The 56020-nt window shown below is 44.2% G+C and carries 41 protein-coding genes and 7 pseudogenes; 27 read left to right on the top strand and 21 right to left on the bottom strand.

Translation table 11 applies throughout. The annotated features are described in order from the left end of the window. Positions 1-13: 13 nt before the first annotated feature. From C1709_RS00635 to C1709_RS01105, 5 genes and pseudogenes are all read right to left on the bottom strand, one after another. The gene (locus C1709_RS00635) at positions 14-361 is read right to left on the bottom strand and encodes a hypothetical protein (RefSeq protein WP_102285016.1); all 348 of its coding nucleotides are present in this window, start codon (positions 359-361) and stop codon (positions 14-16) included. 140 nt (positions 362-501) lie between these two features. Further along, the gene (locus C1709_RS00630) at positions 502-966 is read right to left on the bottom strand and encodes a DUF1896 domain-containing protein (RefSeq protein ID WP_102285015.1); all 465 of its coding nucleotides are present in this window, start codon (positions 964-966) and stop codon (positions 502-504) included. Between the two features lie 38 nt (positions 967-1004). Next, positions 1005-2129, bottom strand: a pseudogene (locus C1709_RS00625) (site-specific integrase). Between the two features lie 145 nt (positions 2130-2274). Beyond that, positions 2275-3429: a site-specific integrase gene (locus C1709_RS00620; protein WP_449405527.1), complete on the bottom strand. Its 1155-nt coding sequence runs from the start codon at positions 3427-3429 to the stop codon at positions 2275-2277. Beyond that, a pseudogene (locus C1709_RS01105) lies at positions 3409-3636 on the bottom strand (Arm DNA-binding domain-containing protein); the annotation flags it as partial. The pseudogene C1709_RS01105 and the gene C1709_RS00620, both read right to left, overlap by 21 nt. 874 nt (positions 3637-4510) lie before the next feature. On the opposite strand from C1709_RS01105, the gene C1709_RS00610 reads away from it, so the two are divergent. From C1709_RS00610 to C1709_RS00570, 9 genes and pseudogenes are all read left to right on the top strand, one after another. Then, positions 4511-4846, top strand: a complete 336-nt coding sequence (locus C1709_RS00610) for a helix-turn-helix domain-containing protein (RefSeq protein ID WP_024992793.1) — start codon at positions 4511-4513, stop codon at positions 4844-4846. A 6-nt stretch (positions 4847-4852) separates the two neighbouring features. Further along, complete coding sequence (locus C1709_RS00605; RefSeq protein WP_025064767.1) at positions 4853-5233, top strand: MerR family transcriptional regulator; 381 nt, start codon at positions 4853-4855, stop codon at positions 5231-5233. Beyond that, positions 5230-7290, top strand: a complete 2061-nt coding sequence (locus tag C1709_RS00600) for a bifunctional DNA primase/helicase (RefSeq protein ID WP_102285013.1) — start codon at positions 5230-5232, stop codon at positions 7288-7290. Before C1709_RS00605 ends, C1709_RS00600 begins: the two co-directional genes overlap by 4 nt. Next, complete coding sequence (locus C1709_RS00595; protein ID WP_060941302.1) at positions 7278-7583, top strand: helix-turn-helix domain-containing protein; 306 nt, start codon at positions 7278-7280, stop codon at positions 7581-7583. Before C1709_RS00600 ends, C1709_RS00595 begins: the two co-directional genes overlap by 13 nt. 75 nt (positions 7584-7658) lie before the next feature. Beyond that, on the top strand, positions 7659-9326 hold the full coding sequence (locus tag C1709_RS00590) for a fimbrillin family protein (protein WP_102285012.1): 1668 nt from the start codon (positions 7659-7661) through the stop codon (positions 9324-9326). 18 nt (positions 9327-9344) lie between these two features. Further along, positions 9345-9572, top strand: a complete 228-nt coding sequence (locus C1709_RS00585) for a hypothetical protein (protein ID WP_102189046.1) — start codon at positions 9345-9347, stop codon at positions 9570-9572. Between the two features lie 5 nt (positions 9573-9577). Beyond that, positions 9578-9694 (top strand): annotated as a pseudogene (locus tag C1709_RS00580) (helix-turn-helix domain-containing protein); the annotation flags it as partial. Positions 9695-9883: 189 nt separating this feature from the next. Continuing rightward, on the top strand, positions 9884-10648 hold the full coding sequence (locus C1709_RS00575) for a type IV toxin-antitoxin system AbiEi family antitoxin domain-containing protein (RefSeq protein ID WP_021668094.1): 765 nt from the start codon (positions 9884-9886) through the stop codon (positions 10646-10648). Next, the gene (locus C1709_RS00570) at positions 10641-11546 is read left to right on the top strand and encodes a nucleotidyl transferase AbiEii/AbiGii toxin family protein (protein WP_025064804.1); all 906 of its coding nucleotides are present in this window, start codon (positions 10641-10643) and stop codon (positions 11544-11546) included. The genes C1709_RS00575 and C1709_RS00570 overlap by 8 nt, the downstream gene beginning before the upstream one ends. Before the next feature lie 56 nt (positions 11547-11602). Here C1709_RS00570 and C1709_RS00565 read toward each other — a convergent pair. After that, a pseudogene (locus C1709_RS00565) lies at positions 11603-13123 on the bottom strand (helicase-related protein); the annotation flags it as partial. Between the two features lie 287 nt (positions 13124-13410). Between C1709_RS00565 and C1709_RS00560 the strand changes: the two are divergent. Genes C1709_RS00560 through C1709_RS00550 form a run of 3 tightly spaced genes read left to right on the top strand, consistent with a single transcriptional unit; the run spans position 13411 to position 16424 of the window. Beyond that, positions 13411-14631: a site-specific integrase gene (locus tag C1709_RS00560; RefSeq protein WP_007173250.1), complete on the top strand. Its 1221-nt coding sequence runs from the start codon at positions 13411-13413 to the stop codon at positions 14629-14631. Positions 14632-14635: 4 nt separating this feature from the next. Further along, entirely contained in the window at positions 14636-15904 is a 1269-nt protein-coding gene (locus C1709_RS00555) for a site-specific integrase (protein ID WP_007173251.1), read from the top strand. Positions 15905-15956: 52 nt separating this feature from the next. After that, positions 15957-16424: a DUF1896 domain-containing protein gene (locus C1709_RS00550; protein WP_036865070.1), complete on the top strand. Its 468-nt coding sequence runs from the start codon at positions 15957-15959 to the stop codon at positions 16422-16424. A 640-nt stretch (positions 16425-17064) separates the two neighbouring features. Here C1709_RS00550 and C1709_RS01035 read toward each other — a convergent pair. Then, positions 17065-17412, bottom strand: a complete 348-nt coding sequence (locus tag C1709_RS01035; protein ID WP_230583467.1) for a hypothetical protein — start codon at positions 17410-17412, stop codon at positions 17065-17067. Here C1709_RS01035 and C1709_RS00540 point away from each other — a divergent pair. The 3 genes from C1709_RS00540 (at position 17299) to C1709_RS00530 (ending at position 18658) form a co-directional block, all read left to right on the top strand. Further along, complete coding sequence (locus C1709_RS00540; protein ID WP_245836896.1) at positions 17299-17559, top strand: helix-turn-helix domain-containing protein; 261 nt, start codon at positions 17299-17301, stop codon at positions 17557-17559. The two genes, C1709_RS01035 and C1709_RS00540, sit on opposite strands and share 114 nt — an antisense overlap. Positions 17560-17566: 7 nt before the next feature. Beyond that, entirely contained in the window at positions 17567-17878 is a 312-nt protein-coding gene (locus C1709_RS00535; RefSeq protein WP_007173254.1) for a helix-turn-helix domain-containing protein, read from the top strand. 360 nt (positions 17879-18238) lie between these two features. Beyond that, positions 18239-18658, top strand: a complete 420-nt coding sequence (locus C1709_RS00530) for a plasmid mobilization protein (protein WP_102285009.1) — start codon at positions 18239-18241, stop codon at positions 18656-18658. A gap of 16 nt (positions 18659-18674) precedes the next feature. On the opposite strand, the gene C1709_RS00525 is transcribed toward C1709_RS00530, so the two are convergent. The 10 genes and pseudogenes from C1709_RS00525 to C1709_RS00480 form a co-directional block, all read right to left on the bottom strand. Then, positions 18675-19157, bottom strand: a complete 483-nt coding sequence (locus C1709_RS00525) for a hypothetical protein (protein WP_004338582.1) — start codon at positions 19155-19157, stop codon at positions 18675-18677. Between the two features lies 1 nt (position 19158). Then, positions 19159-21387: a peptidase domain-containing ABC transporter gene (locus tag C1709_RS00520; RefSeq protein WP_102285008.1), complete on the bottom strand. Its 2229-nt coding sequence runs from the start codon at positions 21385-21387 to the stop codon at positions 19159-19161. Positions 21388-21389: 2 nt separating this feature from the next. Continuing rightward, positions 21390-23693, bottom strand: coding sequence for an outer membrane beta-barrel family protein (locus tag C1709_RS00515; protein ID WP_245836885.1), 2304 nt, complete (start codon positions 23691-23693; stop codon positions 21390-21392). Positions 23694-23807: 114 nt separating this feature from the next. Continuing rightward, positions 23808-25010 (bottom strand): ISL3 family transposase, encoded by a 1203-nt coding sequence (locus C1709_RS00510; protein ID WP_245836883.1) that lies wholly within the window; start codon positions 25008-25010, stop codon positions 23808-23810. 62 nt (positions 25011-25072) lie between these two features. After that, positions 25073-26401: a radical SAM/SPASM domain-containing protein gene (locus C1709_RS00505; protein ID WP_102285006.1), complete on the bottom strand. Its 1329-nt coding sequence runs from the start codon at positions 26399-26401 to the stop codon at positions 25073-25075. A gap of 186 nt (positions 26402-26587) precedes the next feature. Then, complete coding sequence (locus C1709_RS00500; RefSeq protein ID WP_036864110.1) at positions 26588-26791, bottom strand: hypothetical protein; 204 nt, start codon at positions 26789-26791, stop codon at positions 26588-26590. A 402-nt stretch (positions 26792-27193) separates the two neighbouring features. After that, positions 27194-28132 (bottom strand): IS30 family transposase, encoded by a 939-nt coding sequence (locus C1709_RS00495; RefSeq protein ID WP_025878271.1) that lies wholly within the window; start codon positions 28130-28132, stop codon positions 27194-27196. Between the two features lie 490 nt (positions 28133-28622). After that, a pseudogene (locus C1709_RS00490) lies at positions 28623-33275 on the bottom strand (N-6 DNA methylase); the annotation flags it as partial. Between the two features lie 94 nt (positions 33276-33369). Then, positions 33370-35523 carry a type IA DNA topoisomerase gene (locus C1709_RS00485; protein WP_102285004.1) on the bottom strand — a complete coding sequence of 718 codons (2154 nt, stop codon included), beginning with the start codon at positions 35521-35523 and terminating at the stop codon, positions 33370-33372. Between the two features lie 20 nt (positions 35524-35543). Next, on the bottom strand, positions 35544-36941 hold the full coding sequence (locus C1709_RS00480) for a DUF4099 domain-containing protein (protein WP_004336030.1): 1398 nt from the start codon (positions 36939-36941) through the stop codon (positions 35544-35546). A gap of 369 nt (positions 36942-37310) precedes the next feature. On the opposite strand from C1709_RS00480, the pseudogene C1709_RS01060 reads away from it, so the two are divergent. From C1709_RS01060 to C1709_RS01085, 6 genes and pseudogenes are all read left to right on the top strand, one after another. Then, a pseudogene (locus C1709_RS01060) lies at positions 37311-37475 on the top strand (SPASM domain-containing protein); the annotation flags it as partial. A 192-nt stretch (positions 37476-37667) separates the two neighbouring features. Then, on the top strand, positions 37668-39221 hold the full coding sequence (locus tag C1709_RS00475; protein ID WP_102285003.1) for an IS1182 family transposase: 1554 nt from the start codon (positions 37668-37670) through the stop codon (positions 39219-39221). A 363-nt stretch (positions 39222-39584) separates the two neighbouring features. Next, positions 39585-41735: an outer membrane beta-barrel protein gene (locus C1709_RS00470; protein WP_237581491.1), complete on the top strand. Its 2151-nt coding sequence runs from the start codon at positions 39585-39587 to the stop codon at positions 41733-41735. A gap of 9 nt (positions 41736-41744) precedes the next feature. Further along, positions 41745-43934, top strand: a complete 2190-nt coding sequence (locus tag C1709_RS00465) for a peptidase domain-containing ABC transporter (protein WP_004336027.1) — start codon at positions 41745-41747, stop codon at positions 43932-43934. A 17-nt stretch (positions 43935-43951) separates the two neighbouring features. Further along, positions 43952-44431 (top strand): hypothetical protein, encoded by a 480-nt coding sequence (locus C1709_RS00460; protein ID WP_004336026.1) that lies wholly within the window; start codon positions 43952-43954, stop codon positions 44429-44431. A 444-nt stretch (positions 44432-44875) separates the two neighbouring features. Further along, the gene (locus tag C1709_RS01085) at positions 44876-45052 is read left to right on the top strand and encodes an IS1 family transposase (RefSeq protein ID WP_080547849.1); all 177 of its coding nucleotides are present in this window, start codon (positions 44876-44878) and stop codon (positions 45050-45052) included. Positions 45053-45104: 52 nt separating this feature from the next. On the opposite strand, the gene mobC is transcribed toward C1709_RS01085, so the two are convergent. From mobC to C1709_RS00440, 3 genes are read right to left on the bottom strand one after another with little or no spacing between them, the layout of a single operon-like run. Next, positions 45105-47111, bottom strand: a complete 2007-nt coding sequence (mobC, locus tag C1709_RS00450; protein ID WP_102285002.1) for a conjugal transfer protein MobC — start codon at positions 47109-47111, stop codon at positions 45105-45107. Between the two features lie 54 nt (positions 47112-47165). Further along, a complete protein-coding gene (mobB, locus tag C1709_RS00445) occupies positions 47166-48446 on the bottom strand; it encodes a conjugal transfer protein MobB (RefSeq protein ID WP_102285001.1) in 1281 nt (426 codons plus the stop codon). Continuing rightward, a complete protein-coding gene (locus tag C1709_RS00440) occupies positions 48443-48856 on the bottom strand; it encodes a plasmid mobilization protein (protein ID WP_102285000.1) in 414 nt (137 codons plus the stop codon). The genes mobB and C1709_RS00440 overlap by 4 nt, the downstream gene beginning before the upstream one ends. A gap of 541 nt (positions 48857-49397) precedes the next feature. Between C1709_RS00440 and C1709_RS00435 the strand changes: the two genes are divergently transcribed. From C1709_RS00435 to C1709_RS00410, 6 genes and pseudogenes are all read left to right on the top strand, one after another. Then, a complete protein-coding gene (locus C1709_RS00435) occupies positions 49398-50177 on the top strand; it encodes a ParA family protein (protein ID WP_007173349.1) in 780 nt (259 codons plus the stop codon). Between the two features lie 9 nt (positions 50178-50186). Beyond that, complete coding sequence (locus C1709_RS00430) at positions 50187-50693, top strand: DUF3408 domain-containing protein (RefSeq protein WP_102284999.1); 507 nt, start codon at positions 50187-50189, stop codon at positions 50691-50693. Positions 50694-50726: 33 nt separating this feature from the next. Beyond that, complete coding sequence (locus C1709_RS00425; protein ID WP_102284998.1) at positions 50727-51524, top strand: hypothetical protein; 798 nt, start codon at positions 50727-50729, stop codon at positions 51522-51524. A gap of 164 nt (positions 51525-51688) precedes the next feature. After that, a complete protein-coding gene (locus C1709_RS00420; RefSeq protein WP_004378854.1) occupies positions 51689-51991 on the top strand; it encodes a DUF4134 domain-containing protein in 303 nt (100 codons plus the stop codon). A gap of 5 nt (positions 51992-51996) precedes the next feature. Then, positions 51997-52332 (top strand): DUF4133 domain-containing protein, encoded by a 336-nt coding sequence (locus C1709_RS00415; protein ID WP_060940970.1) that lies wholly within the window; start codon positions 51997-51999, stop codon positions 52330-52332. Continuing rightward, positions 52329-54230 (top strand): annotated as a pseudogene (locus C1709_RS00410) (TraG family conjugative transposon ATPase); the annotation flags it as partial. The gene C1709_RS00415 and the pseudogene C1709_RS00410, both read left to right, overlap by 4 nt. Positions 54231-54442: 212 nt before the next feature. Here C1709_RS00410 and C1709_RS00405 read toward each other — a convergent pair. After that, on the bottom strand, positions 54443-55996 hold the full coding sequence (locus C1709_RS00405) for an IS1182 family transposase (protein ID WP_102284997.1): 1554 nt from the start codon (positions 55994-55996) through the stop codon (positions 54443-54445). Between the last annotated feature and the right edge of the window lie 24 nt (positions 55997-56020).

The raw sequence follows: 56020 nt of genomic DNA, 5'->3' as shown, positions 1-56020 counted from the left end.
AGAGCTGTGCTTCTCAAAGCACGCAGAGCAGGATGGCACAGACAATCGCCAGCCAGAAGAGAATGCTCAGCAGCGTAAATGCCACTTTCAGAATTACCCTGACTATAAAGCGTAGTATCAGAAAACCTGCAATAACTGACACGACAGTTACGACCTGTGGCGTTACTATCTTCGAGATAAGCCAAATGGCACCGATAACGATGGAAAGCAGGAAGCCTAGTTCGATGAAGCGTGTCCAACCGAAGCGGCGGACTTGCTTGGGAGAAGTCGGCTGCTGCTTGTTCTTATCAGTTTTGTTCGATGCGTCTGCCTTGATGAAGGCAGGTGTGTGAACGTCTTGATTCATGATGATTGTATTCATATAGGAGCTTTTTATAGTTTCAAGAGCAGTTACAAGATGCGCAGACTACACAAAGACAAGTGTTTGAAAAAACTCTTGGCGTGTGGAGTGGAGCGTTTATCTTGGCTCTTGACACTACAAAAGCTCCCGATGGTGCTACATCAAGTCATGTTCTCACCGCCTACGGTTGGCAGACCATTGACCTCTATGAGCAGAACGATAGTCCCTGTCAGTTCGGTGTAGAGTTTCTCATACTCTGGAGTTGCGCCAAAGTCGTCTGTCAGTTCATACTTGTCGAAAACGCTTTGCACAGCCTTATTCTTCAGAAGCATTGGTGTTAGTCTTTCGGGGAGTGGAGAAGGAAGTTCTTTCTCGAACTCATTCTCCAAGACAGACACAAGTGTATCATACTTTGAAAAATGCAATCCTCGATGCAACACTTCGCTTGCCATACTCTCCGCTTCGGGATGCGAGAAGCCTTGTACCACTGCATCGCAGTAGGTGGAAAGTGCTTCATCGGCTCTTGCCGTTATGAATGGTTTGTCACCCAGCAGTTCTGGAAAATGCTCACTCAAATAGTTCTCCAACTTCAGACGGAAGTAAGATAGTTCTTTCTTGGTTTCCATAAATCTTTTATTTTAGGGTTATACGTTTTATTATATTATCAGATGCCCATCGCCTTATTGAACTTGCCGAGTTTGTTTTCCATTGGAACGCCCTTGCTGAGCGACATGGTTGCAAATGTATGCCGGGCGAGATGGAAGGTCAGATTCTTCTTGATGCCACAAATGTCGGCAATTTCTTTCAAATATGCGTTGGTTTTCTGATTTGTTAAGATGGGAAACAGTTTGCCGTTCCGATAGGTCTTATGACTGTATTTGGCAATGATACTCTTGGGAATGTCAAGCAATAAAACATTTGTCTCCACACTTGTTTTCTGCCTCTTGGTCATAATCCACTGCTTGTCATCAAGCGTAACAATGTTGTCTGGTGTAAGATTGGACACATCGATGTATGCCAGACCTGTGAAGCATGAAAAGATGAAAATGTCTCTTACCAGTTCCAAGCGGTGGATGTCCAATTCCTTGTTCGCTATTTTCATGATTTCCTCATCTGTGAGAAAACCGCGATTAACAGGCTCCAGGTGAAAACGGTGATTGAGGAAGGGGTCGTGAAGAAGGTAACCACGTTTTTGTGCATAGATGGTTACGGTCTTGAGTGCCTTCATTTTTTTGACCGATGTATTGTAAGCGCAGCCTGCCACAGTACTCAGATATAACTCAAAGTCTTGTACCACGGATGGTGTGAACTCTGTCAGTCCTACATCTTTTCTTCCATATTTATGGGTAAGGAACTCTGAGAAATGTCTTCTCAAAACGCTGTACTTTTGCAGGCTGTCCTTGATGATAGTGTGTCCGACTCGCTATCTGACATCTTCGTTGAACTTGTCGAAAACAGGGAGAAAAGTCGTGTATTCCCTGTCTTTCCCTATAAAAAACGAGCGGATTTTATCCAATGACAATGACTCATCATCCTCGAATTTGTGGTAAATGTTAGTCAGCATTGTGGAAATGGAGTCCAATGCGGCATTGGCGGATAAGGCCTCTGCTGTCCGGCCTTTGAGCCTGCTGGTAGTGTTATTCCACAGCGATTTGTCCACGAATATTTTCGTAGAGCCGAAATTTGCCATCTCTCCGTTAAGGAATACTCGGAGCATTACAGACGACTTGCCTTCTTTGTTCTCATAGTTTGAGCGTAGGTAGAAGGACACCTTGAAAGTTGTTCTCATAATGCGACCTATAGCTCATTTTGCAGGCTGAAAAGTGTCATGCCATTCGATATATACACATGTTTCGCCCATTCAAGATACCTTCAGCACAAAATTGACGATTCACATTGCTCAATAGCTCATTTTGCAGGCTTTTATTATATTATCAGATGCCCATCGCCTTATTGAACTTGCCGAGTTTGTCAGCGAGCTGTTCCATGTCATGCTCCACTTTTTTGTTGGTTATGCGGGCATAAATTTGTGTAGTTTTAATGTTGGTATGCCCCAACATCTTCGATACACTTTCCATAGGAACACCCTTGCTGAGCGACATGGTTGCAAACGTATGTCGGGCAAGATGGAAGGTCAGATTCTTCTTGATGCCACAAATGTCGGCAATTTCTTTCAAATATGCGTTGGTTTTCTGATTAGTTAAGATGGGAAACAGTTTGCCGTTCCGATAGGTCTTATGACTGTACTTGGCGATGATATTCTTGGGAATGTCAAGAAGCAACACATTTGTTTCCACGCTTGTTTTCTGCCTTTTGGTCATAATCCACTGCTTGTCATCAAGCGTAACAATGTTGTCTGGTGTAAGGTTGGATACGTCAATATATGCCAGACCTGTGAAGCATGAAAAGATGAAAACATCCCTTACTAACTCCAAGCGTTGAATAGCAAATTCCTTGTTGGCTATCTTCATAATCTCCTCATCCGTGAGAAAACCTCGATTGACCGGCTCCAAGTGAAAACGGTGGTTGAGGAAGGGGTCGTGATACAAAACTCCCATCTTTTGTCCTAATATTGTTATGGTCTTGAAAGTTTTCATTGTCTTGGTTGCGGTATTGGGATTTTGCCCAACGACAGTACGAAGGTAGATATCAAATTCTCTAATAACTGTATATGTAAGCTCTGATAGTTTGATATCCGACCTTTTGTAATTCCTTTGGAGAAATTCCCTGAAGTGGCGTTCGCAGACATTATATTTTTGTAATGTTGCACTACTCGCAGAAATACCGACTTGTCGTGCTATATCGGCATTGTGCTTATCAAAGAGTTGCAACAGTGTATCAATGTCTTCTTTCTTACCCAGATATTCTGATTTGATGCGCTCCAGACATATATCGGGGTTGTCTTCTAATTTTCGATAGATACTCTGCAAGCCATTACGAATATTGTCCAGTTCAAGATTTGTACTAAGAACGTCGGTTGTACGTCCTTTCAGTTTCTCATTCTCCTTGTCCCATAGTGATTGCTCTACCGCAATTCCTGTGGAGCCAAGTGAAAGCCTTTCATTANAGCCATTACGAATATTGTCCAGTTCAAGATTTGTACTAAGAACGTCGGTTGTACGTCCTTTCAGTTTCTCATTCTCCTTGTCCCATAGTGATTGCTCTACCGCAATTCCTGTGGAGCCAAGTGAAAGACGTTCATTATTGAGATAGATTCTCAACATTACTGGTGTCTTTCCATCCTTGTTGACATAGTTGCTTCTAAGATAGAAGGCGGTTCTAAAAATTGTCTTCATACTTGTTTTTTTAATTGTAGCCAGAAATAGAGAAATTGTAGCCAGACGGAAAGGAAATTGTAGCCAAACGTCCATTCTTTCAACTTCTGTAGCCCAGCTACAAAGTTCTACATAATTGTTTGAATAGCAGTAAAATACAAGTACTCTAAACGAACTCTCTACGAACTCTTGGCTACAATTTTTGTTTGCCTCAAAAAAATGTAGCCAGATTGTAGCCACAGGAGAGTATTTTGGGAGTATATACGACCTCTAAACGACCTCTGAAAAGTAAGATTTGTATAAAACAAAAGTATCGCAACTTACTGAAGTTACGATACTTACGGATTTTTGAAGTTTTTCTCAACTCTTTTTACAGAGTACTTCACGCGGAGAGAGAGGTTTATGAACCAAACTCTCGTATTTCGTTGTATATAAACGTCCTATATATTTCGATAAATCATCAGTGTAGCATTTTTGTAGCAGTATTTTGACCGCTTGATGACTACCATTCTGACTACCTGTTGAAAGCACAACTGCTCTCTTTTCTTGGGTACAAAAGTATATAAAATTGTACTAACCTCCAAATCTTTGTACCATAAAGATTTAGATATTTTACTGCTACACTTTCCAGTGCAAGGTGCAAGCCCCTATATATAAGGGGACTTGCACCTTGCACTGGAGGGATTTTCTCAAAATTATTTGATTTTGTTCTGGAATGATTGTTATTACAATGTATTTTCGTTTATGAATTTTAGAAAACAAACCAATTAAATCATCCCATGTTGACATCGCTCATCATATTCATCTGCACCTAATGCAAGCCACCTTGCATGGGATGCAAACATTTGAATGTGGCGGGTTGCTCAAATTTAGGTGTCTTTGTAACTTTATACATATGAAACAGTTGCACAAAACCCTAAAGGAAAAGCGAGAGCATGAAGGATACTCACAGGAGTATATCGCTGAAAAACTGAAAGTTAGCTCAAGTACCATCTCAAGATGGGAAACAGGATCCGTATCCATGAGTATAGTACAAATTTGCAGTTATGCCAAAGTTTTGGAAATGGATGAGAGTGATCTGCTTGCATCTATTGCAAGGAGAAGAAGAGAAATACCACCCCCATTTATCCGACTGGGCATAGACGTGTTTGACGAAGAGACTTATGGAAAGATAATGGATCTCGCCAAGGAATTGGGACCGCAGCACATTATCTTACAAACCAAATTATAAAGGCTGATGGAAATAATAGCAGTAGAAAGCCAAGCCTATCAAGAACTGATAGACAGGCTCAACCGAATTGAGCAGTATGTTGAGCGCACCTCCCGTCTTATCCAAGACATTGACGACGAGCTGGAGATGACCACGAAAGACCTTATCGGGACTCTGAATGTTTCAGAGTCCACCCTTTACCGTTGGCGCAAGAAGCAGTTGGTGCGGTATCGCTACACCGAAGGTGGTGATGTGCGTTATTTTTTCAAGTCTATCGTGATTGCCACGAAATGCAACCGCCTCCGTGTTTCAGGTATGAGGAATGACGAGGTTCTTGGTAGGCTCAATCGTTTTAAGGACAATCTTATCATGAGTTCATGTCTTAACCCTAAAAACAGACAACTATGATAGAAAAAGAACAGATTCTTTTGCTTACCCAAGGAGGTTTGGATGTATTTTCCCATTTCCTTGGTTTTGAGGTGAATCTTCACCGAAACTTCCGTAGCCCCTTTTATGACGACAGACGGGCTTCCTGTCATATCTACTATGATAGGAAAACTTCTTCTTATAAATTCTATGATCATGGCGATACCACCTATTCAGGGGATTGCTTCTGGTTTGTGGCAACGTTGCGTAGTTTGAATCTGAAAACGAGTTTTCCCGAGGTCTTGGAAATCATCGTACAAGAACTTGGATTGTATTCTTTATGTGATGCTGAAAAGCATAACAAGCATATCACACCGTCATATAAAAATCCTAAGGCCTCCAGTCCTACGATCGAAATCATCAAGCGGACGGAAGAACGACCATATAGTCTCGAGATACAGCCATTTGACGATGGACTGCTGAACTATTGGGCGCATTATGGTATCCATGAAGATACACTCCGGCTTTTTCGGGTACGGAGTCTTAAACGGTATGAGAGCGTATCTGCCGAGGGCAAGAAGTTTGAACTTCACAGTTCACCGACAGAACCGATATTTGCCTATATCGGAAACGGCTATGTAAAGATATACCGACCACACAGTCCGAAAATCCGCTTCCTCTATGGTGGAAGGATGCCAGTCACCTATTGCTTCGGTATGGAGCAGATTCCCACCAAAGGTGATATTCTTTTCATCACAGGTGGAGAAAAGGATGTGCTCTCGTTATATGCACACGGCTTCAATGCGATATGTTTCAACAGTGAAACGGCACAAATACCGACAAGCATCATTGAGAGCCTTCAACTTCGCTTTCGGCATATCATACTCTTGTATGATGCGGATGAAACAGGTGTAAGGGAGGCGCATAAACAGGCTGAACATTTTGTAGAATTCAAAGTGTTGAATCTTACACTTCCACTTAGTGGAACCAAGACGGAAAAGGATATTTCTGATTTCTTTGCTTTGGGCAATGGGGCAAAGGAACTGAAAGAGCTGCTTGCCAAGATGTTTGCAGACCTATACAGCCAAACCATGATGATGTTACGTTCCTGTGAAATAGACTACGAAAACCCTCCTGACATTTCCAAATCGGTGGTGGCTGTGAATGGTGTCCCATTGGGAACACAAGACAATCTATTCTGCATCACCGGAGGAGAGGGTACGGGCAAGAGTAACTATGTCGGAGCCATTCTTGCCGGAACATTGGGAGTAGAACAACTGCCAATAGAGAAAACCTTGGGCTTGGAGATTACCGCCAATCCCAAAGGTTTGGCAGTTCTGCACTATGATACGGAACAGTCAGAGGCTCAACTTCATAAGAATTTAGGCAAGACACTCCGTCGAGCTTCACAGGCAACAGTACCTGAGTATTATCATTCTCTGTATCTTGCTTCGCTCTCCCGTAAAGACCGGTTGAAACTTATCCGTGAAAGTATGGACCTGTTTCATCACAAGCATGGGGGCATCCACCTTGTGGTGATTGACGGCATAGCTGACTTGATACGTTCCGCCAACGATGAAACGGAAAGCATTGCCATCGTGGATGAGCTTTACCGCTTGGCAGGGATTTACAACACCTGCATCATCTGCGTACTGCACTTCGTGCCGAATGGCATCAAACTCCGTGGGCATATCGGCTCAGAGTTGCAGCGCAAAGCGGCGGGAATTCTCTCCATAGAGAAAGATGACAATCCTGAATACTCGGTGGTGAAAGCTCTGAAAGTCCGTGACGGAAGCCCGTTGGACGTACCGATGATGCTTTTTGGATGGGACAAGGCAGAGGATATGCACGTCTATCGTGGTGAGAAGTCCAAGGAGGACAAGGAAAAGCGCAAAACCGATGAACTCGTTGGCGTTATAAGAGAAGCCTTCCGAAATTCTTTCAAACTCACCTATCAGGAACTTTGTGATGTTCTGATGCGAGAAATGGAAATTAAGGATAGAACAGCAAAGAAGTACATCGCCTACATGAAAGAACAGCATATTTTGGCACAGGATATCAATGGCAACTATCAAAAAGGAGAATTATGCCGTACATAAACTATAATGCAGAAGATACTTGGCAAAAACGCCTGTTCGATAAGCTCATGAATGTTGAGGACAAACTCGACCGTCTGCTTGTCCTGCAAGAACAATCCGTCGATACGACGGTCCATCCACCATTGAAACCCGAATATTTGGATATCATAGATGTGTCCAAGATCCTCAAAGTGGAACAAAAGACCATCTACAACTGGGTGTGGGCAGGGAAAATTCCTTATCTCAAAGCCAATGGACGTTTGTTGTTTTTACGTAAGGAGATAGATGAAATGGTACGAAAACGGGAGGAGTGAGGAAGAACTATCTCACCTTTTCACTCAATCAAACTTTAATCGTTATGACAATTCAATAACAATAAAAAGAAACTTATGAAATTACGAAAATTATCAAATTCACCAGCTGTGGTGTTATTAGTCTTTATCCTGTTGGGGATGGTATCTTGTTCTGATGAAGAACAGGTTGTATCCAATGTAGCATCTCCTTCTGACTTTATCAACTTTTCTGTTGCAGAGAACAATCAAACTCATACGCGTACAGCGTTTGACTCTCAAAACTATGTCAAGAAGTTGAAAAACTTTTATGTGTATGCGTTCCTTGACGACCCAGGAGAAGAAGAACCATATATGGATAATGTAGAAATAGTCAATAAAGGTAATGGCATTTTCTCATATAAAGACGAGAATAAGAGAAAGAGATGGTTAGAAAATGAATCCCTGCATTTTGTTGCGGTCAACTCTCCCAATAATTTTGGAAGCAGACCGGAAATAGATGTATGGAGCAACCACGAGGTAAGCCTTGGTGTATATTCGGGGGGAAACGAGGATTATATGGCAGCTTTCGAATCTGATGAATATAAACAAGCTAATCATGGTACCGTAAAATTACAATTCCATCACCTCCTTTCACAAATCAAGTTTGGAATTTCCAATATGTCAAACAATCTTGAAATCATGGACATCAAGCAAATCGGCTTAAAGGGGGTGTATCATGAAGCAGAGTTTACAATGCTGGGAAATGGGGCGGTTCAAACACGCATGGCAAGGGATTATTTAGGACTTGGCGAATATTCATTTGATATAGACAACTTTGAAAAAGCAGATAAATCATATCTTAATGCCAGCAAAGACATTTTTCTCGTTCCGTTGAATCATCAACCGTGGAATCCCAAGTCAGGCGTTAGAATTGCAGACATTAATAAGGCTATTGGTGAGAATGACGCACAAAACGTTTATTCCTATGTATGGGTTAAATGTAAAATTTATAACCACAGCACAGGTCAATATGTTGTTGGCGACTACAATAGTTATGGCATTACTTATTTTCCTTTCAAAGCTGATTTGAAAGCAGGAAAAAGATACAAATACACGATTACCATTATGGATGACTTCATTGGCTACCCTGACCAAAATACAACACTCCAAGAGCCTAAACTTGGTTGGGTAATATCCGATGCTGGCAATATTTTCTCCACTTGTGAAGAAGCAGACAATGCAGGTGAGAAACCCGTTGCCATGATTGCATATATAAGTGATAATGGTAACGGCCCTGCACCTTATAGCAAACATGGACTTGCCATATCTTTGCGAAATCTAAAAAGCCCGGACAGAACCAACTTGTTTTTAATAGAGGAATTGGAGAAAGTAGACACATACCTTTCTGAATATCAGGAATTAGCGCCATCTTGGACCCAATGGTATGTGCCAAGATTCAAAGACTTTGATTTAATATTTGATGCTTTTGGCGGTACTAAATATAGTAATAAACCACATTATACAACCCAACCGTGGGACTATGGAAGACTTAATGATTTTATGGAATCAACAGAACGGTATGGTGAAGACGAGGTTTATCATGATTGTTTTATAGGATACCTACCACCGTATTACGATTGGCAACCATCCCGTTATTGGATTAATGTTTCCGAGAATTCGAACTCATCATTTTTGTGGTTATATGATATTAAGGGTAAGCAATACTTACAATGGCACCGAACTGCACTGGGAGGCTGTTTTATACGTCCTGTATTTAAATTTTAATTCTTAAAATGTAAAAAGATGGAAACAAAAAAAATAGAAATAAACAATCAGATAAAGAAGAAATATATAGCACCAAAAATTACGATTTTTGAAATGGGTGAACCTGTACTGGCAGCAACTTCTCCAAGTGAGGATCCGAGGATGGAAGTCGGAGTAGACGACTGGATCGATGATGAAGAAATAAACTCAACAAATGCAAAACATTTTTTCCATGTCTGGGAAGATGAAAATAGAGAAGAACTTTAATGATTAAGATACTTTACAACTTGGTTTGGGCAGGAAAAATTCCCTATCTTAAAGCCAATGGCAGGTTACTTTTCCTTCGGGAAGAGATAGATGAAATGGTACGGAAGCGAGAAGGGTGGTAGAAGTCAGTTCTATACAAGTATGTTGGAAATGCTCATTTTTTATTTCATTCTTTTTTTCTCACTATGGTTGAAATATTATCCCGCAAGTCAACTATTAGTTTACTTTCGGGAAAATAATTCAACCAATCGACTGTAATTACTAAAGTCTTTTGTACCTTTGCGGTTGGTTTTAATTACAGCAAGTAAACTATGAATATACTAAAAGGAAAAAAAATAAACCAAATGCTTCAATCTGGGCAAAAGAACGGATTGCTGTTTGCGACATGGCTCGTAGAGCATGGCTATTCCAGGCAGTTGTTGAGCAGATATCGTTCTTCCGGTTGGTTATCCTCTCTATGTAAGGGAGTCATGTACCGCACAGGTGACACGCTGTCCGCTTTTGGTGCTTTGCAGTCCTTTAACGAACAAGTAGGAAAGAGTTTTCGTGTTGCAGCGCATTCTGCTTTGGAGCTTTGGGGCTTCAACCATTATGTTCCTATGGGCAAACCCCTGTTAATGGTATCAACGGCAAGTGATAAAATGCCACAATGGATGAAGCATGACATTTTCGACCGTGAATTTAAGTTTTTCAAAACAGAGGTGTTTATCAGTGCACAGATAACAACTTTAACATACTTGGACTGGAGGCTGCTTATATCCTCCCCTGAGCAGGCCTTTATGGAATGTCTGCTGCTTGCACCACGCCAATATGATTATATGGATTTATTCTATATCATGGAACAACTGACTACTCTGCGCTCTAATATTGTTCAATCGTTATTAGAGACGACAAAACACTACAAGATGAAGAGATTGTTTCTATATATGGCTGAAAAGGCAGGGCATTATTGGTATGAAGAGTTAGACCTTACAAAAATTGAGTTGGGGACACACAAGCTTCAATTGGTTAAGTCGGGTGTATATATCAGTAAATATAAGATGGTTGTCCCAAAAGATTTAAATGATTATGAATAACCAGCAATATAAAAAACAGGTGGCATTGTTACTACGCATTCTGCCTTTGGTTTACAAGATAACGGACTTTGCTGTTCATGGAGGTACGGCTATTAACCTGTTCCACCAGAATATGCCGCGTTACTCGGTTGATATTGACCTTACCTATATTCCGATAGAGCCACGCACAGCGAGTTTGGAAAAGATAAATCAACATCTAGGAGAACTGAAAACAAGTATAGAACGTGCCATTCCCGGAATACATGTGGTACATAAATCCGAAGTGTGGAAATTGCAGTGCACGCATGATGGTGCTACGGTGAAAATAGAGGTAAATGGTACAAAACGGGGTATACTTGGAGAGGTTGAAATTATGGAACTCTGTCCGAAAGCGAAGGAAGAGTTCCAAGCCAGCTGTAAGGCACGTATAGTTCCTTATTCTCAACTTTATGGGGGGAAGATTGCAGCCGCCCTCAGCCGCCAGCATCCACGTGACATGTTTGACTGCAAATACATGAAAGACCAAACGCTTGAAAGTGTAAAAGACGGACTCATCTTATGCTTATTGGGAAGCGACAAGCCTATCGTGGAATCCTTGTCTCCTAATAACATAAACCAAGAGGAGGCACTTGAAAACCAATTCAAGGGAATGTCAGATATTCCATTTACCTATACAGACTATGAGCAGGCTCGTGAATCCATTATTAAAAAGGTAAATGACTGCCTTGCAAATACAGACAAGGAATTCCTCGTTTCCTTTGAGGATGGAACACCACTGTGGAATAAATGTTGTGCAGGTGATTTAAGCCTATATCCATCTGTACAATGGAAATTACTGAATATAGGTAAACTCAAGAAGCAGACTCCCGATAAGCACAAAGAGGGAATAGATAAACTAAAAGGTTATTTGCTGATATAGTGATAAAAGTCAGACATTCAATACGGATGTCTGACTTTTAGCCCCTCGGCATATGTTTAGTGTCTCCAATTGGGTCTGAAACTCTGCAAACGGCTATCCTCTTCTTTATCTTGGACAGGATTATTCTCATTTTTCATCTCGACAGAATAATTATTGTTGGGTAAATTCTCTTCTTGCTCCTTTTTTTCCGTTTCATCTTTTTCCTCATCAGGTGGAGCAAGTGTAAGTGCAATCTTTCTGTCCAGCTCCGCAGCTTCACTTTTAAGTGAGCGAAGCTCGTCCTCTTTCTTCCAAGAACTGTTGGCAATGTTGGTGTAAACGTCTTTGTTGGTCACGACCTTTGCCATTTCCTTCTCATGCGACTCTATCACCTTAGGGATACGCTCCAAGGCATTTACGAAGTTCTCGCAGGCAAGTTTCGGGTCTGCCGCTAACTTACCGTTATTATAAGTATAGTAGATGCTCTCCTGTCCCTTGACAAAGAAGCGGTTTATCGAGCAATCAAACAGATCCTTTGAACTGCTCTCCGTCTTGACCATGATGGAAAAGCCGTAAACCTCGCCAATCTTGTTGTACTCGCTCTTGGTACGAGCCTTTTCCTCTATCTCATGCAGACGGGCGGCGATGACCTTTATGTCGGTACTGTCCTCCACACCTTTAATGACAAGTTTATTGATAGGATTACCTTCTTTGTCACGCTCCACACGCTTCTCAAAGCACGCCAAGTCTGCCTTGGCTTCCTTGATCTTGTCTGAATGGAAAGACACGGAGCTGTCAATCTCCGCCAACTTGCCCGTTGCGGCATCACGCTCACGGAGGAAATTCTTACGCTCTGATTCCAGCGTGGCAATCTTCTTGTCGAGTTTGGCTTTCTCTAACAAGTCCGTATTACCAGATAGCACGGCAACATACTCTGAAAAGTTCATACCGCTATCCTCGTCCATCGATCCCTCGTCAATGGTACGACTACCGAGCGTGTTGGTCTTCAACTGATTGATAAACAATTGCTTGTTATGTAGTAGGTTGAACTTATAACTGTCCAACGACCGCTCCACGGCATAGATAATCACATCGACCTTGTTGTCAGCAAATTCTTTGGCAACCATATTACCTTTACGAATTGCCCGACCATTTCGCTGCTCCAAATCTGAGGGTCGCCAGGGTGTATCAAGTTGATGCACCGCCACCGCACGCTGCTGGGCGTTGACACCCGTTCCAAGCATAGAAGTAGAACCGAAAATGATGCGGATGTCTCCACGATTCATCGCTTCTACCATCGCTTTTTTGGCTTTCTCGTTCTTGCACTCCTGAATAAAGCGTATCTCGTAAGACGGGATATGATAATCTTCTACCAATTTACGCTTCACCTCAGAATAGATATTGAAGTCCCCACCGGGCTTGTAAGTACCCAAGTCAGAAAACACAAATTGCGTACCTTTCTGTGCATCATACTTCTGATAGTAGTCATTGAGTAATTTCGCACAATGGCTTGCCTTGTTGTCGATATGGTCTGAGTACCCGTTTTCGTCTATCATGCGTAGATCCAAGCTCATCTTCCTCGCATAATCAGTCATTAAGAATTAAGGGAAATAGGGGGAAACGCAAGGAATGTAACTATTTGAAATATCATCATTTAGCATTTTTATGCCATTATCGAGTTAGGCGAAAGGAAGCATCAAACGGCAGGAGTTCCGTTACCAAATCGTAACCCATCAAGGAAAAAGCAAAAAGGGGTTACGAATTGAAGGTAAACAACTGTGTCATAGGTTTTTATTCTTCATCTTTCATTTTTCTGCATCGCTCAGGAATACTTGTTCATCTGTACCTTTGCAAGCAAAGGAAATTTAGAAAAAACGACAGAAAAATGAAAGAAAACAAACTCAAAGTATCGTTCTTCGTTCAGGCGAAACGAACCGACAAGAAAGGACTTGTGCCTGTTATCGGGCGCATCTCCGTAGGCAGAACCCATTCAGGCTTCTCCACCAAATGCAAAACTCCGCTTGCTCTTTGGGACAGTCGTAAGCAAAGGCTTATCGGCAAGAGCAGCATGGCTGTGTCCGTCAATCAGAAACTTGGTGAATGCACCGCACTTATCCACGCACGCTTTCACGAGCTCAGTGAAAGAGAAGAAGCCTTTACCGCCACCGATGTGAGGGATGCCTATCAGGGGCAAATCCACCGTCAAGCCTTGCTCTTGGAGAGTTTTGGGGAGTATCTTACACAGACTAAGGAGCGTATAGGCATCGACCGAGCCTTAAAGACGTTCAAACTCCGTACCTATCAGCTATCCTTGCTCCGTGAGTATGTGCAGAAGAAGCACAAGGTATGCGACATTCCCCTTTCACAACTGGACAAAGCCTTTATCGAGGGCTTTGAGTACTATCTCACCATCGACCGCAGACTGAAACGCAGCAGCATATCGAGTGCCTTATCCACCTTGCAGACCATCGTCCGTATGACGGTAAAGAAAGGTGTGCTGGACTTCTATCCTTTTTTGGGCTACAGTTACGAGCGACCAAAAGGCGAACCGAGAAGCATTACGCAAGACGAACTACAAAAGATAATTGACTTGGAGATTGAGTGGGAAAACTACCGCATTGTCCGTGATTTGTTCGTCTTTTCCTGCTTCACAGGTCTGGCAATCTCAGATGTCCGTAATCTTCGGGAGGAGAATATCGTCACTGAAGAGGGCGAACTCTGCATCAAGGGCAGGCGCATGAAGACCAAGACCCCGTATCGTGTACAAGTACTTCCCCCTGCTTGGGCGATAATGGAGCGGTACAGGGGAAAGCGTGCAGGCTTTGTCTTTGACGTGCCGACCACCGACATTATCCTCAATGGTATGCACTACATACAGAGAAACATCGGCATGGAAACTCCGCTAACCTTCCACATGGCTCGCCATACCTTTGCTTCGCTTATCACGCTCTCGGCAGGCGTTCCTATCGAAACGGTGAGCCGTATGCTCGGACACACCAACCTGAGAACGACACAGGTATATGCAGCGGTTTCCTCCGAAAGAATCCATCGGGATATGCAAGCGATACAGCAGCGAATACAAGATACATTCACCTTAAAACTTTGACATTATGGCACGAAGTACATTCAAGACACTCTTTTATATCAATCGCTCCAAAGAGAAAAAGAACGGCAGCTGCCCAATTATGGGGCGTATCACCATAGACGGAGAACAAGTACAATACAGCACGGGCAAGGAGATTGCTCCTGAACTTTGGGACAGTCGTAAGGGACGATGCAAGGGTATAGGCGAAGAGACAAAGGAAATCAACCGCTACTTGCAAACCAAAGAGGAACAAGCCAAAGCGAAGTATCAAGAATTAGTTTGGCAACGTGGCTATATCACTGCCGAGCTACTGAAATGTGAACTCATGGAAGAAGACAAGCCCAAAGGTTTTCTTATGGAGGAAGCACGACTTTTCATAGAGGAAAAGCGTCCTTGCGTAGGAATAACGGTAGCCAAGCCGACCTTTGCCAACTACATCTATGCCACACAACTCATTGAGGCTTATTTGCGTGAACGCTTAGGGCTGGAGGATATCCGCTACTCATCGCTTGACTATGGTTTTATCGAGGGGCTGGACTTCTACCTTAAATCAGAGCGCAATCTTTCTCTTGCCACTATTCAGGTAGCGGTCATCTTCCTTAGGAAACTCATCGGCATCGGCCAGCAAAAGAAATATATCCGCATCGATCCGTTTGCGGACTATAAGGCAGAACAGCCACACCGCACAAGGCGTTATCTCACAACGGAAGAACTACAGCGGATACTGCAAACACCCATCATTGACAAGCAGTTTGAACGGGCAAGGCAACTCTTTCTTTTCTGCGCCTTTACTGGTCTGGCTCGTGTGGATATGCAACGGCTCAAACCGAAGCATATCATCCGTAATGCTGACGGCACGGAGGAAATACGCATCAAAAGGCAGAAAACGGATGTAGAGGCGATTATTCCACTTCTGCCCATTGCCAAACAAATCCTTTCGCTCTATATCAAGAACAAGAAAGCGGACGACTTGATATTCCCTAATCTCACAATAAGAAAAGCATCCTTTGCGTGTGTGAACATTGGGCAGATATGCCGGATAGAGAAAGGCTTGACCTTTCACATGGCTCGCCACACATTCTCGACCACGATTTGTCTTTCCAATGGTATTTCGATGGAAACGCTCAGCAAGATGCTCGGGCACAGCAATATCGGTACGACACAAATCTACGGAAAGATAACCGACCACAAGATACAAGAGGATATGACTGCACTCACAGACAGGGAGCATTCTATGTTTGAGGGTTATTGTGAGTCTATAGCACGGCAGAACGTTCCATTGCAACAAGCATAAAAAGGAAGTAATTACCAAACATTTATTATTCACGATTGAAAACCAAATGATTATGAAAAAGAACAACAAACAGGAACTTTCTTACTTTCGATTGAAATTAAGAAGTTATATGAGTGAACATCACCCCGAGAGATTGAAAGATACGGAGTTTATCACCGCACGGGCAGATATGGCTCTCACAGTTTACTGCGATGCCGTGGCGCAAGGTTTCACGCACCCCGAAGCGGAAAGCATGGCAAGCGAGGTCTTGTATCAAGGCTTGCACTTTTCCAAGTATGATACGCTTGTATCCGTGTTGGAAAACGAGTTTGAAAGGGAACTGCCTGCATCGCTTCCTGAAAGACTCGCAACCATATTGTTGTCGAATAAGGCTATTCAAGCCACATTCGACAAATTCGGTTTGACGGACACATTTGCTTCTGACGAGCAATACGGCCGTCTTTACACCGAACTCACAGGTACGATAGTGCTGCTCATCGAGAGCAATCATTTGCCAATAATCGGTCAGACAGGTGGATAACCCCAACATTTTTCTTCGTACACTTCGTAAGCCATACTTATGCAAAGCCCCTGATGCCGTTTCTTATCGTGCAAATGTACAACGGCAGCCAATCTGCCCTGACAAGGTCGAGTCCTGCGGATGGAGAGAAGAATCTCCACCGCAGGACTTTTCTTTTTCAAGGAGGTATTGCCATTTTCAATATTCGTGCGGTCGTATTCATCTCTCCCAACCTTGCAGAGCAGGGCTGCCGTAAGAGAGTATAGGCACGACAAGAATACGGCATACTCAGGCTCTTTGGACGCAAGGCGTAACAGCCAACAATAGATAGGACTGACGATAATACGGACTATCTGTTGTTTGTACAATTTATTGTCATGACTATCTGTTGTCATGACTATCTGTTGTCAAAACTATATATCGTCAAAATAATCTATCGATAAAACTATCTATCGATAGTTCTACATATCGATTTGTCGAACTATCGAACTGTCGAAAGAATAATTGCTATGTGATAAAAGGAAAGAGCCGGCACCTCATCTCATTACCGCAATCATACCATCTTATACAGAACATAAGAGTTTTTCAGCGACAGCTCCAAATCTGATAAGGAAAGCTACCAGCCTTTGCGCTTAAAGTTTATGAGCTTTCTACAAAAAGCTTAAGAGCTTTTTAATGAAAGCTTAGGAGCTTTTGGGTGAAAGATTAAGAGCTTTTCAAATTGACAGACTAACTTCTTTTCTCTTCCTTCTATTTCCCTGCTTTTCCTCATTTCTTGCAGCGGTGCTTTCGAGGGTTTACTTTTGCACTCGATAAGTACGGCAATGGACTGCATAACAGTTTGTTTGCCGAGTAACAATAAAGTAATCAAAACAAAATCAAGGCAATGAAACTCATTATCATCGACCGCAAAGCGTGGGAGCGGCACTGCTCCGAATTTGCAGACTTTATCCACAGTATTGAACAGCTTATCGGCAATCCGCCCGAAACGGACGAATGGCTCGACAATGAAGCCGTATGCCGCAGGCTCGACATCAGCAAACGTACCCTGCAATCCTATCGCGATACGGGTAAAATACCCTTCTCCATCATTGGGCATAAATGCTATTACAAGGAGAGCGACATCACGGAGTTATTGAACGCAAACAATGAATGAATGAACTATGGCAGAGAACGAAATCGTTACACAGAAAAACCCTCAGATGCAGTTGTTTTCACAACTGATGGAGGGAATATTGAAGAAATTGGAGCGGTATTGCGCTACCGCCCGTCCGATGCTGGGCGGAGAGGTTTACCTCACTGGCGAGGAGGTTTGTAGCCAATTACGGCTCAGTACACGCACGCTCCAAGAGTACAGAAACTTAGGAACGCTTCCTTTCTACAAAATCGGAGGGAAGATACTATACAAGCAGAGCGACATACAGACAATGCTTGAAAGGCATTATAATCCAATACCGCAGACAGGTAAGTTATGAGTTAAGTTAAGACATCAGTCGCGACTTAAGTCAAATGGTCAGTTATAACTTTGGTCAAGAAATTAGTTTCGACCTAAGTCAAAATTAACTTTAGTCAAAAACATGTCAGCTCATAAAGTCAGTAAGTCAAGAAATTAGTCTAAACTTATCTCTTGATTTACTTCTTGAACTTTGAACTCTCGTCTATTAAAAGCACCCCAGAAAGGTTACTTTATGGAACATAACAAACTGTCTCTTTCTTTATACTGGCAAGGTGTGTCTTTGTGACACAAACTGCCGTTTGTCCCACAAAGACCCTTGCCCCAAATGGGGAATAAAATCACTCCGAAGTCGTGATTAGAGAAATAAAAACAAGAGAATATGGCAAGCGATAAATCAAGGAAAAGAGTAGCGAAAAAGTATGGTGATATGCCCGACAAGTGGGACGATTGGCACGTCCGTTTATCAGACCCGAAAGACCAAATACGAGTGATAGACCTCTATCACAAATCAGGCTCAATGTCCAAGTCCGATTTCGTGCGTGCAAGGTTATTGGGGGAGCATTTCAAGGTGATAACGGTGGATAAGTCCGCCGTGGAGTATTATCGCAAGCTCTCTGAACTCACAGCCCAAGTACATAAAATTGGAGTGAACTACAATCAGGTGGTACGACTGATGCGCCTTTATACGGCAGAGAAAAGCATACAGGCATTGTTGTGGGAGCTTATCGGTTTGACAAAAGAACTCACTGCCTTGCAAGAAAAAGCAGTGAGTTTAACCATTGACTATCGAGAGAGATAAGGAATGTTCGATGGAATTAGATGTCCCCAAGCATTTTTTGCAGCAGATTGCCCGATGTTCGAGTTATCTCGAAATCCACCGTTTGGTTTTCTACAGTTTTTATGTCGGCTGACTTGAAACGGCATAGTGCTTCCTGGCGCTCCAATGTGTCACGGACGGGAGACAGGTCTCGTATCTGTCCTGCAAACGTTCCATAGGGAGATTGCAGACAAATTATTTGTCCCTTCATCTTGTCAGGACGCTTGTTTTCAAACTTAAGCAAGATGGTTATATTTGTGCTGTCTACTGGTGTGGTAGCCGTTTTGTGTATGGTAGCCGTACCCGAATATACTTGTTTATAGGGCAGGAAATAGGCTACAGCAAAAAGGCAGAGCAACACCATTCCGATGGCGGTAATGCCATAACGGATAAGCGAGGAGGGTATCTGTCCCACGATACTGCGTACTTTCTCGCTGCGAAGCTCAAGACTCCGTTCCTGTTTCTTTTTCTGCTCTTCCATATCAGTTACCCAATTCTAATTGATTCTTTACTAAGGCAAAGTATTTGCCACGCTTGGTGGTCAGTTCCTCGTGTGTGCCCACTTCTGCGATTTTACCATCGTCAAGCACCACTATCTGATCAGCATCGCGAACAGTGGAAAGGCGGTGCGCCACCACTATAACTGTTTTTCCTTTGTAGAAGTCCGAGAGGTTTTCAGTGATGGCTCGCTCGTTGTTGGCGTCAAGGGCGTTGGTGGCTTCATCCAAGAAGACGAACATCGGATTTTTATAGACTACCCTCGCTATCAAAATACGTTGCCGTTGTCCCTGACTGATGCCCTGTCCGTCCTGTCCAATCATCGTGTTGTAAGCCAAAGGCAGGGCTTCGATGTAGTCAGCGATGTTTGCAACACGGGCAGCATGGCGGATGCGTTCGATGTCGGGCTCGTCGTCTGATATGGCAATGTTCCTCGCAATTGTATCGGAGAAGAGATACCCCTCCTGCATCACGGCTCCGCATTGGCTCCGCCACCAACCGAGATTGTATTCGTTCAGATTGGCATTACCTATCTCAATGCATCCATTTAGAGGCTCGTAAAATCCCAAAAGAAGTTTTACGAGCGTGGTCTTTCCACTTCCGCTTGACCCCACGATTGCCGTTACTTTGCCATTGGGAATGGAGAGATTGATATCGGAGAGAATATCTTTCGGACTGTAGATGTCGTATTTAAAGGAAAGATCTTTTATCGTGAGTGAATGTCCCTCGGCAGTTTCGTCCGTATAGGCATTTTGTGTTCTTTCAGCATTTTCTTCATTGCTCTCGGTATGTATTTCGTTCATGCGGTCAAGGCTGATGCTTACGTCCTGCCAAGAATAGATAAATTGAATGAGTTGCTCTACAGGACTATTAAGTTGCCCGATGATGTATTGCACCGCAAGCATCATACCGAGTGTCATGTTGCCGTGTATCACGGATGTGGCAGCAAGAACGGTAATTAAAATGTTCTTCACCTCATTGATGATAATGCTTCCTGCCTGTTGTACTTGTTGCAGATTGAGGGATTGCAGGTTCACCTTAAAGAGGTCGGCTTGTACATCCTCCCATTCCCAACGTTTTCGCTGTTCGCATCCCTGCAGTTTGATTTCCTGCATACCCCCTATGAGCTGGTAGGTAAGGTTGCGGTTGCGCCCTGCCTGCTCAAAGTATTTGTAATCAAGCTGTCTGCGCTTTTTGAGAAAAAGGATAATCCAACCTGCATATAGGACTGTGCCAAAGAGGAAGACGGCAAAGATACCGAGATTATAGACTGCCAGCACAACACCGAAGACAAGGAAGGTAAAGAATGAGAAAAGCAAACTAAGACTGCTCGATGTGAGGAACTGCTCCACCCGCCGATGGTCTTCAATGCGTTGCAGGAGGTCGCCCATCAATTTGGTATCGAAGAACTTCATCGGTAGTTTCATTAGTTTGATGAAGAAATCCGATATGAGCGAGATATTGATACGGGTGGAGATGTGCAAGAGTATCTTGGAGCGAATAAACTCGATGGCTGTTCGACTGAAAAGGAGCATCATTTCAGCCAGTAGCACCAACCATACAAACCCGATGTCCTTTCCCCCGATACCCATATCTACAATGGCTTGCGTGAGAAACGGGAAAATGAGTTGCAGCAGCGAGCCGATCATTAAGCCGAGTATGAGTTGCGTGAAAAAACGCTTATATTTCTTGAGATAGCTCCGAAGGAACTTCACTCGGTTATGCGTTGGGATAGTCTCCTCAGCCTTTTGAGCGTAGAATTGTTCCATCGGCTCGAGAAGCAGGGCAATACCTTTCTCCTCTCCTTCAGTTTTAGTGCTTACCCAATGCTCACAAAATTCCTCTTTCGTGTAGTTTACAAGTCCTTTGCTTGGGTCTGCCACGTAGATGGAGTATTTCCCTTTTTTGTGCTTTTTTATCTTATAGACAACGACAAAATGGTTTTGATTCCAATGGACAATACATGGCAGTAGAACTTCTTGGGATAGCATTTCAAAACTCAAACGTCCTCCAATGGTCTTGAAACCGAGGTTTTCTGCAGCCTTGCTGATACCAAGAAGAGAAACACCTTCTTTGCCTAAGGAACAGATTTTCCGCAATTGCTCCTTATCAGCTTGCTGTCCATAATGTTTAGCTATAATCGCCAAACAAGAAGGACCGCAATCCATTGCATCACGTTGGTAACATATTTTCAGACTCTTCGTAATAAACATAGTTACTTACCTCTAAATATTCCTGTTTCGTTGTCACGATTCCATACTCCCTTTTGTTCTGATTGATATTTACGTCCGCGCGAAAGATTCCACGTTAGATTCAAGGAGATCATATTTCCCCATTCTGGAATATATACAGTTAAATCTTTCTTGACGAATTGAGAGTGCGTAGCCTCTCCGAAAGTAGAGCCATTTTTTAGGAATAGATGAGAGCCATAAAGACCGATGGAAAGGTCTTGTGTCAGTTTATAATTCACTTGTGCTTCTATGTTTTGACCAGTGGTGTTCTCACTTTCTCCATTAAAGTTTCTTTCCTTTGCAGACCAAGAAGCTCTGAAGTTCCATTTGCCTAAAAACAGTTTCGAGCCAACATATCCCCATAGGCGATGGAAATTGTGGGTATAATTGTTTCCTACGTAACGAGACAGCAGGTACGAGAATCCACCATCCAACGTCAGAACATTGGGTATGACATAGAACTGAACATTTGTATAATTCCAAAAGTCGGCTGCTGATTTCTGCTGCTCATAGCCAAAATCAAACCATGTTTTCCCATTTGTCTTGCCGTTTCTTGTTATTTCTTCTAAGATAGGCTTTTGGCTATACATGTACCCCGTTGTATTTTCAATATAGAAGTATTTATGCTCGTAAGAAAGAGTTAGCGTCTGTGTGTATCTGCTGTAGGATTTTAAGTTAGGATTGCCTACATGATATTCGTATTCATTAGACTGTTGTCTGTTATTGCTCAGATTAGCCAAAGACGGTGCATTGGGAGATATGTTGAAGACGTATCGTATATTTCCTTTGCCCAATATAGGGTAGCTGAGACTTAGGGATGGGCGCAAAAGAAAGTAATAATAACTCTCTGTCCCTTGCGAATAATATTGATAGCTGCCTCCTATACCAAGCATATAACGTAACTGGCTGAATCTTCCTGAAATCTGGGAATAAAGATAGGTACTGCTGTTGTGCATTTCATTGATGATGTCGGAAGTTCCCGTATATTTATTTTTGGTATAGCCCTGCAGATGACTGATTCCAGAAGTCCAGTTGGACTTGCCCAAAGGCTGACTATACTTGATATCGCCAATAAGAGAATAGCGTTTGCCGTCTGTATCGTAGCCGTATTGTGATGTCGGCAAGTCAAAATCTTCATTATCGAAAGTCTTAAAGCTATATCCATATTTCGTGTCATACATGGTACCTACTAAATTGAAAGTCAATGTACGATTTTTCTTAAAATAGCGTCTAAAGAACAAATCTATTATAGGCGAGAAATAATGTTCTGTAGGTTCAGTCAAAGCGTAATATGTAGGCTTACCCGTTTCAAAAATTCGCTGACGGTGACCTCTGTTTGGACTATTATAGAAGTGAGAGCTTAGCTGTGTTATAAAGCTATACTGTCCCTTCTTTGTCAAATCATAGGTAATGCCGAAGTCATGGTTTGCGTATGCCAGCTTTGTATTGATCCCCTCACGGCGTATTTCGTGTAGGTTTCCATCAGCTAAGGTATAGGTATCCGTTTGGTCGATGTGTCTTCGACTTAACTTTGAAAAATCATTCTGATAGTAAATACCCCATTTGGACAGACGGTGATTGTATTGAGCATAGATATAATTTTTCCCATTCATAGTAGTTACAGCATCATTCAGGTTAAAACCGATAGACATACCATTCATGCGTGGCTTAACGACAATATTGATAACGGCAGCATGTGTCTCCAGTCCAAATTCAACACCGGGATTATCAATGTACTCTATACGTACAACCTCATCTGGCCGAAGGGCAACGACATCGGCTTGCGAAGCACGCTTTTCGTTGATAAAAATGGGGACACTTCCCGATCCACGCTTCTCGACCTTTTTGTTAGCCATATCTACATAAATACCGGGTAAATTAACTTTATCTATGAGATCATAGCCAGAGTTTGAACGCTTAATGTCATCTTGGGATGGAAACAATAGCTTTCTATCCACTTTATTGATAAATCTATCAGCCTTGACCGTCACTTCTTCGAGAACGTTCTCCTCCAATCGTATTGTATCAAGCTCTATCGCTTTCGGTATTTTCTGTAAAGAAAGCAAGTAGGGAGCATAGGCTGCATGTTTAATTTCAAGAATACAGTCTTGTCCTTCGAGCATTTTTGTTTCCACACTAAATATTCCTTTCTTGTTTGAAGTAGAAATACTCTTAGCTGGTTTCCCCTTGCAGGTCAGTGTAACAGAGGCATCACCGACTGGCTGTTTCTCTTTATTAACTATTGTGCCTGTAACTTGCGCAGAGCAAACGTTACCCGTCAATAGCATTATAGCAGATATACTTAAAAATAGAAATCTATTATTCATGAAATTGTTGTTTTTTCTGATTTACAAAATTGAGAAATTCTTCCCATAAATTCTTATCCTTTCTTATTTTGGGGTCTATAACGTTTCATGTGGGTAATCGAGTTTTAATCCACCTGTTACGAAGTAGACCATATACTTAAAGTTTTCTGTATTGACAAATCCTCTTGCCCTCTTTTTAGCGAGTTGTATTTGTGAGTTAAGTCCCTCAAGGATTCCATTATTGACCTCCCTCATTGCAAAGAGATTCTTTATTCCGAACATGTGCGACCTGACCATCGCCACAAAGTCTGTCATGGGCTTGATGGCAGCTTCCTCTACCATCTTGCACCACCGTTCAAGCCTTTCCACGGAATCCTTTGTACATTCGTTGAATATATCTGCGAAAGATTCCTTGAAACCATAAGCTTTGCCAATGGTTGGATATGTCAGCAGTATGGTCTCCAGTTCCATCGCTTTTTTCTCCGAGAGATTCTTTTTGTTGTACAGCAGCGTGAACCGATGTCCCTTGAGCAGTCTGGCATCCGCATGCTCCAGCTTGCGTACCGTGTCGACAGCCTCGTTGAGAGCCTTGAAGATATGGAACTTGTCGAATATAATCCCTGCCTTGGGAAAGTGTGTCAAAGCTCCTGATATGAACGACTTGGACATGTCCATACTGATTGCCTCGATATTCTCTATCTTACCCTTCTTCTCGACAAGAGCCTTGCTGAAAGCCTCGAATGTACCCGCGTCCTTGCCGTCCGTAACAAAGATGGTCTTGCGAGTGTCCAAGTCTACGAACTGTGTGATATAATTATGTCCCTTTCTTTTAGAGGTCTCATCCACTCCGATGCGATGTACCTCGAACATATCTATCTTGTCAACAGCTTTGCGCACCCAATGGTTGAATATGCGCCAAATGCGGGGAGCCGTCTCGCGGACAGTGCGGGAAACGCTGTTCACCGGCATCTCACGCTCGATGAGAAGCATGGAGTAAGCCTCGAAAAGCAATGTGAAGCCACTATTCTTGCGAGCCCATGGCACGTCCACCATCGAAATCTCATGGTCGCCAACCTTGATGCGGGGAACACTGGCATGAAGGTAGCAAAGATGCTCGAAGAAATTTAAGTGACGCCAAGTCTTGTCTATGGTGTCATAGGCTGTAGCCTCTGCCTCACCGACTTTGAAACGATGACCACGAGGGAAACTTAGCCATATATGAAGCTCCTTGGCGGAATGCTCGCCATTGATAAACTCAATCTTGGATACTGTCCAAGGTTCTGACAGGCCTAATGCCATTGTAAATATCTCGGTACTATTCATTTTGCAAAGGTAACATTTTGACGAGAAATATTCGCTACCTACCCACACGATTCGTTATAGAGCCTTATTTTGCTAATTAGAAGGATTATCCTTTCAATATGTTCTCTATTTTGTATGCATAAACCCTTATTAGGTATAACTTCATATCTGCTATTCTTTTTATTGAAAAACCATTTCCTAGTGCAGCCTGCACAGATATTTATAGCCCAACATCCCCCACATGTCTTTTCCTTATTGTCTAATAAGGGAATTAAGGGGTGTTTGCGAATGTATTCTTCAGGGGAATTAAATATATTTTTCCCAAATATATTTCCCATATTAGCTTCTTCTATCCCATTATCCATATGGCATGCGTATATATTTCCAGTAGTAGATACAGCAAAAGTTTTTTTTATTATTTGGCACATTTGCTTAGGCTCTTTGTATACAATTGAAGATAGAATACTCCAAAATCCTTCTGGGAGTTCTAATTCTGAAAATTTAAGTTCTTCTGAAACCTTCTGAATGGAAGAAGAGCCTTTTATGTTAATGTCGTCAGTTATTATACCTTCTAAGCCGATAGAGTTAAAAAACTTATGTAAGTCAGTATGTGTTATATTATTTCTAATATTAATGTCAGTATATGTGGCTTCATATTTTATGGAGATATTACTATTTTTGCGAATGGTATTTATAAATGAAATTATTTTTTCATAACTTCCTTTACCGTCAGGAAAGACTCTATTTGCATCATTAATTTTTTCGGGTCCATCTATGCTTATTGTAATAAACTTTATGTGTTTTATAAGGATTTTTAGGATAGAACTATTCATTATAGTTCCATTGGTAATAATACCGAAAGACGGCATTTTATTTATTTTTCCTTTTTCGTATAGAGATTCAAAACTGTTACAAACATAATCTATTATTTTAATATTGAGAAGAGGTTCTCCTCCAAAGAAGACTATATTTTCAATCTGATCGAAATGAAATCTGCAAAAATCTATGAAAGAATCAGCAGTACTGTATGACATAAGTTCTCTTTTTTGATTATAATTTCCGCCTGTCGCATAGCAATAGCGACACCTTAGATTACAATCGTTCGAGATGTGTAACGTTATTCGATATATGTGTCTCTTATCATGAAAACAATTAGAAACTTTCGGAATATGAATAGACTCAAGACAATGATTAAGATTTTCAAGTAGGTTCAGAATTTCTCCCTCTTTATATCCCGTTGTTAGGGCAATTTGTCCAATAGAAATCCCTTTTTGATATAATGATAAAACCTTGTATACCTGTTGGGGTAAATCCAAGATGGAATAGGTTTGAGGATGAAATGCGAGAGTACTTTCTTCACCCTTTATTAAGTGTAATAATTCTACCATACTTAATATATTCAAATTTATATAAAAATGAACAAAGAAAGCTTCATAAAACTCAAACTTAAAAAATATTCATATTAAAAGCGAATTTTAAAAAGCTTTCTCTCATAATTCAACAGACTTTTCTAAAGAATATTCACAAAAGCAATTCTTAGAAATACTTTCCTATAATCTTATACAATTTTCGAATTAAAGTTTAACAACAAAATATTGCAAACTTGTATCAAATTTTATAGCAACTCTATAAATGAATAAAAGGAGATGGTTCTTGTTGTTGGCTACTGCAATTTCCATTACTTCCTCCGCAGCCACTTCCATGGCTACAGTTTCCATTGTCACCGCCACAGCCACTATTCTCACCACAATTTCCATTACTACCGCCACAACCTGCATTCGCAACGGAAGTTAAACCTCCTTTTACCTCGCTTAAATCGATTAATTCAAATGTTAGCCCTTTTGACATAATTATTATTTTTTAATTGTTTGACATAGTTAAATAAATTACCTCTCTTAGCTACTTATTTATATTAATATAGCTAATTGCTCATCTTTGTACTCATTTTTGCTAATCATTAATTTGGTTAGTATTATGCCATGTGTTATAATTATATGGTCCTAGCAAGGGAATCTATAAGGTGCTCATATTTATAAGCTATAACAATTAGGCTATATATGTTTTATAGTTAGACACTACAAAGTTAAACAAAAAAAAATGTATTTCCAATTATTCTGTAATTTTTTTTTGCGATTTCTTGAAATTGCATCTTTACGTAGAGTCAACCAGCAAGTGCAAAATTACAAAACGTGTTTGAAGAACTCGCACTTAGGTGTAGAAAAGTTTAATTTTTCTCTCGGTCTTTCGTTCAATTTCTTTTGTATCGACATAATTCTCTTGTCTGTGTAATGTTCAAACGAATCCTTTTTCGGTATATATTGTCTGATTAGTTTATTTGTATTCTCAATCGCTCCCTTTTGCCAAGAACAATATGGATCAGCGAAGTATACGGGCACGCCTAAGAACTTGGTAATGTCCTTATGTGCTGCAAATTCAGGTCCGTTGTCTGTTGTAATGGTCTTCAGACAGTCCTTGTATGGTAGCAGCAGTTTCCTAACTACCTTTGCCAGAGGCTTTGACTGCTTTCCAAATGGCAGTTTCTGCATAAGCAGCATATTGGTGGATTTCTCTACCAGTGTGAGTATGGTATGCTGGTCAGGGTCTACGATCAAGTCCATCTCAAAATCTCCGAATCTCTTCCCGTCAACTTCCTTACTTCTTTCATGGATACTCAACCTGTCTTTAATTGGAAGATGTCTGCCCTTGGGACGATGTCTGTATTTCATCTTATGCCTTGTGTGTTTGGCAAGTTCCCCTGTTGTATCATTATGAATGATATTATAAATGGATTGGTGGGACACCTTTATTCCCTCATTCTTGCGCAGATAACCTGATATTTGTCGTGGAGACCACTGGTCATTGGTGATATATTCCTTAATCCTCCAGACTAATTCATCGGAGAGCCTGGCGTTCTTTACCGTTCTCTTTCTGCGCTGCATAGCCATATCGTGCGCCTTTGTCCAGATATACTTTCCCGATGGCGTGCTGTTGCGTTTGATTTCACGTGATAGTGTTGACTGACTGATGCCGACGATTGCGGCAATCTCTTTTCTCCCTGTTTTCTTTTGAAGTAAGGCGAAAATTTGCGACCTTTGCTCCGAGATTAATTGATGATACATTTGCAATACAAAGTTAGTTAATCTTTGGGAGACAGCGGTCTCCCTTTTTTTATTTGTATTGCTGGTTGTTTTTTTCCTCGCCGAGAGATGCAGACAACCTCTCGCTACGCTTCGAGAACGTCTGCATCTCTCGGCGAGGGCTACTCTTTTATTGCACTTCGTTTTGGAACTTGCATTTATCTTACTTTACAGTGTAAAATAATTGATTATGAGCCTTTTTGATAGCATAATAACAACACTAAAACTTGAATAAATAAGTGCCAATAGAATTAGATGTGAATATTTTAAGGTGTATCTACAATTTATTTCTCTAAAAATACACTGTTTTCATCAGAAAATATTATCTTTGCATTATCAATTTAAGTGCTCTTTGAAGTAATGCAGAATAAAGAAAGGGTAAGAAACTCGCTCGTTTCCAAGTCGTAACCCATTTATCCTTTATTCGTTCTTAGTTTGTTGATTATCTGAAAGATACAAAATTCTTGAATCTTTTGCGGGCGTAGTCGGTGGCGATGAGCATCTTTGCCTTTTCCTCGCTCTCGCTGAGCGGCGCACGTCCCAAAAGTGTGGCGTTACCCGTCTTGGCGAACTCCATCAGCTTGCCGATAAATTCCTCCTGCTCCGGCGTTGGCGGTATGTTGTGCAGTATCTCGTTCTTCTCGGGGCGGTCGATACCGATGTCCTTAGCGGTACGGAAGTCGCATATCTCTGCATAGAACGCCGCAAGCTCCGGCACCTTGATGAAAGTGCGGAACCGTTCCTTCTGGATAATCTCATTAGTGATGGAGAACTCATAGTCGGTCGATTTCTTGGCAAAGACTGCCGCCCAAGCGTCAAAGCTGTTGATGCCCTGCCGCTCCAACGCCTGCGGGCGGAGGTACTTAAACAGAAGGTACAATTCTGTCAGTGAGTTGCTGATGGTCGTTCCCGAAAGGAAGGTTGCCCCCAAGTCCTTGCCAGACCGCTCCTGTATGGTGCGTATGGCAAAGAGCATGTTCAGGGCACGCTGTGAGCCGTCGGGATTGCCCAAGCCCGACACCCTGTCGTGGCGGGTGTTGAACATCAGGTTCTTGAATTGGTGGCTTTCATCGACAAAGAGGTGGTCAATGCCCATCATCTTGAAGTCCACGGCATCGTCCTTGCGCTCGGCGATGCTGTCCTGTATGTTCTGCAACTTCGCTTCAAGTGTCTGCTTGCGCTTCTCCAAGCCTTTGAGCATACCACGGGAGATGTCCGCTCCCTGCATACGCAGGACTTCGAGGTTCTCCTCCACGGAGTCCATCTCCTTCTGCAGGATAGCCTCCTGTATCTCCAGTGCCTGCGGTATCATTCCGAACTGCTCGTGCGTGAGGATGATGCAGTCCCAGTCATTGTTCTTGATGTCATTGAAGATACGCTGGCGGTTCTGCTTGCTGAAATCGTTCTTGCCCGGATAGAGAATCCTCGCATTGGGATAAGCCTTGCGGAACGTGTCGGCAATGTCGAATACGTTTGCCTTCAGTCCGATAATCATCGGCTTGTTCGCCAGTCCCAACCGTTTCATCTCGTAGGCTGCCGTACACATGATGAGTGTTTTGCCCGCTCCCACCTCGTGGTCGCAGATACCCCCGCCGTTGGTCTTGAGCATCCATACGGCATCCTTCTGGCTCTTGTAAAGGTCGGCTATGCCTAACCTTTTCAAATCAAGATCGGGAAAGGTCTGGTGCGTGCCGTCGAAGTTGGGTCGTACAAAACAGTTGAAAAGACGGTTGTAACGGTCGGAGAGCTGCTGCTTGAACGTGTCGGGTGTCCGTCCGAGCCAATCGACAAAGCCCTGCCGTATCTCCTCAATCTTGGCGTTCGCCATCTGTATGGCGTGTCCATCACGCACTTTTATTGTTTTTATTTCTCCCGTAATCTTATCCGTCACCTCCTTGCTCTTGTTGATGTCGGGAATGGTATTGTGAAGGGCGTGCTTCAGGAGGTTGATGCCGTCATAGCGGCGAAACTCTCCCCGAATGGCATACTTGTGCCAGATGTTGGCGTTCTTATGGTCACAGACAATGGAATACTCGTCCATGTTGGAATGATAGGACACATTGATGTCCGTCTCGAAGAACTCCGAGGCGAACCTGTCGTAGACTTTGGCGGGTATCCATCGCTCGCCGAGGTTGAAGTCCAAATCGGCAAAGGGAATCGGTGTCGGCGTGGCGGCACGCAGGGCGGCAAGGCTCTGCTTCGCTTCCTCATGCTCGGGATGGTCCAAGAGCCACGACTCGATACGCTCCGCCTTCTCGATCACGTTGCCCGAAATGAACTTGTCGGCTACCTCGTAGCCGTCCTCCTCGGGATTGTAGAAGATACGTCCCTCCAAGGCGGAAAGCATATCACTTTCCTCCATGTCGGGAAGCAGGGAACTCATATAGTCAATCTCCACCGTGCCGTACTTGTTGAGCGATGCGCCCAATGCCTCCATCGGGTCTGCGGCAACGGACAGTTCGGTGGCGGCAAATGCCGTGGGATGGTCGAAGATGTCCGCCTTGATGTACCTGCCGTTCTCGGAGCGTTCCAAGAACAGCATTTCCATACCCGTGGCATCCATTTTTATCACATCGGTGTTTGCCTTCTGGTTGAAATAGCCCCAGCGTAGGACATAGCCGTCATAAAGACGGTTGAGTTTCTCGCGTTCCTCCTTGTCCTCAGTTTGGTTGTTTGCCTCATAGTCATATAGACGATGGTAGCTCTCCCGTATCTCTACATACGATTTCAGCCGTGAGATTTGCGCATAAGGCAAGTCCATCGGATTGAAGGTGGGATGCCGCTTCAAGTCGGAGAGAAAGCCGACCTGTCCCTTCTGCACGACGATGGAGCCGTCCCTTAAATGGGCATCGGGTGATGAGAGAAAGGGACGGGGTGAGGCATCAAACTCCTTTTTTACCTCCGCTATGGGCTGTGGGGTACGTTGCTCGGCTTCGTCCATAAAATCGAAGAGCGACGGCTCTCTCGGGGATGGAGAAGTGTTTTTACGAGGCGTGCGGGTGCGTCGGACGGGAGTTTTGTGAGCCGGAGGCGAAGCTGTCTTTTGCTGAGCGGTCTTGTTCTCGGAAATTTCTTTGTTCACCCTTGACACTTCCTGTGTCCACAGGCTGTATTCCTCGGGGGCAAAGAGTGTCCCCTCTGCTTTTGTTTCGTTCTCGTTGATGATCGGATGATGGTCCTCATCGAAATAGACCGTCTGCCCGTTCATCTCCCGCGGGGCTTCCACATCCGTGCGAATTTCCTTCGTTTCCTGTTCATACTGACGGTGAAGGGTCAATGCTGGCACCCCTTCGGGGGCGGGTTCATAGGGAACTTGGTCGGTTGTTTGCAAGGTTTGCCCATCCACCTCTTCCTTGACCGACTTACTGACCTTTTCAACTTGAACTTCCTCCTTTTCTTCTTCCGTGGAAAGCTTCTCCTCCATTGGCTGAGCCTGGACTGTCGGCTCGGCTTTTTCCTTGATTTCCCCGATTATCGGTTCCTTGGTATATTGTCCCCTTACTATCTCCTCCAATTCTGCAATCTCGTGCAGTTTCTTGGGTGTAAAGTACAAATCGCGTTCGATGCCCAATCCGTGTATCTTCACTTCCTCCATCTCATCGAGCGACATATTGCCCAGCTCCCAACCATAGCCCATCGTCACGGCACCGAAACCGATACGAGTCTTCGGGTCGTACTCCAAGAGATATGCCGTGTAAGCTCCCATCGGAAAGAAATAGCGTGCGTAGGCGACCTTATCGCCTATCAGCCCCTTTTTCGTGCTGTACAGTTTGGGCAGTTGCTTCCTGATGCTGTCGGGCATCAGATTGTAAGCATTCTCGGTTTCCTTATCCTCCGTTGGCTTTTCTTCGGGCAAATCAACCGTTACCTCCAACTTGTGCAGCTGCTTCCCGGCTTCCTGCTGCCGTTCCTCCTCCGTCATTGGCACGCCCGTCTCGTAGAGCTTGCGGTCAAAGTGTTTTCCTACATCTTGCGAGAGTTGAATCCGAAGACTCTCTGCCATATCGTCCATGTTCCCATCAAAGCTGTACTCCCACGCAGGCTTGCCGTATGGATCTGTACCCATCGTGCGCTCCGTGGCGATGGTGCGGTGGGCGACGTCTTTCCATTCGCCCTCAAAGAGCGAGTTGTGGTTAAAGGCAATGGAGAAGCCATCGCCTTTGGAAACGGAGGCGGTTTCTACAAACTGCTGCTCGGTGCCTTCACCGATTTCCTTTCCCGTCTGTTTTTGAAGAACAATGAGGTCGCTGCCCACTTCCGTCCCTGCGTTTTCGGAGAACATACCCGACGGCAGGCGGATGACGGAGACAAGACGGCTGTTCTGCATCAGATAACGGCGGATGGCTTCGTTCTTGGGACTGTCCAATACGCCCTGCGAGGTGATGAAAGCCAGCAGACCGCCCTCCTTGAGCGTGTCCAGTCCCTTCACGAAGAAATAGTTATGAATGGCTCGTGTGGACTCCCGTCTGAGAATGTCCTTGCCCTTGCTGTACTCACGGTCATAGACCATGAAATCGCCAAAGGGGATATTGCTGGTGACAAGGTCGTATTTGTCCTTATCCTCCAACTCCCCGATGGCTTCAAAGGGATCTTGTCGGACAAAGATGTTGCCTTGCCCGTAAGGATGCAGGGCTTGTGAGATACGGGCGGTAAGCAGGTCTTTCTCCATTGCATCAACCGTGCTTGCCTTCTTTGCGAAAGTCTCGGCAAAGGCTCCCATACCTGCCGAAGGGTCTAAGCAGCGACGTATGGGTACATCTACGGAAGTGAGTGCATCTGCAATTGCGCCTACGATGCGGGTGTCGGTATAGAAGGACGTGAGCACGCTTGCCTTGATGCTCTCCCAATAGCGTTTGGCGGTATTGGCATCGACGGCTTCACGGTATATCATCTGTTTGAGCCTTTGGGTCGGCTCGAAGAGTTGTTGCTCCGACTGGCTCCAGTAGCGGAGGTCGTCGGGATTGTCACATCGGTTCAGTACGCATTTCAAGCCACCGAAGCCCTGATAGCCACGCAGGGTGGCTTTTTCTTCCTCGATGGCTTCGCGGCGTTCCTTTTCCAGACGCAGCACCACACGGATGGCTTCCGTGTTGGCTGCCAAGACTGCTTTCTTATTGTATGCCATAGTGTTTTCTTTTTAATTTAAGAAGGAAAAAGGTCGGAAGATATAAAGTATATTATCTCCCGACCAATTCCGTTCCTCTTTGTTTCTGTCGGGATTATCTCCCTCTTTGTTTTCCCTTCCTGCTTTCAAATTCAAAGGAAGTGGTGTAGTCTTCATTCAGGACAAGACGGGCGTTGAACTTCTTTCCAGCCTTGCTCGTCAAACCTTTGAGGACGGGCGTTCGTCCCGTAGTCAGCAAGTCCCGGATGTTGTCCTCTGTGAGAAGCGTACCGCAGACCTCACGGAAGACATGGAAATCGCAGCCCTCGTGTCTGCACTTGGCGATCTTGGCATAGATGCCCACGCTCTCACAGCCGCACTTGGGACAGCGATATACAGGATAGGACTTCTGTTCGGGGGCAAGGGAGAGCAGTTCCTCGCAGATGGTGCCGACGTAGGAGTTGATGCCTTGCGCGAACTTTTCGGGCGGCATCTGTCCCGCTTCTATGGCGGCAAGCGTCAGTTCCCAGCTTCCCGTCATCTCCGCATTGGCGATTCTCTTGTCCTTGACAATCTCATAGACTGCCAAGCCTTTCTCTGTGGGGATGATAGATTTCCTGTCCCTGCGGATATAGTCACGGAGGATAAGGGTTTCGATGATGTTAGCACGGGTGGCAGGTGTGCCGATACCACATTCTGCCATAGCCTTTTTACTCTCTGCATCTTCTACCTCTTTCCCTGCGTTTTGCATTCTGCGAACTCCGGCTGCACTCGGCATAGTCAAACGAGTTTGCCTATGCTCTCGTTGGCACGGACTTTCCATAGCCGAGAGTAAGGTACCCTCCGTATAGAGTGGCTTAGGCTTGGTCTTATGCTCGGTAATCTCAACATCGAGGATAGGTAGGTATTCTCCTTCTACCACGTTGGGCAACGAAGACAAAACCTGCTCGTCTCCGTCCTCTTTCTTCTCCACTTCTGTTGCCTTGTCTTTCTGCACGGCTTTCCAGCCCAAGGAGATTTGTCGGCACGCTTTCCAAGTAAAGGCGTTGGTGCCGTCTGTGAACCGCACCTGCATACGTTCTTCCTCGGAATCGGGAGAAAAAGCTTCGACAAAGCGGGTTACTACCATCTGATAGACGGTCACCTCGTCTGCCGATAAGCCCTGTGGTGTTTCCCCCGTGGGAATGATGGCGTGGTGGTCGGTTATCTTTGCGTTGTCCACCGAATGGCGGTTAAGCGGATTGGATAGCGTTTTACCTATCTTGCGTAGCAGGGCGGGTACTTCCTCGAAGACATCCTCGCTGATGTATCGGCTGCCTGTGCGGGGATAGGTCGTGATTTTCTTCTCGTAGAGAGTCTGGGCTATAGAGAGGGTCTTGTCCGCTGAAAAGCCGTGGTGTCTGTTGGCTTCCTTCTGCAGGGCAGTAAGGTCGTACAAGAGTGGTGGTGCGGTATGCCCCACCTTTTTTGCGACCGACTCTGCTTTAAGCCCGCTCTGTCCGTGAAGCACAGCGAGAGCGGATTGTGCGCTGGCTTCATTTTCAAATGCAGTTTCGCACACGGCTTTCAGCGACACGCCCTCTTTCTCCATAAGCGCGGAGAGTTTCCAATAAGGTACGGAAGCAAAATCACGGTTCTCTATGTACCGACGGCAGACCATAGCGAGTGTCGGGGTCTGTACCCTTCCCAAAGAGTAACCGCCTTTGCGAGCGATGGACAGGGCACGGCTGGCATTGATGCCCACAAGCCAGTCGGCTTCGCTTCTTGCCTTGGCAGAGTAATAGAGATTATCGTAATGGCTTCCCGGCTTAAGATTGGAAAGTCCTTCACGGATGGCTTTATCCGTGAGGGAGGAAATCCAAAGTCTGTCAAAAGGTTTGTGGCAGTTCAAATGGTTGTAGATATAGCGGAAGATGAGTTCACCTTCACGCCCGGCATCGGTGGCTACGATGATGCGGTCAGCCTTGTCAAAGCAAACTCGAATGGCTTTGAGTTGCTTGAGTGCTGCGGGGTCTGATGTGTACTCCTTATCCTTGCGCACTTGTCGCACGATAAGTTGGAAGGGATTGGGACGAATGGGCAGGTCTTCGGCTTTGTAGGCGGAAAAGCCGTAGGCTTCGGGCATGGCAAGGGTAATAAGATGTCCCATCGCCCAAGTAACCACATAGCCACTACCTTCTATATATCCGTCTTGTCTATTATTTGCCCCAACGATACGGGCAATGTCTCTGGCTACCGAGGTTTTCTCGGCGATAATACAAGTTGTCATAGTCGGTAAAGGATTAAGGGTTACATCTTACGTCCACGGGACTTCTTCTGCTTGTTTTCGTCCTGCTTCTGCTTTTGGGCGGCAGTAGGTTGTGTCTGCCCGGTCTTCAACGGCTCCTTCACGTTCTTGGTGGCTTCGTTGGTCTTACCGTGATTATTCACGGCAACCTGTGTCTTGTGTTCCTCCGCCACGGCTTCGACCTTGACGTTTTTTTGGCTCTTATCGGGATTCCATTTATAGAAACGAGGACGGTTCTGTTCCTTGTCCATACGGACATAGGCATTAAATGAGTTGCCCTCCTTATCGACCATGTTCTTCAGATAGAGCGTGCGCCCATTGTCCAAGGCTTCACGCTGCTTCGCTGAGAGTTCCAAGCCGCAGAGTTTGCGGGGTGCGCCCTGCTGTTGTGTCTGCTGCTGGCGTTCCTTGAAACCACGGTTGTTGTCGAAGATAAACTCAATCCCCTTCCGTTCGGCATTGACCTGCAGGGTGGCATTGAAGGTCTTGCCGCTCTTGGCTGTCATGCCCTCCATCTTCACGGCTTTGCCCTCCACGAGGTCTTTGTATTGTGCATCGGAAAGCGTAACACCCTTGATTTCCTTGGGAATGTTCACGCGGTCGGCACGCAGGGCGACAAGTTCATTGGTCTGTGGGTCGATGGAAACGTAGGCGGCAAAAGGCTCTCCGTTCTTGGGTGTTACCTCAATGGTCTTGCCGAGGTTGCCTGTAGTGAGTAGTTGCTCCTTATCTTCGGGCGAGAACTTATACCCCATATAGGGAAAATCGAGTTGTGGCTCTTTCCTCAAAGGATGGATAGCCAGCCCGATGTTGCCCTCGCCGTCCGTGCGGAAGGCAAGACGTGCATCGGTGTAGATGGTGGTATCGCCCATCGGGATGGCAATCGTAACGAGATTGCTTTTCTGCCAGTTGAGCATATTTGTGAGTTCTCCGCTCTGCTCCAACTGCTCACGGGAAAGTCCGAGGCGGTCGAGTTGCTTCCAGTCCACTTTCTCCGGGTCGATGGCGGTGGTGTTCTTCTGCTGTGGCAGATAGTCCTCAAAGGGTACGCCAATCTCTGCCAGCTGCTGCTTGCTTTCGGGCTTCTCACGGCTTTGGAGCAGGGTGCGCAGGTTGCCCACGCCCTGCTCCACATTGCTTGCCACCACCTTGTACAGTCCGAAACGGGTCGGCTCGTTGAACTGACGAAGGAAATTCTTCATGAAGTTCTCCAAGAGTCCCTCCTTGCTGTTGAACTTCAGAAATGCTGCTTGGTTGACGGCGGTGGCTTCGGTGGTCTTGAGGTTGCCCTTGTCGTCGATACCAGATACTACGGAGAGTTTCCCCGTTTCTTTCTCGTTCTTTACCTCTGTGCGGTCTTCCAAGACCAGCACATAGTTGTCATTGCTGTTTGATTCCATTTTTTATAAATTGTAATGATGAATACTAAAATCATCTGCTAAATTATAGTTATAATAAGAGAATGAAGAAGATGAAAGAAAAGCGGGAATTATTGGGAAATAACAAGAAAGTCTTTCTGTTTTAAATGAGTTTTTATCAGATGGAATCTGAATGATTGTCACCGTAAAAGTGTTGCGAAAAGTTAAAAAATAGCATTATGAGCATTTTTTTTATTTTTTATTGCGAACGATGCAAAAAATTGCTATCTTTATGCCGTCAAAGACAATAGATGATTCCGGAATTTTATCGCGTCAAAAGACCTTACTATGGGATTCATAGTTCGTATATGTTTAACTTAAAGCACTTCATCGCTATGAAATTACTAAAAGTTGAAGCCATTGAAGACCTTTTCGCTGTATTTGTGCGAACGATTATATTGGAACAAAAATTTTATCATAGGAGATTTGAAGCAAGATTCATTGGCAAAAATTTGGAGATCCCCACGAGCGATCTATCTGTCAGAATTAGAAAAACATATTGATGAGAAGAGTCCTTGTTTTTCTTGTATTGGCAAAACTGATTGTTATGGAAAAAACAAAAGATGTCTTGTTAATGTATTCTTACGATATGGGGGTGTGTCAAAATTGGCACACCCTCTTTTAACATATCACAAAGCCCGAACTTTCACAAGCACGGGCTTTGCCATTCCATATTTTTTTTGTACCTTTATGGAAAGAATTTATAGTATGTCAAAGGTACAATTTATTCCCAATCTAAGCAAGGAAATCCTGCTTTTTCCTTCAAGAATCGACGAAGATATCGCCGATGACGCTCCGGTACGCATTATCGACCATGTGCTTGACAAGATTGATATCAGCAACATATTGAAACTTTATCATGTAAAAGGGCGTAATGCATTCTATCCCCGTATGATGCTCAAGGTGATCATCTACGCCTACATGAACAACATTTATTCTTGTCGCCGCATAGAGGAATTGCTAAAACGCGATATCCACTTTATTTGGCTTGCTGGCTACAACAAGCCTGACTTCATCACCATCAACCGATTCCGCAACCGTGTGAAAGACGAGATTTCAAACGTGTTCACACAGCTGGTTCTTCTGTTGGCAGAGAAAGGTTTCATCACACTTGACGTGGAGTATGTCGACGGCACGAAGATAGAGTCCAAGGCCAACAAGTACACCTTTGTCTGGCGCAAGAACGTGGAGCGCAACATAGACAAGCTCAAGCGTCAGCTTGCCGTGCTCCTGTCTCAGGTAGACGACGTTATAGCCCAGGACAATGCAAGCAAGACCGAGTCAACCGGGATAACCCCAGCTATGGTCTGCGAGATAACATCACGTCTAAACGAGGAGCTATCGAAAGAAGCGCCACAGACAAAAGAGGCAAAGAAAGCATTGCGTGAGAAAAAGAAGCAGATAAAGGAGATAGAGAAAAAGGCGGCCTCTCTTGCAGATTATGAGCAGAAGAAGGAAACGCTCGGCAAGAGAAACTCCTTCAGCAAGACGGACCCCGACGCCACCTTCATGCGCATGAAGGAGGATGCGATGAACAATGGACAGACCAAACCTGGATACAATCTACAGATAGGCACCGAGAACCAGTTCATCCTCAACTACGCCTTGTTCCCCAATCCCACAGACACTCTGACATACATTCCATTCATGTACTCCTTTGCTGCACGCTATGGACATCTGACAAGCACTGAGGTAGCTGACTCCGGCTACGGCTCTGAGGAAAACTACCGCTTTATGGAGGAGAACGGTATCGAGGCCTACGTCAAATACAACATGTTCCACAAAGAGCAGCGTATGCACTATGCACCGGGTCCATTTCATCAGGACAGCTTCTTCTACAATGCCGGACAAGACTATTACGTATGTCCAATGGGGCAGCACATGGAACGCATTGGCACCAAACGCGACAAGACAGCGAATGGATACCAGACGGAAAGCGCAAGGTACAGAGCCCAAAACTGCGAAGGATGCCCGCTTAGAGGATCTTGTTTCAGGGCTAAAGGCAACAGAGTCATAGAAGTCAATCACCGCTTGAAGGAATACAAGCGCAAAGCATCAGAAAGGCTGACATCTGAGGTCGGAATAAAGCATCGAGGTCGCAGGTGCATCGAACCAGAGGCGGTCTTTGGACAGATTAAGGCTGACTACGGCTACAAACGATTCAGACATTTTGGAAAAGACAAGGTCGAAATGGACTTTGCCTTCTTTGCCATTGCCTTCAATCTGAAGAAAATGTGTGGAAAGTCGAAAAAGGCGGCATAATGGACCTGTGTTTACCATATTTTCAGTGTCGTGGAAAGTCTGGATGGCAATTTTAAGCCAATGGGACACCATATAACAAAAATCAATAAATAACTTTGTTTTTGCTTTCGCTAAACGATATACAGAAAGAGGGTGCGCCATAAATGACCATAGTCAATTATGACACACCCTCTTTCCAGACCCTTCATGTATAAATAGTATTTGAAAATGAAAAGATTCTTTATTTTTTTTATAGTTTTATTCTCGAATATCGTTATGTTCGCTCAGAATCAGAACTATAATATCAGATCACGAGTTTTAACCTTAGAAGATTCCATCCCAGTAAGTTTCGCAACAGTGAGACTCATGCAGACCGACTCCGTTATGGTTGGCTCAACCCTTACGGATTTGAACGGTCTGTTCGGTTTCGACACCCCATTAAAAGAAGGGATGTTTCTTTCCATATCCTCCGTAGGATGCAAAACCACAGATGTAATCCTTCCGTGTGATACCACGATTTATATTGAAAGCACCAATAAACTTGCAGAAGTCGTGGTTCGGGGAAGTAAGAGATATGTCAAGGGAACGCCGAGGGGCTTGCAAATCTCAATGGCAGGAAATCCTGTTGCAAAACTTGGCAATGCTATGGAGGCGATCAAGTACCTTCCGATGATTGACGCATCTGGCGGTGGGATATCTGTCCTTGGACATGGAACACCCGTTATCTATATCAACAACAGGCTTGTGCGTTCAATAAGTGAGTTGTCTTCACTTTCCGCCAACGATATATCCAATGTAGAAATTATCACCAACCCTTCATCAAAATATGGCGCCAATGTGTCATCTGTCATTCTCATACGCACAAAAAAACTTAATGAGGGATTCCATGCTGTCGCAGCAGGTAATGTTTCGGCAAGTGAAGAATGGTCAGAATCTGTCGATGTGTCACTGAATTACCATACAGAAAGCGGACTTACCGTCTTGGGAGATTTATCATACGGCTTTTCTGGCTTCAAACAGGATAGACATTATATTGAAGGTTTTTATTCAGAGAGTAACCCTGAATCAAAATATCGTACTGATACTTATTCCAAAGCCAAAAGCAGAAGCCAGTCCCTCATGGCAGACGCTGGCCTAAACTACGATTTCGGGAACAACTCCATTGGTGCAAAATACACGTTTCAGCGCACTCCCAAGAGTCACTATAGCGGCAATGCCAAATCCGTTATGGAAAATCAAGGGACCGAAGATGTAATAGCATCAATAAGTGACCTGCATAGTCAAAGCTCTATGCATCATGTCAACACCTTCGGCAGTTTTTCCTTGCCTGCCAATATCGGGTTACGCATAGACGCCGATTATGTAAAATCCTATCGTACTTCCAACTCGGGTGTAGATGAGAACAATTCTACCAATATGATCTACAATTCGAATGTAAGCAAAGCCTCTTTATGGTCAGGAAAAATTGTACTGTCAAGAAAAATCAGCAAGGTAGAGATAGAGGCTGGCTCGGAAATCTCATATACACGCAACAATCAGGATTATTTGGGGTCCTCCACCGGGAATCAGGATTTTATTGCTCCAGAAACAGACAATGTAAAACAAAATCTCTATGCAGGATTTGTCGGTTTTAACTGGACACCCAACAACACATGGAATATGTATGGTGGACTTAGACTTGAATCAACCAATACAGATTTCAGACAAAACAACGTTCTTCGTGAAGATTTATCAAAATCATATACAGACTTGTTGCCTAATCTGGGCATATCCTTTAACTCATCTATTCGTATGAGCTTGTTTTACAGAGCATCCGTGTCTCGTCCGGGATACCAATCTCTTGACAACACATACGTTTATGTTACTCCTACCCTTTGGGAAACGGGCAATCCTGAACTTCGTTCAACTCTCCGCCACAAAATAGGATTGAATCTTTATTATAAGAAATTTATCCTTCAAAGCTCATTCACAATGAACAAACGGAATGTGACCTCAATATATCGCTATGACAACACCGATCGTATTAATGTTGTACAACCAGTCAATCTGCCAGATTATAACTCATTCCAACTTGTGGCTGTCCAACAACTTGATTTCGGCTTTTGGCATCCCACCATACAGGGCGTGTTCTACGTTCAGGATTTGAAGTATGGCTCACCCGTAAGAAAATACAACAAACCACTCTATACTCTGTCGCTTAACAACCGGTTCGATATTCCCAGCAGCTTCTATGCTTATTTTAATCTGTTCGGTCTCGGGACCGGCAATCAAGATGTGATTTATAGCCGTGGTTCGTGGCAGGCATCGGTGACCTTGAACAAAACTTGGAGAAACTGGGTTTTCACACTCTCGGCTAATGATGTATTCAATACATGGAGACAGAAAATTGACACGTTCACCAATACTGTCGATTATTCTTCTGACATCCAAGGGGCATCCCGTTCAATCACATTAAGCATACGATATACTCTTAATGCAGCAAAGGGTAAATATAAAGGAAAAACATCTCGACAGGACGAGATAGATAGATTATAACTCCATACAATGAAGAAGATGAAAATTATCATGCAACGTGATGCTATGCAATGCGGTATAGCATCATTAGCTATGATTTCTAATTATTTTGGTCGATTTATTTCAATCGAAGAACTCTCCAAAATATGTTTTGCATCTTCGGAAGGTGTTTCTTTACAAGGACTATGTGAAGCCGCAACCACTCTAGGCTTTCATTCTATTCCTGGCAAAGTAACTATTGAGTCTTTGTGTAATGAAAATCTTCCATGCATACTTCATTGGAATCAGAATCATTTTGTTGTATTATACAAGGTTAAAAGGAATAAGTTTTATATTGCTGACCCAAGTAAAGGTATCCAGAAATGCACTATTGATCAAGTGAAAACACATTGGATAGCCACAACTTCTAATAACGAAGAGAAAGGAATTGCTTTATTCCTTGAACCGAATGATAATTTCAAAACCTCAAAGCAACAGAAGAGATTCCATCCTCGATCTTTTAGATTTCTATATGGATATTTTAAACAATACCGTAATTTTTTTACTCAAATAATCATTGGCTTAGTTTTAGGATGTGTTTTGCAACTAATCCTACCATTTCTAACACAGTCAATCGTAGATATTGGAATTAAAAATAATAATATTGGTTTCATTTGGCTTATATTATTAGGAGAGTTTTTGATTGTTATAGGGCGCACGGCTACGGATTTTATTCGCAGATGGTTATTATTGCACATATCAATGCGGATTAACATTTCGTTGGTGAGCGACTTCTTTATCAAACTCTTAAAACTGCCCATGTCGTTCTTCGACACCAAACTGATGGGCGACCTTATGCAGCGTATGAGCGACCACAGCCGTGTAAACTCGTTTCTGACACAGCAAACGCTCAGCATCGTGTTCTCGCTTTTTACATTTGTGGTATTCAGCGTTGTACTGCTGTCTTATAACTGGCTCATCTTTACCATTTTCATGCTCGGCAGTCTGCTCTATGGCGGTTGGCTTGCGCTATTTCTCAGACGTAGAAAGATGTTGGACTATGAACTCTTCGAGCAACAAACCATCAATAACAACAAGACCTACGAGTTCATCACCTCCATGCAGGAGATAAAGCTCCAAGATTGTGAACAACGCCGTCGCTGGGAATGGGAGGATGTTCAGGCAGACCTTTTCGGGGTGCAGATGAAGTCGCTGAAGCTCCAACAGACACAGGAGGCAGGCAGCATCTTCATTAACGAACTCAAGAACATTGTCATCACGGTGGTGGCTGCAACAGCCGTCATTCACGGACAGCTTACTTTAGGTATGATGCTTGCCGTGCAGTATATCATCGGACAACTCAACTCCCCCGTTGAGCAGTTGATGAGTTTCTTCTATTCAGTGCAGGACGTGAAGATAAGCCTTGAGCGTATCAATGAGATACACCGCATAGATGATGAGAACGGAAAGCAAGGATTGGAAATGGCAGTAAAAGAAGAACATAAGGGAATTGACCTTGAAAGCGTAAACTTCAAGTACGACCCTCACGCCCTGAAAACTATCATTGATGATGTAAGCCTCACAATCCCCAAAGGCAAGGTAACAGCTATCGTAGGCGCATCGGGCAGCGGTAAGACAACACTCATCAAGCTTATGCTGGGCTATTACCCTGTATTGGGCGGAAAAATCACCATTGGAGGAACTGATGTAAATGAGCTCAATAAGAAGTGGTGGCGCAGACAATGTGGCGTAGTGATGCAGGACGGTGTGATATTCTCCGAGAGCATAGCAAGGAACATTGCCGTAGATGATGGCGAGATAGACAAGGAGCGGTTGCAGAAAGCTGCAGAAATAGCCTGTATTCACGATTATGTGATGGGGCTGCCCTTAAAATACAACACAAAGATTGGTCGCGATGGCGTGGGGTTGAGTCAGGGACAGAAACAGCGTATTCTGATAGCAAGAGCCGTGTATAAGAATCCCGATTACATCTTCCTTGACGAAGCCACCAACTCGCTCGATGCCAACAATGAGCGCATGATTGTGGAACATTTGGACGGGTTCTACAAAGGCAAGACAGTCGTTATCGTGGCGCATAGACTAAGCACAGTAAAAAATGCCGACCAGATAGTGGTGTTAGATAAAGGTAAGGTAGTAGAGACAGGCAACCACGAAGCACTTACAGCGAAGCGTGGTGCTTATTACAACCTTGTAAAGAATCAATTGGAATTGGGTAACTGACAGCAGAAAGGAAGATTATGGCAGACAACAAGATAGAACTCCGCAGCGAGAAGGTAAAACACATCATTGGCGAGATTCCTTCAGGTATTGTACGCTATGGCATCACTATTATCACCATTGTAATATTGGGACTGCTGGTGGGCGCATACTTTATACCTTATCCCGAAACCGTCAGTGCAAAGGTACAGATGACAAATGCCCGTCAAGGCACAATAGACATTCCCTATAAATACGTGAATACGATAACGAGAGGAATGACGGTAAACATCGAAGTTGAGGGTTACGATGCAGAAACATACGGAGCTGCCAATGGTATCATAACATCCACATCGCATACACCCCGACAAACGGCAGCAGGCAGCGTGTTCACGGCACAGATAAGGATAACGGATTGCAGGTATAAAATTATCAGTGGAATGACTGGTACAGCATCTATATTAATAAGCAATGAAAGCATACTTCAAAAGATTGTAAGGCGAATTATAAATGTCCAGTAACTTCCATTGTAATAAAGCGATGAAAGAGGGCAATATCTATGTTAATATGTCCACATTGCTGTTCAATGGAAATGATCAAAAGTGAGAAGAAACGCAATGGCAAACGGTGCTACTAATGCAAACATTGCCAAAAACGTTTTATTACCGGTTACGCCGACAAAGCCTATCTTCCTGACACTGATTCTGAAATCATTCAACTGACCAAAGAAAAGTGGAGTATTCGTAGTACGGCACGAGTATTGGAAAGTTCAATTACCACTTTGCTTAAAAGGATTTTACAGATAACAAGTAAAATCAAATAACCGTCTATCGCTGTACGATAGAGAAATAAATCATGTAGTTGCCTTCAATGTAGGCAGAGTACCAATCGTACTTTGTCGGTAATACTTAAAAGCCCTTTCCTCTTCAAAGCTGAATTTATTTATACCGATAAATTGAAAAACTATGGCTATCTTATCAGTTAGGAAATACTCCATACCCGTTTTTCATTCCACCAACCATATCGAGCTGTACAATCTTACACTTCTCACTCACCTAAAACGGCTAAACCGGAAAACGATTTGTTACAGCCGTAGTTTATCAATGCTAACAGCTATCATAAGGATTTATCTGTGGGTATAGCCATGTTCCGTAATCATCACACTGCAACTACAATACCCAATCCGTGTTTGTATTATTTGTCTGGAATGAGATGGGACAAGGCAGGGGTGTTCTTTATCCTTTGAATCTCTGAATCAACCAGCGAGAGTATTTCTTGCTTTATCTTACGATAATTGGCTTCGATGGTTTCTTTGAGATTGTCTGAGCCATCTTCATTTTTGAATTCCACTATCATAGGGATGGGCTGGTATGCTTTCATTTCAGCCGACACCTTGGCACTATCCACAACAATCTCCGCGTGAAAAATCTTTTGGTCGATACGTTCATCAAAGTTGTCGGACACTGCACCCACAAACATACCCTGTGTAAGGTTACTGATTTTCGATGCAGGGATAAGGCTGTCCATCTGTGTGGAGATAGAGGTGGATTTGTCGTTTCGGTTGATGGTCATAGATTGTCGCTGCTGAAGTACCTTGCCGAAACGCTCGGAAAGAGTTTTGGCTGTTTCTCCAACCACCTGCCCTGAGAACACATTACCCACCGTATTCTGGATTACCTTGCTCTCCTTGTCGCCATAGTCACGGGTAAGCTGCGAAAAGTCCTGAAAACCCAAGCACACTGCCACTTTATTGCTTCGTGCTGTGGCTATGAGATTATCCAATCCACGGAAGTAAATCGTTGGCAACTCGTCGATAATTACCGAGCTTTTAAGTTGCTTCTTCTTGTTGATGAGCTTTACGATACGGCTATTGTAAAGTCCGAGTGCTGCCGAATAGATATTCTGCCGGTCGGGATTATTGCCCACAACAAGTACTTTCGGCTCGTTGGGATTGTTGATGTCAAGCGAGAAATCATCACCTGTCATCACCCAATAGAGAGCCGGAGAAATCATTCTTGAAAGCGGTATCTTGGCACTGGCAATCTGTCCCTGCAACTGGTCTTGCGCCCCTCCTTCCCACGCATCCATGAAGGGAGAAAGGTAGTTGGCAAGTTCATCGTAGGAGGTGAGTATGGGGAAAATCTGTGCGTAGGGGCGGTTCAGAAACTCAATAGCGTGTGGAAATGTGCAATACTTCCCGTTTTCATAGATTTTCAGAAACCAAATGATGGCAGCCAGCAAGATAATCGGTGACTCGACGAAGAAATCTCCCTGCTTCTGTATCCACGAGCGGTTGAGGTTAAGCATGATGGTGTAGGCACTCTCGTAGGCATCCGATATATCCGTCATAAAGGCAGGATTGATGGGGTTGCACCGGTGCGACTTGCGTGGGTCGTCGAAGTTGATTACATAGAACTGTGGCTTTACTTTGTAAGCGTTCAAATGACGGAGCAGGTGATTATAGGCTATTTCCGAAAGGTCGGGAAACTTATAGTCATAAATATACATGGCAAAGCCTTTTTCTATCTGCTGCTTGATATAGTTGTTCACAATAGCGTATGACTTGCCCGAACCGGGTGTACCGAGCACCATCGAGGCACGGAAAGGATTGACCACATTGATCCAGCCCTTGTTCCACTTCTTCTTATAGTAAAAACGTGTAGGGAGATTGACCGAGTATTCATTCTCCATCAGCCTTGTTTCCTGCATAAAACTCTCATTCTCCGTGTTGAATACATCGTCCATCAGGTTGTTTTTGAGCAGTCGACTCATCCATACGCCGCCCATCAGCAAGCAGATATAGCCAATGGACAGCGTAAATATATAGAGCGAAGCCGCCCCTATCTTGCCAATGGGCAATGCCAACAGCCACCAGTTGAGAAAGAAAAAGACGAAGCCGGAGAAAAGCACCGTCCAAATCTTTGGCCACGTGATTTTCTCTTCCTTCACGCCTTTCGTCCCTAAACAGGACAGGGCAAGGAACACCACACAAAAAAGTTTCGTCCAAAGGATGGATGAAAACAATCCCGTAGTTCGCTGGAAATTCATCAGTATCTTGTTGATGATACCGAGCGTAAAGTGCCACTCGTTAAACGCCTCGTAACAGAACCAATAACAGTTAATCAAGAGAAATATCACTGATATTCCCCGCATAAAGTCCATGACTTTACCCAATGCCCTTAAATCGTCTTCCTGTGCCATAATACTATTTAATTGTTGTTAGAATGTCGTTTGAATACTATTTGAATGAAACTCTTAACGCTTCCTGCGTTTAAGATTTACCTTACTTTGTCTGCGAAGTTTACGCTGCCATACGGCTTCCTTCCAATCATCGTTGCCCATCGTTCCGAATGACTCGCCCACCATATCCTCTATAAGTTCATCGACAAGGTTGTCTCCTTCTTCCGTCTCTGATTGCGAGGGTTGAATGGTCGGCGATTGTTCCAAACGGGCAGACGGACTGCCATACAGCGTTTCATCCAAGAATGGGTTGTTTGTTGGATTGGAGAAATAGGCGTTGAATACATTGGCGGCATATCCCTTGCCCAATCGGGAGCCATTGAGCGCAACGCCATCTTTATCGTCAATAAAGGTAATGCTATAGATCCGACCGCTTTCGTTCTTTCGGATTATCACACGCAAGCCCTGTTCCTCCAATCGTTGCCGAAGTTCTTCCTCCGTCTGGGGAAAGGTACGCATTGTTTGTAACACCATGCCTCTTATAGTCGGTACTAATGGCTTGATGGTTTGCTTCGATTTCTGCATCCTGTTCTGTACGGCAGTATAGCCCACACCACGACCGATGTCTGAGGCATGGATGGGTGTGCCTGCCTTGTTGCCCTTGTCATCGGTCGGGACATAGACAAGCCCGTCGTATTTCTTTCCCCGAAACTCAGTCTTCACTTCTTCCACGGCAAGATTGTATGCGGAAAGAATGGCGTTCAGTTCGCCCAATGAACAGAAGCGATAATGCTTCAGAACCGTGCGGACAACGCTTGCGACCTGCTCCTTGATATTTCCCTTACTTATGTCCACCTTGGGCATTCCTACTTCCTCCTTATCACTGACCTTTGAACTCGGAATCAGGTTGTATTTCCTTTCCAAGGCATCGGTAATCTGTTTGCTCCTTCGCTTTTCAAATATATCATTGATCTTCTTTCCCTCGCCGTCCACCCGAAGCGACACGATGTGTATATGCTCACGGGCAATGTCACAATGTTTGAACACGATATAGGGTTGCTTGACGTAGCCGAGAGCTTCCATATACTCCCTGGCTATCTGCGTGAGTGTTTCATCGGAGAGTTTCTCGTCCGGATGCGGATTGAGGGAGCAATGGAATACCGCTTTCTTCGTTCGGCATTTCCTCGGTATCAGAGCCTCCATGTCGGCAAGCACTTCCTCCATCGTATAACGTCCCTCCCTGTCCTGATACAACTCAGCGGCAAGGAGAATGCTCGCTTCCCCTTTCTCCACCTTTTTGAAGTTATAGCCGAGTGCCCCTCCGAGGTTCTCCGTGGAAGAAATGTTTGCTATCATTTCTTGCGGTAGTCTATGGTCAGACGGATAGACTGTTCCTGCAAGGTGATAATTTGAGCCGATAAATGCTCTAATTTTTCAAGCAGAATCTGTGCGGTCTTCACGCTGTGATATGTGTTGATGGCACGAACGGTCTGGTTATAGAGCACGCCAATCTTGTGGATTTGTGCCGTCAGTTCGGAGAGTTTTCGGTAGTATTCCACGGCGGATTTATCCACCGTAATCACCTTGAAACTCTCTCCAAGAATACGACCGCGCACAAAGTCCGACTTGGTTTCTGCACCCGAACGCTGAAACAAATCAATCGCCCTCTGCTGGTCTTTCGGGTTGGGAAGGCGTACATGCCAGTTGTCCCATCGTGGCTTTTCTGCCGCCTTTCGTTCTGAACGATGTTCCTCTTTCTTATCCATATCCGTTTTGTTTTCTAATTACGACTTTGGAGTAATTCTCTTCCCCTTCGGGGCAAGGGTCTTTGTGGTACAAACTGCGGTTTGTGTTACAAAGACACACCTTGCCAATATCAAGAGTTGATGCAATAGAAGCATCCACCTGTAAGGGTGTCCGCTTCGGATAGTTTACCTCCATGTTTTTTATCTGCCTGCAAAGTTACGGTGGATTTTCAAATATCTCATTATCAAACATTTTCACTCTTTTCCCTTATTTATCCTTGTACTTCTATGACATAGAAATATCTATCGAAAAAGCTTTTATTTTGCAGATAAAACGAACGGAATATCGTTCGATAAAACTATTAAAAGAACGATATGACGAACTCTATTTCAATAGTTCAATATATCGTCAGATAGAACTATCGAGATGTCGACAAATCGACAAATCGAACGATCGATAATTCGATATTTCGACAGATAAAAGAATTAATAATTCGTTCTGACGATTAGTTTAACGAGCTACCATTCGAATTATAGTTCAAACGATTAAAATATCTATAGTATGGAACAGATACAAACATCGCCCATATTTCTGGGCTTTTCCTCTCAAAAGGGAGGTGTTGGCAAAAGCACTTTGGCGGAGATAGTCAGCAGCATTCTTTACTACGAAAGAGGCATTCGCCTTTTTGCAGTAGACTGTGACTTGTCTCAGGATTCTTTCTATAAACTCCGTGAAAGGGAAAAGGCTTGCATTGAAAGTGATCCACAGCTTTCTCAGCAGATGAGACAACATTTCTCTTCTTTGAAGCGTACAGCCTACCGCATACTCAAAGCTGCACCTAAGGAGGCAATAGCAACGGCAAGCGAGTATATCAGTAATCATCCATCAGAGAAATTCGATTTGGTCATCTTTGACTTTCCCGGTCATGCGGGTACCAGTGACCTTCTGCAACTCTCGCTGGATATGGACTATATCCTTTCTCCCTTAGAGCCAGACGTGCAGTCGATGGTTGCCTGCCTCACCTATATCAAGGCGGTAAACGATTTGGGCGTGTCCATGTCAAGTGCCCGTATCAAGGAAGTCATTCTTCTATGGAACAAAGTTGACCGCAGGGTTAAGAACACGCTCATTGAATACTACAGCAAGTATATCAAGAACGAAGATTATACGCTGCTTAACCAAAACATCTATGCCACCCACCGTTTCAGCCATGAATTGGAGCAATACGGATTTCGTGGGGTATTCCGCTCCACTTACCTTCCTCCTAATAAAGCCTTACGGACAGGGACTGGTATTGATGAGCTGATAGAAGAATTACTTACCCATATTCAAATTAAATAAGACAGCATTATGGCAAACATACAGGAACAACGGCAAAAACTGGAAGCCAAGCTCAAGGAGATGGCTGAAGAAGGGGTGATGAAGACTCCTCCCAAGGAAACGCTGGCTTTTGACCCACCTGATGAGGAAGAAGATATGAAAACAGAGGTCAGTGTCAACCAAAAGGAAAAACCGCATCTGGTAAAGGAGGTTGTGTCTACCTCGGAAAATAAGCAGGATAAGACTTTGTATAAAAGCCACGAGAGAGGAAATGAAAAATGTGTGGGAACATCTCAGATTTCCTTAGACGACTACCGCACACGCTATTTACAGTCAGTCCGCCTTCGGGAGCGGACCAATTTTACCATGAGTGCTGAAACACTCCAAGTGCTAAAAAACGTCTTGCAGGACTTGGGCGAACGGGTGTCAATGGCATCCTACATTGACAACATCCTGCGTGAACACCTCAAGGAGCACAAGGAACTGCTCAATAATGCCACAGCAAAGCATCGACGAAAGGTAGCAATAGATTTTTGAACAAAGAACCAACGATATATAAAAATCACCATTATGCAAACGATACTATTCAACATACTTCTGTTTCTGATAGCGGTATGGGTGTTCATTGGAATACTCTTCCTCTGGCAACAATTCCGCATGGCGTGCCGCAAATTGGAGAAAGCATGTGAAAAGAAAAATGAACAGGAACAAAAACAGAGAGTGTCTTCTGTTACCCAAGACCAAATTGAGCAGGCACAGCAAATGCTTGTCGGCAAAAGCAAATCATACGGGGAACGCTATGCCGAAATCACAAAAGAGAATACGGAAAACTCTCAAAAATTCCCCGAAGTTCCCGCTGTTTCCTCCTCTGAAAATCCAGCCGATAATCCCGATACCTTTGCAGAAAAAAGCTCACAGGTGTCCAAAGAAAAAGAAGTGGAAGGTACAGAAGAGGACAATGAAATGCAGGTTGACTACACAATGGACGAAACTGACGAAGACGCAATTGTCCGTGAGGAACTGCAAATCGCTGATGCGGAGATGCCCGAAGTCTCACCTTCCGCCATTCTTACAAGAGATTTATATCGTGTAAACGGCTGGCATAGGAATGACGATGAACTTGATAAGGTAGATGAAGACAAGGTGCAGGACACGTTGCAAAGCATACGGGGCACACAGCTCATGGACTATATCAAGGAGGCAACGCTCAAGCAAGAGAAAGACCATCAAAAGCTGCTTGCCGCTATTCGTAAGGCGGAAGAAGCGGAAATGACGAACGAAGAAACAATATCTCCCGAGTTTGATTCTGCACAAGAGAATAGCGATACATCGGAAGAAGCCGACCGTCCACTGTCATACTATCTGTAAAACTAATGTTCTTATTCATATTATAAAATTGTAAAGTGATGCGGGGGTGGCTCAAAAGTAAAACAATCTGCCAATATCTGTCATACGATAAAACCGAGCTACCCCTTGCCACTTTCACCCTAAAAAGAAAATAATTTGTTTAACAACTTAAAATAAAAAGAACAATGAACAACAAAAAGAAAATCACAATGCTGCTCCTGATAGCCGCCACTGCCACAGGAGCGTACGCACAGGGCAACGGCATGGCGGGTATCAATGAAGCCACCAAGATGGTGACCAGTTATTTCGATCCCGGTACGAAACTTATCTATGCCATCGGTGCCGTGGTGGGCTTGATCGGAGGAATCAAGGTCTATAATAAGTTCAGTTCGGGTGACCCCGATACGAGCAAGACCGCAGCCTCTTGGTTCGGTGCGTGCATCTTCCTCATCGTGGCTGCCACCATCCTACGTTCTTTCTTCCTGTAACCACTATGGCGAGTTGGGAAATCAACAAAGGTGTAGGTCGGACGGTGGAGTTCAAGGGCTTGAAGGCGCAGTACCTCTTCCTCTTTACAGGAGGCTTGCTGGCTGTCTTCATCCTCGTGGTCGTGTTCTATCTCTGTGGCATCAGTCAGATAACCTGTCTGGTCATAGGCGTAGTGGGTGCCACCCTCGTGGTGTGGCAAACGTTCTCCATGAACCGAAAGTACGGGCAGTATGGGCTGATGAAGCAGGGAGCAGTTCGTATGCACCCACGCTACCTCTTGAACCGCCGGACGGTCTTTCACCTTATCCGTAACCTTCAACCCAAAAGAAAGAAGCAATGAGAAACAACAGTAAGATAACTACCTTGGAGTCGAAGTTCCCGCTGCTCTCCGTTGAGCAGGGGTGTATGGTGAGCAAGGACGCAGATATTACGGTCGCCTTCCGTTTGGAATTACCCGAACTCTTTACCGTTACCTCAACAGAATACGAGGCAATGCACTCTGCCTGGCATAAGGCAATCAAGGTGCTACCCAATTACAGCATCGTACACAAGCAGGACTGGTTTATTAAGGAGGACTATCAAGGAAATCTCTCCGATGGCGGACTGAGCTTCCTTGCCCGTTCCTCCGAAAGGCACTTCAACGAACGTCCGTATCTCCACCACTCGGTCTATCTCTTCCTTACCAAGACGAACAAGCAGCGTATGGCACAGCAGAGTAATTTCTCTTCACTCTGCCGTGGACACCTGCTGCCCAAGGAAATCACCAACAAAGATGAGGTGATGAAGTTTATGGAAGCCGTTGACCAGTTCGAGCGTATCATCAATGATACCGAGCAGCTAAGGATTGTCCGCATGACTGAAGATGAGTTAGTTGGCACAAATGAAAAGGGCGGACTACTCGACAGGTATTTCTCTCTATCTGAAGAAGGGCATGCGTCTTTGGAGGACATCCGTCTGGGCGCAGACCTTGTGCGTGTGGGCGACAATATGCTCTGCTTACATACATTAAGCGATACAGATGATTTGCCCACAAGTGTGAGCACGGACAGCCGATATGAACGGCTTTCCACTGACCGCTCCGATTGCAGGTTGTCCTTCGCCGCTCCCGTGGGTTTGATGCTGCCGTGTAACCACATCTATAACCAGTATATCTTCATAGAGGATAGCGATGCCAACTTGGAACGCTTCGAGAAGCAGGCAAGAAACATGCACTCGCTGGCACGCTACAGCCGTAGCAACCAAATCAACGAGGAATGGATACAGGAGTATCTCAATATTGCCCACTCACAGGGACTGACCTCCATTCGTGCCCACTTCAATGTGCTGGCATGGAGTAGTGATAAGGAAGAACTTCGCCAGATCAAGAATGACGTGGGCTCTGCACTTGCCTTGATGGAGTGCCACCCTCGCCACAATACCATTGATGCGGCAACGCTCTACTGGGCGGGTATTCCCGGCAATGCGGCAGACTTTCCTGCAGAAGAGTCATTCTATACTTTCATCGAGCCTGCCCTCTGTTTCTTCACGGCAGAGACGAACTATAAGGACTCGCTCTCTCTCTTTGGTATCAAGATGGCTGACCGACTTTCGGGTAAGCCCATCCACCTCGATATCTCCGACCTGCCAATGAAGTGTGGCGTGATTACCAACCGTAACAAGTTCATCTTAGGTCCTTCGGGCAGTGGTAAGTCTTTTTTCACCAACCACATGGTACGCCAGTATTACGAGCAAGGGGCACACGTCCTCTTGGTTGATACGGGTAACTCGTATCAAGGCTTGTGTGAACTTATCCACCGCAAGACCAAAGGTGAGGACGGTGTGTATTTTACCTATACCAATGAAAATCCGATATCCTTCAACCCTTTTTATACGGATGATTACTTCTTCGATGTTGAGAAAAGGGAGAGTATCTGCACATTATTACTTACACTTTGGAAAAGTGCTGATGAACATATCTCCAAGACCGAAGCAGGCGAACTCGGTTCTGCCGTCAATGCCTATATCGAACTTATCAGGACGGATCATACCATCGTTCCCTGCTTCAATACCTTCTATGAGTATCTGAGGGACGTGTACCGCAAGGATATGGAAAAGCGTGACATCAAGGTAACGCTCTCGGACTTCAACATCAACAACCTCTTAACTACATTGAAGCAATACTATCGTGGCGGTCGATATGATTTCTTGCTGAACTCGGACAAGAATATTGACCTGCTCTCCAAACGCTTCATTGTCTTTTATTACTGTCCGCTAAACTTTTGGGTAAGATACAAATTTAGAGGGTGTGTCATAATTGACTATGGTCATTTATGGCGCACCCTCTTTCTGTATATCGTTTAGCGAAAGCAAAAACAAAGTTATTTATTGATTTTTGTTATATGGTGTCCCATTGGCTTAAAATTGCCATCCAGACTTTCCACGACACTGAAAATATGGTAAACACAGGTCCATTATGCCGCCTTTTTCGACTTTCCACACATTTTCTTCAGATTGAAGGCAATGGCAAAGAAGGCAAAGTCCATTTCGACCTTGTCTTTTCCAAAATGTCTGAATCGTTTGTAGCCGTAGTCAGCCTTAATCTGTCCAAAGACCGCCTCTGGTTCGATGCACCTGCGACCTCGATGCTTTATTCCGACCTCAGATGTCAGCCTTTCTGATGCTTTGCGCTTGTATTCCTTCAAGCGGTGATTGACTTCTATGACTCTGTTGCCTTTAGCCCTGAAACAAGATCCTCTAAGCGGGCATCCTTCGCAGTTTTGGGCTCTGTACCTTGCGCTTTCCGTCTGGTATCCATTCGCTGTCTTGTCGCGTTTGGTGCCAATGCGTTCCATGTGCTGCCCCATTGGACATACGTAATAGTCTTGTCCGGCATTGTAGAAGAAGCTGTCCTGATGAAATGGACCCGGTGCATAGTGCATACGCTGCTCTTTGTGGAACATGTTGTATTTGACGTAGGCCTCGATACCGTTCTCCTCCATAAAGCGGTAGTTTTCCTCAGAGCCGTAGCCGGAGTCAGCTACCTCAGTGCTTGTCAGATGTCCATAGCGTGCAGCAAAGGAGTACATGAATGGAATGTATGTCAGAGTGTCTGTGGGATTGGGGAACAAGGCGTAGTTGAGGATGAACTGGTTCTCGGTGCCTATCTGTAGATTGTATCCAGGTTTGGTCTGTCCATTGTTCATCGCATCCTCCTTCATGCGCATGAAGGTGTCGTCGGGTTCCGTCTTGCTGAAGGAGTTTCGCGTGCCGAGCGTTTCCTGCTTCTGCTCATAATCTGCAAGAGAGGCCGCTTTTTTCTCTATCTCCTGTATCTGCTTCTTTTTCTCACGCAATGCTTTCTTTGCCTCTTTTGTCTGTGGCGCTTCTTTCGATAGCTCCTCGTTTAGACGTGATGTTATCTCGCAGACCATAGCTGGGGTTATCCCGGTTGACTCGGTCTTGCTTGCATTGTCCTGGGCTATAACGTCGTCTACCTGAGACAGGAGCACGGCAAGCTGACGCTTGAGCTTGTCTATGTTGCGCTCCACGTTCTTGCGCCAGACAAAGGTGTACTTGTTGGCCTTGGACTCTATCTTCGTGCCGTCGACATACTCCACGTCAAGTGTGATGAAACCTTTCTCTGCCAACAGAAGAACCAGCTGTGTGAACACGTTTGAAATCTCGTCTTTCACACGGTTGCGGAATCGGTTGATGGTGATGAAGTCAGGCTTGTTGTAGCCAGCAAGCCAAATAAAGTGGATATCGCGTTTTAGCAATTCCTCTATGCGGCGACAAGAATAAATGTTGTTCATGTAGGCGTAGATGATCACCTTGAGCATCATACGGGGATAGAATGCATTACGCCCTTTTACATGATAAAGTTTCAATATGTTGCTGATATCAATCTTGTCAAGCACATGGTCGATAATGCGTACCGGAGCGTCATCGGCGATATCTTCGTCGATTCTTGAAGGAAAAAGCAGGATTTCCTTGCTTAGATTGGGAATAAATTGTACCTTTGACATACTATAAATTCTTTCCATAAAGGT

Source organism: Metaprevotella massiliensis, assembly GCF_900241015.1.
The sequence above is the reverse complement of the archived record's forward strand: the minus strand, read 5'-3'. Positions and strand labels throughout refer to the sequence as shown.

Coding starts and splice junctions, on each gene's coding strand:
- C1709_RS00635 (WP_102285016.1), bottom strand. CDS start 361: ATGAATACAATCATCATGAATCAAGACGTTCACACACCTGCCTTCATC.
- C1709_RS00630 (WP_102285015.1), bottom strand. CDS start 966: ATGGAAACCAAGAAAGAACTATCTTACTTCCGTCTGAAGTTGGAGAAC.
- C1709_RS00610 (WP_024992793.1), top strand. CDS start 4,511: ATGAAACAGTTGCACAAAACCCTAAAGGAAAAGCGAGAGCATGAAGGA.
- C1709_RS00605 (WP_025064767.1), top strand. CDS start 4,853: ATGGAAATAATAGCAGTAGAAAGCCAAGCCTATCAAGAACTGATAGAC.
- C1709_RS00600 (WP_102285013.1), top strand. CDS start 5,230: ATGATAGAAAAAGAACAGATTCTTTTGCTTACCCAAGGAGGTTTGGAT.
- C1709_RS00595 (WP_060941302.1), top strand. CDS start 7,278: ATGCCGTACATAAACTATAATGCAGAAGATACTTGGCAAAAACGCCTG.
- C1709_RS00590 (WP_102285012.1), top strand. CDS start 7,659: ATGAAATTACGAAAATTATCAAATTCACCAGCTGTGGTGTTATTAGTC.
- C1709_RS00585 (WP_102189046.1), top strand. CDS start 9,345: ATGGAAACAAAAAAAATAGAAATAAACAATCAGATAAAGAAGAAATAT.
- C1709_RS00575 (WP_021668094.1), top strand. CDS start 9,884: ATGAATATACTAAAAGGAAAAAAAATAAACCAAATGCTTCAATCTGGG.
- C1709_RS00570 (WP_025064804.1), top strand. CDS start 10,641: ATGAATAACCAGCAATATAAAAAACAGGTGGCATTGTTACTACGCATT.
- C1709_RS00560 (WP_007173250.1), top strand. CDS start 13,411: ATGAAAGAAAACAAACTCAAAGTATCGTTCTTCGTTCAGGCGAAACGA.
- C1709_RS00555 (WP_007173251.1), top strand. CDS start 14,636: ATGGCACGAAGTACATTCAAGACACTCTTTTATATCAATCGCTCCAAA.
- C1709_RS00550 (WP_036865070.1), top strand. CDS start 15,957: ATGAAAAAGAACAACAAACAGGAACTTTCTTACTTTCGATTGAAATTA.
- C1709_RS00535 (WP_007173254.1), top strand. CDS start 17,567: ATGGCAGAGAACGAAATCGTTACACAGAAAAACCCTCAGATGCAGTTG.
- C1709_RS00530 (WP_102285009.1), top strand. CDS start 18,239: ATGGCAAGCGATAAATCAAGGAAAAGAGTAGCGAAAAAGTATGGTGAT.
- C1709_RS00525 (WP_004338582.1), bottom strand. CDS start 19,157: ATGGAAGAGCAGAAAAAGAAACAGGAACGGAGTCTTGAGCTTCGCAGC.
- C1709_RS00520 (WP_102285008.1), bottom strand. CDS start 21,387: ATGTTTATTACGAAGAGTCTGAAAATATGTTACCAACGTGATGCAATG.
- C1709_RS00515 (WP_245836885.1), bottom strand. CDS start 23,693: ATGCTATTGACGGGTAACGTTTGCTCTGCGCAAGTTACAGGCACAATA.
- C1709_RS00510 (WP_245836883.1), bottom strand. CDS start 25,010: ATGGCATTAGGCCTGTCAGAACCTTGGACAGTATCCAAGATTGAGTTT.
- C1709_RS00505 (WP_102285006.1), bottom strand. CDS start 26,401: ATGGTAGAATTATTACACTTAATAAAGGGTGAAGAAAGTACTCTCGCA.
- C1709_RS00500 (WP_036864110.1), bottom strand. CDS start 26,791: ATGCAGGTTGTGGCGGTAGTAATGGAAATTGTGGTGAGAATAGTGGCT.
- C1709_RS00495 (WP_025878271.1), bottom strand. CDS start 28,132: ATGTATCATCAATTAATCTCGGAGCAAAGGTCGCAAATTTTCGCCTTA.
- C1709_RS00485 (WP_102285004.1), bottom strand. CDS start 35,523: ATGACAACTTGTATTATCGCCGAGAAAACCTCGGTAGCCAGAGACATT.
- C1709_RS00480 (WP_004336030.1), bottom strand. CDS start 36,941: ATGGAATCAAACAGCAATGACAACTATGTGCTGGTCTTGGAAGACCGC.
- C1709_RS00475 (WP_102285003.1), top strand. CDS start 37,668: ATGTCAAAGGTACAATTTATTCCCAATCTAAGCAAGGAAATCCTGCTT.
- C1709_RS00470 (WP_237581491.1), top strand. CDS start 39,585: ATGGTTGGCTCAACCCTTACGGATTTGAACGGTCTGTTCGGTTTCGAC.
- C1709_RS00465 (WP_004336027.1), top strand. CDS start 41,745: ATGAAGAAGATGAAAATTATCATGCAACGTGATGCTATGCAATGCGGT.
- C1709_RS00460 (WP_004336026.1), top strand. CDS start 43,952: ATGGCAGACAACAAGATAGAACTCCGCAGCGAGAAGGTAAAACACATC.
- C1709_RS01085 (WP_080547849.1), top strand. CDS start 44,876: ATGGCTATCTTATCAGTTAGGAAATACTCCATACCCGTTTTTCATTCC.
- mobC (WP_102285002.1), bottom strand. CDS start 47,111: ATGGCACAGGAAGACGATTTAAGGGCATTGGGTAAAGTCATGGACTTT.
- mobB (WP_102285001.1), bottom strand. CDS start 48,446: ATGATAGCAAACATTTCTTCCACGGAGAACCTCGGAGGGGCACTCGGC.
- C1709_RS00440 (WP_102285000.1), bottom strand. CDS start 48,856: ATGGATAAGAAAGAGGAACATCGTTCAGAACGAAAGGCGGCAGAAAAG.
- C1709_RS00435 (WP_007173349.1), top strand. CDS start 49,398: ATGGAACAGATACAAACATCGCCCATATTTCTGGGCTTTTCCTCTCAA.
- C1709_RS00430 (WP_102284999.1), top strand. CDS start 50,187: ATGGCAAACATACAGGAACAACGGCAAAAACTGGAAGCCAAGCTCAAG.
- C1709_RS00425 (WP_102284998.1), top strand. CDS start 50,727: ATGCAAACGATACTATTCAACATACTTCTGTTTCTGATAGCGGTATGG.
- C1709_RS00420 (WP_004378854.1), top strand. CDS start 51,689: ATGAACAACAAAAAGAAAATCACAATGCTGCTCCTGATAGCCGCCACT.
- C1709_RS00415 (WP_060940970.1), top strand. CDS start 51,997: ATGGCGAGTTGGGAAATCAACAAAGGTGTAGGTCGGACGGTGGAGTTC.
- C1709_RS00405 (WP_102284997.1), bottom strand. CDS start 55,996: ATGTCAAAGGTACAATTTATTCCCAATCTAAGCAAGGAAATCCTGCTT.